This window comes from Mycobacterium sp. NGS33 (genome assembly GCF_059812885.1).
The window spans coordinates 1-51,197 of sequence record NZ_JCALDN010000028.1; the positions used below are offsets into that span (position 1 = coordinate 1).

At 68.9% G+C, this 51,197-nt stretch carries 49 protein-coding genes and 2 pseudogenes; 16 read left to right on the forward strand and 35 right to left on the reverse strand.

The genetic code is table 11. The annotated features are described in order from the left end of the window. Nucleotides 1–73: 73 nt before the first annotated feature. Nucleotides 74–496, reverse strand: a complete 423-nt coding sequence (locus tag AC5Y5B_RS24440; RefSeq protein WP_500007149.1) for a Rid family hydrolase — start codon at nt 494–496, stop codon at nt 74–76. Nucleotides 497–584: 88 nt separating this feature from the next. On the opposite strand from AC5Y5B_RS24440, the gene AC5Y5B_RS24445 reads away from it, so the two are divergent. Then, nucleotides 585–986: a styrene oxide isomerase gene (locus tag AC5Y5B_RS24445; RefSeq protein WP_112634819.1), complete on the forward strand. Its 402-nt coding sequence runs from the start codon at nt 585–587 to the stop codon at nt 984–986. A 4-nt stretch (nt 987–990) separates the two neighbouring features. Here AC5Y5B_RS24445 and AC5Y5B_RS24450 read toward each other — a convergent pair whose 3' ends face one another. The 15 genes from AC5Y5B_RS24450 to glmS form a co-directional block, all read right to left on the reverse strand. After that, nucleotides 991–2,199, reverse strand: coding sequence for an FAD-dependent oxidoreductase (locus AC5Y5B_RS24450; RefSeq protein WP_500007151.1), 1,209 nt, complete (start codon nt 2,197–2,199; stop codon nt 991–993). A gap of 103 nt (nt 2,200–2,302) precedes the next feature. Beyond that, nucleotides 2,303–3,826, reverse strand: a complete 1,524-nt coding sequence (locus tag AC5Y5B_RS24455; RefSeq protein WP_112634835.1) for an adenylate/guanylate cyclase domain-containing protein — start codon at nt 3,824–3,826, stop codon at nt 2,303–2,305. A gap of 97 nt (nt 3,827–3,923) precedes the next feature. Next, on the reverse strand, nt 3,924–5,543 hold the full coding sequence (gene groL, locus AC5Y5B_RS24460) for a chaperonin GroEL (protein WP_500007154.1): 1,620 nt from the start codon (nt 5,541–5,543) through the stop codon (nt 3,924–3,926). A 137-nt stretch (nt 5,544–5,680) separates the two neighbouring features. Beyond that, nucleotides 5,681–5,983, reverse strand: coding sequence for a co-chaperone GroES (gene groES / locus AC5Y5B_RS24465; RefSeq protein WP_007167930.1), 303 nt, complete (start codon nt 5,981–5,983; stop codon nt 5,681–5,683). A 249-nt stretch (nt 5,984–6,232) separates the two neighbouring features. Then, nucleotides 6,233–7,258: a tRNA (adenosine(37)-N6)-threonylcarbamoyltransferase complex transferase subunit TsaD gene (gene tsaD / locus AC5Y5B_RS24470; RefSeq protein WP_500007157.1), complete on the reverse strand. Its 1,026-nt coding sequence runs from the start codon at nt 7,256–7,258 to the stop codon at nt 6,233–6,235. Beyond that, nucleotides 7,255–7,722 carry a ribosomal protein S18-alanine N-acetyltransferase gene (gene rimI, locus AC5Y5B_RS24475; protein ID WP_500007160.1) on the reverse strand — a complete coding sequence of 156 codons (468 nt, stop codon included), beginning with the start codon at nt 7,720–7,722 and terminating at the stop codon, nt 7,255–7,257. The genes tsaD and rimI overlap by 4 nt, the downstream gene beginning before the upstream one ends. Continuing rightward, nucleotides 7,719–8,342 carry a tRNA (adenosine(37)-N6)-threonylcarbamoyltransferase complex dimerization subunit type 1 TsaB gene (gene tsaB / locus AC5Y5B_RS24480; protein ID WP_500007164.1) on the reverse strand — a complete coding sequence of 208 codons (624 nt, stop codon included), beginning with the start codon at nt 8,340–8,342 and terminating at the stop codon, nt 7,719–7,721. The genes rimI and tsaB overlap by 4 nt, the downstream gene beginning before the upstream one ends. Further along, entirely contained in the window at nt 8,339–8,845 is a 507-nt protein-coding gene (tsaE, locus tag AC5Y5B_RS24485) for a tRNA (adenosine(37)-N6)-threonylcarbamoyltransferase complex ATPase subunit type 1 TsaE (protein ID WP_112634825.1), read from the reverse strand. Before tsaE ends, tsaB begins: the two co-directional genes overlap by 4 nt. Next, entirely contained in the window at nt 8,838–9,887 is a 1,050-nt protein-coding gene (locus AC5Y5B_RS24490) for an alpha/beta fold hydrolase (RefSeq protein WP_205869203.1), read from the reverse strand. Before AC5Y5B_RS24490 ends, tsaE begins: the two co-directional genes overlap by 8 nt. A 52-nt stretch (nt 9,888–9,939) precedes the next feature. Beyond that, nucleotides 9,940–11,106 carry an alanine racemase gene (alr, locus tag AC5Y5B_RS24495; RefSeq protein WP_205869204.1) on the reverse strand — a complete coding sequence of 389 codons (1,167 nt, stop codon included), beginning with the start codon at nt 11,104–11,106 and terminating at the stop codon, nt 9,940–9,942. A 104-nt stretch (nt 11,107–11,210) separates the two neighbouring features. Continuing rightward, on the reverse strand, nt 11,211–12,575 hold the full coding sequence (gad, locus tag AC5Y5B_RS24500; RefSeq protein WP_500007226.1) for a glutamate decarboxylase: 1,365 nt from the start codon (nt 12,573–12,575) through the stop codon (nt 11,211–11,213). A gap of 30 nt (nt 12,576–12,605) precedes the next feature. Beyond that, nucleotides 12,606–14,027, reverse strand: coding sequence for an NAD(P)H-hydrate dehydratase (locus AC5Y5B_RS24505; protein WP_500007168.1), 1,422 nt, complete (start codon nt 14,025–14,027; stop codon nt 12,606–12,608). A 72-nt stretch (nt 14,028–14,099) separates the two neighbouring features. Next, nucleotides 14,100–14,816 carry a rhomboid-like protein gene (locus AC5Y5B_RS24510; protein ID WP_500007173.1) on the reverse strand — a complete coding sequence of 239 codons (717 nt, stop codon included), beginning with the start codon at nt 14,814–14,816 and terminating at the stop codon, nt 14,100–14,102. Nucleotides 14,817–14,884: 68 nt separating this feature from the next. Beyond that, the gene (locus AC5Y5B_RS24515) at nt 14,885–15,793 is read right to left on the reverse strand and encodes a DUF4436 domain-containing protein (protein ID WP_500007177.1); all 909 of its coding nucleotides are present in this window, start codon (nt 15,791–15,793) and stop codon (nt 14,885–14,887) included. Between the two features lie 118 nt (nt 15,794–15,911). Further along, nucleotides 15,912–17,786: a glutamine--fructose-6-phosphate transaminase (isomerizing) gene (glmS, locus tag AC5Y5B_RS24520; RefSeq protein WP_500007180.1), complete on the reverse strand. Its 1,875-nt coding sequence runs from the start codon at nt 17,784–17,786 to the stop codon at nt 15,912–15,914. A gap of 534 nt (nt 17,787–18,320) precedes the next feature. Between glmS and AC5Y5B_RS24525 the strand changes: the two genes are divergently transcribed. From AC5Y5B_RS24525 to AC5Y5B_RS24535, 3 genes are all read left to right on the forward strand, one after another. Next, nucleotides 18,321–18,518, forward strand: a complete 198-nt coding sequence (locus AC5Y5B_RS24525; protein WP_500007182.1) for an Rv1535 family protein — start codon at nt 18,321–18,323, stop codon at nt 18,516–18,518. A gap of 82 nt (nt 18,519–18,600) precedes the next feature. Next, nucleotides 18,601–19,440 (forward strand): dienelactone hydrolase family protein, encoded by an 840-nt coding sequence (locus AC5Y5B_RS24530; protein ID WP_500007185.1) that lies wholly within the window; start codon nt 18,601–18,603, stop codon nt 19,438–19,440. 58 nt (nt 19,441–19,498) lie between these two features. Next, on the forward strand, nt 19,499–20,539 hold the full coding sequence (locus AC5Y5B_RS24535; RefSeq protein WP_500007189.1) for an LLM class F420-dependent oxidoreductase: 1,041 nt from the start codon (nt 19,499–19,501) through the stop codon (nt 20,537–20,539). Between the two features lie 4 nt (nt 20,540–20,543). Here AC5Y5B_RS24535 and AC5Y5B_RS24540 read toward each other — a convergent pair whose 3' ends face one another. The 9 genes from AC5Y5B_RS24540 to eccCa all read right to left on the reverse strand — a co-directional run bounded on the left by AC5Y5B_RS24540 (nt 20,544) and on the right by eccCa (nt 30,619). After that, on the reverse strand, nt 20,544–21,956 hold the full coding sequence (locus AC5Y5B_RS24540; RefSeq protein ID WP_500007191.1) for a hypothetical protein: 1,413 nt from the start codon (nt 21,954–21,956) through the stop codon (nt 20,544–20,546). Nucleotides 21,957–21,959: 3 nt separating this feature from the next. Further along, nucleotides 21,960–22,289 (reverse strand): hypothetical protein, encoded by a 330-nt coding sequence (locus AC5Y5B_RS24545; protein ID WP_500007193.1) that lies wholly within the window; start codon nt 22,287–22,289, stop codon nt 21,960–21,962. A 50-nt stretch (nt 22,290–22,339) separates the two neighbouring features. Continuing rightward, nucleotides 22,340–23,677: a phosphoglucosamine mutase gene (glmM, locus tag AC5Y5B_RS24550; protein WP_112635738.1), complete on the reverse strand. Its 1,338-nt coding sequence runs from the start codon at nt 23,675–23,677 to the stop codon at nt 22,340–22,342. A 150-nt stretch (nt 23,678–23,827) separates the two neighbouring features. Beyond that, complete coding sequence (rpsI, locus tag AC5Y5B_RS24555; protein WP_165821907.1) at nt 23,828–24,274, reverse strand: 30S ribosomal protein S9; 447 nt, start codon at nt 24,272–24,274, stop codon at nt 23,828–23,830. A gap of 83 nt (nt 24,275–24,357) precedes the next feature. Then, nucleotides 24,358–24,801, reverse strand: coding sequence for a 50S ribosomal protein L13 (gene rplM, locus AC5Y5B_RS24560; protein WP_007773455.1), 444 nt, complete (start codon nt 24,799–24,801; stop codon nt 24,358–24,360). A gap of 249 nt (nt 24,802–25,050) precedes the next feature. Beyond that, on the reverse strand, nt 25,051–25,347 hold the full coding sequence (locus AC5Y5B_RS24565) for a WXG100 family type VII secretion target (RefSeq protein ID WP_430920244.1): 297 nt from the start codon (nt 25,345–25,347) through the stop codon (nt 25,051–25,053). A gap of 15 nt (nt 25,348–25,362) precedes the next feature. Further along, nucleotides 25,363–25,677, reverse strand: a complete 315-nt coding sequence (locus AC5Y5B_RS24570) for a WXG100 family type VII secretion target (RefSeq protein ID WP_112635744.1) — start codon at nt 25,675–25,677, stop codon at nt 25,363–25,365. A 44-nt stretch (nt 25,678–25,721) separates the two neighbouring features. Continuing rightward, nucleotides 25,722–26,951, reverse strand: a complete 1,230-nt coding sequence (locus AC5Y5B_RS24575) for a type VII secretion-associated protein (protein WP_289176457.1) — start codon at nt 26,949–26,951, stop codon at nt 25,722–25,724. Then, entirely contained in the window at nt 26,948–30,619 is a 3,672-nt protein-coding gene (gene eccCa, locus AC5Y5B_RS24580; protein WP_112632703.1) for a type VII secretion protein EccCa, read from the reverse strand. Before eccCa ends, AC5Y5B_RS24575 begins: the two co-directional genes overlap by 4 nt. A gap of 128 nt (nt 30,620–30,747) precedes the next feature. Between eccCa and eccD the strand changes: the two genes are divergently transcribed. Further along, complete coding sequence (gene eccD / locus AC5Y5B_RS24585) at nt 30,748–32,133, forward strand: type VII secretion integral membrane protein EccD (protein WP_500007201.1); 1,386 nt, start codon at nt 30,748–30,750, stop codon at nt 32,131–32,133. Continuing rightward, nucleotides 32,127–33,440 carry a type VII secretion-associated serine protease mycosin gene (gene mycP, locus AC5Y5B_RS24590; protein ID WP_500007203.1) on the forward strand — a complete coding sequence of 438 codons (1,314 nt, stop codon included), beginning with the start codon at nt 32,127–32,129 and terminating at the stop codon, nt 33,438–33,440. The genes eccD and mycP overlap by 7 nt, the downstream gene beginning before the upstream one ends. Here the strand turns inward: mycP and eccB are convergent. Continuing rightward, entirely contained in the window at nt 33,405–34,793 is a 1,389-nt protein-coding gene (gene eccB / locus AC5Y5B_RS24595; RefSeq protein ID WP_500007205.1) for a type VII secretion protein EccB, read from the reverse strand. The two genes, mycP and eccB, sit on opposite strands and share 36 nt — an antisense overlap. Nucleotides 34,794–34,974: 181 nt before the next feature. Between eccB and AC5Y5B_RS24600 the strand changes: the two genes are divergently transcribed. Together AC5Y5B_RS24600 and AC5Y5B_RS24605 are read left to right on the forward strand one after the other, a co-directional pair. Beyond that, a complete protein-coding gene (locus AC5Y5B_RS24600) occupies nt 34,975–35,814 on the forward strand; it encodes a cutinase family protein (protein ID WP_500007229.1) in 840 nt (279 codons plus the stop codon). Nucleotides 35,815–35,856: 42 nt separating this feature from the next. Next, entirely contained in the window at nt 35,857–36,492 is a 636-nt protein-coding gene (locus AC5Y5B_RS24605) for a cutinase family protein (RefSeq protein ID WP_500007207.1), read from the forward strand. Here the strand turns inward: AC5Y5B_RS24605 and truA are convergent. The 8 genes from truA to infA form a co-directional block, all read right to left on the reverse strand. After that, nucleotides 36,489–37,358: a tRNA pseudouridine(38-40) synthase TruA gene (truA, locus tag AC5Y5B_RS24610; protein ID WP_500007231.1), complete on the reverse strand. Its 870-nt coding sequence runs from the start codon at nt 37,356–37,358 to the stop codon at nt 36,489–36,491. The two genes, AC5Y5B_RS24605 and truA, sit on opposite strands and share 4 nt — an antisense overlap. Beyond that, a complete protein-coding gene (rplQ, locus tag AC5Y5B_RS24615) occupies nt 37,336–37,971 on the reverse strand; it encodes a 50S ribosomal protein L17 (RefSeq protein WP_500007209.1) in 636 nt (211 codons plus the stop codon). The genes truA and rplQ overlap by 23 nt, the downstream gene beginning before the upstream one ends. Nucleotides 37,972–38,090: 119 nt before the next feature. After that, on the reverse strand, nt 38,091–39,134 hold the full coding sequence (locus AC5Y5B_RS24620) for a DNA-directed RNA polymerase subunit alpha (RefSeq protein WP_112632633.1): 1,044 nt from the start codon (nt 39,132–39,134) through the stop codon (nt 38,091–38,093). Nucleotides 39,135–39,262: 128 nt separating this feature from the next. After that, nucleotides 39,263–39,868, reverse strand: coding sequence for a 30S ribosomal protein S4 (rpsD, locus tag AC5Y5B_RS24625; RefSeq protein ID WP_008260255.1), 606 nt, complete (start codon nt 39,866–39,868; stop codon nt 39,263–39,265). Nucleotides 39,869–39,883: 15 nt separating this feature from the next. Next, nucleotides 39,884–40,300 (reverse strand): 30S ribosomal protein S11, encoded by a 417-nt coding sequence (gene rpsK / locus AC5Y5B_RS24630; RefSeq protein WP_007773475.1) that lies wholly within the window; start codon nt 40,298–40,300, stop codon nt 39,884–39,886. Between the two features lie 6 nt (nt 40,301–40,306). After that, nucleotides 40,307–40,681, reverse strand: coding sequence for a 30S ribosomal protein S13 (gene rpsM / locus AC5Y5B_RS24635; RefSeq protein ID WP_066880444.1), 375 nt, complete (start codon nt 40,679–40,681; stop codon nt 40,307–40,309). Between the two features lie 194 nt (nt 40,682–40,875). Beyond that, on the reverse strand, nt 40,876–40,989 hold the full coding sequence (gene rpmJ / locus AC5Y5B_RS24640) for a 50S ribosomal protein L36 (RefSeq protein WP_003879483.1): 114 nt from the start codon (nt 40,987–40,989) through the stop codon (nt 40,876–40,878). 52 nt (nt 40,990–41,041) lie between these two features. Continuing rightward, nucleotides 41,042–41,263 (reverse strand): translation initiation factor IF-1, encoded by a 222-nt coding sequence (gene infA / locus AC5Y5B_RS24645; RefSeq protein ID WP_003418601.1) that lies wholly within the window; start codon nt 41,261–41,263, stop codon nt 41,042–41,044. 252 nt (nt 41,264–41,515) lie between these two features. Here infA and AC5Y5B_RS24650 point away from each other — a divergent pair. The 8 genes and pseudogenes from AC5Y5B_RS24650 (at nt 41,516) to AC5Y5B_RS24685 (ending at nt 50,768) form a co-directional block, all read left to right on the forward strand. Next, a pseudogene (locus tag AC5Y5B_RS24650) lies at nt 41,516–43,210 on the forward strand (NAD(P)/FAD-dependent oxidoreductase). Between the two features lie 7 nt (nt 43,211–43,217). Next, on the forward strand, nt 43,218–44,756 hold the full coding sequence (locus tag AC5Y5B_RS24655; RefSeq protein WP_500007214.1) for an ATP-binding protein: 1,539 nt from the start codon (nt 43,218–43,220) through the stop codon (nt 44,754–44,756). Nucleotides 44,757–44,785: 29 nt separating this feature from the next. After that, nucleotides 44,786–45,634: an LLM class F420-dependent oxidoreductase gene (locus AC5Y5B_RS24660; RefSeq protein ID WP_500007216.1), complete on the forward strand. Its 849-nt coding sequence runs from the start codon at nt 44,786–44,788 to the stop codon at nt 45,632–45,634. Between the two features lie 23 nt (nt 45,635–45,657). Continuing rightward, a complete protein-coding gene (locus AC5Y5B_RS24665) occupies nt 45,658–46,524 on the forward strand; it encodes an LLM class F420-dependent oxidoreductase (protein ID WP_500007218.1) in 867 nt (288 codons plus the stop codon). A gap of 26 nt (nt 46,525–46,550) precedes the next feature. Beyond that, nucleotides 46,551–47,546 carry a dTDP-glucose 4,6-dehydratase gene (gene rfbB / locus AC5Y5B_RS24670; RefSeq protein ID WP_500007220.1) on the forward strand — a complete coding sequence of 332 codons (996 nt, stop codon included), beginning with the start codon at nt 46,551–46,553 and terminating at the stop codon, nt 47,544–47,546. Between the two features lies 1 nt (nt 47,547). Then, a complete protein-coding gene (gene rfbC / locus AC5Y5B_RS24675) occupies nt 47,548–48,156 on the forward strand; it encodes a dTDP-4-dehydrorhamnose 3,5-epimerase (RefSeq protein ID WP_500007222.1) in 609 nt (202 codons plus the stop codon). Nucleotides 48,157–48,312: 156 nt separating this feature from the next. Beyond that, nucleotides 48,313–49,464, forward strand: a pseudogene (locus tag AC5Y5B_RS24680) (acyltransferase family protein); the annotation flags it as partial. A 176-nt stretch (nt 49,465–49,640) separates the two neighbouring features. Continuing rightward, nucleotides 49,641–50,768, forward strand: a complete 1,128-nt coding sequence (locus AC5Y5B_RS24685; protein ID WP_500007224.1) for an acyltransferase family protein — start codon at nt 49,641–49,643, stop codon at nt 50,766–50,768. A gap of 95 nt (nt 50,769–50,863) precedes the next feature. On the opposite strand, the gene AC5Y5B_RS24690 is transcribed toward AC5Y5B_RS24685, so the two are convergent. After that, a complete protein-coding gene (locus AC5Y5B_RS24690; RefSeq protein WP_500007233.1) occupies nt 50,864–51,172 on the reverse strand; it encodes a hypothetical protein in 309 nt (102 codons plus the stop codon). Nucleotides 51,173–51,197 lie beyond the last annotated feature (25 nt).

Here is a 51,197-nt window from a genome sequence, read left to right on the forward strand (position 1 = left end):
ACGCCCAAGCCACCACGAAAGGAACACCCCCGATCCGCAAGGGACCGGGGGTGTTTCGCACCCGCCACCGCGCTCAGTCGTGGTCCGCGAGGATGGCGGTGACTTGGATCTCGACGCGCATCTTCGGACTCGCCAGCGCGGCGACGCCGATGCATGTCCACAGGGGTGCGTGGTCGCCCATGCGGCGGCGGAACTGTTGGACCATGGTGTCCAGGTGCTCGGGCCCGATCCGGCCGTCCGCGTCGGGCAGGTGGTAGGAGTGCACGTGCACCACGTCCCGCCAGCCGGCCCCGGCCGCCGACAGGGTCCGTTCGACGTTGCCGAAGGCCGCGACGACCTCGTCGCGGACCGACTCGGGATAGCGCCAGTGCTCATCCCAGCCTCCCTGACCGGCGGTCTCCACCCGGTCGCCGTACCGAACGACCTGCGAATAGTGGTGCTCCCGCAGCTGATGGTCGCCATAGCCGGGAGTGACAGAGAATATCGGCCTACCCATGTGTGCCATCTTCGTCGCGTCGGCGCCGTGGGTACTCGCTTGAGGCGAATCCACCGCGGGCGCCGCCGTACGCCCCTACTGTGCTGACATGCAGACGCTGCTGTTCGCGCTCGGGCTGGTCCTGTTCCTGCTCGGGCTGCTCACCGGGCTGGCCGTGCCCGCACTGAAGAATCCGCGCATGGCGCTGTCGAGCCACCTCGAGGCGTTGCTCAACGGCATCTTCCTGGTGGTGCTCGGCCTGCTGTGGCCGCACCTTCACCTGTCCCCCGCGTGGGGGATCGCGGCGGTCGCACTGGTCGCCTACGCCGGCTACGCGAACTGGTTGGCGACGCTGCTCGCGGCGGCGTGGGGTGCCGGCCGCCGATTCGCGCCGATTGCGACCGGCGACCACGAGTCCTCGGTCGGCAAAGAGGGGTTCGTCAGCTTTTTGCTGATATCCCTGTCCCTGGCGATCTTGGCCGGCGTCGTGATCGTGATCGCCGGCCTCTGAGGGCCTACACCGCGTGGGCGTCGGGGGTGCGGACGTGCTCGGGACGGAAACCGCGCCCGACGAAGATCGGCGGAATCGCTTGCAGCGGACCCATTCCCACGATCTTGGGGACGCGGATCGGGGATAGGTCACCGCTCAGGTTGGGCGCGATCGCGTTGTCTTGCATCAGCACCTGGAACGCCTGGACGATCCGGGTTGGTAGCTCGCGGCGCCGCTGCACTTTCGCGAGGTCTTGGTCGGTCAGTCGTCCTTCGCGGAGCGGTGCGCACAGGGCGTTGGCGGCGGCGACCGCGTCGGCCACGGCGAGGTTGATGCCGACCCCGCCGGCCGGCGACATGGCGTGCGCCGCATCGCCGATGCACAGCAGGCCGGTGCGCCACCACGTCGCGAGGCGGTCCACCCGGACGTCGAGTTGGCTGGTGTCTTCCCACGAAGTCAGGTCGTTGACGTGTTCGCGCAGCCGCGGTTGCGCGGTCACGATCCGCTCCTTGAACTCCTCTAGGGATCCCTCCCGCGGGTTCGATCCCTTCGGCATCAGATAGGCGATCTGCCAGTAATCGCCGCGATAAATCATCGCCATCATCAGGCCCTTGCGCAGCACCGCGAATAGTTCCTCGGGGTCGCCCGGGCGCCATTTCAGGCGGAACCACAGCACGTCCATCGGGGAGTGCGCCGCGGCGGTCTGCTGCCCGGCCGCGGCGCGCACCGCGGACTTGCGTCCATCTGCGGCTATCACCAGCTGGGCGCGCACCTCCAGGTTCGGCGTGCGCACCCCGGCCACCCGGTCGCCCTCGACGATCACGTCGGTGACCTCGGCATTGCGAACCAACGTGAATTCGGGGTAGGCAGAAGCCTTTTCGGCGAGGAAGTCGAGAAAGTCCCACTGCGGCATCATGGCGATATAGGGCTGCCGGAACCCGAGCCGCTTGAGCACCTTGAAGTTGCCGAAGGTGCGAATCGAGCCGTCAGTGTCGAAGGCGACGCGGTCGATCTTGGTGTGCGGTAGCCGCAGGAACTCGTCGATGAACCCCAGCTCATCCATGATCCGCAGGGTGCTCGGATGCACGGTGTCGCCGCGGAAGTCGCGCAGGAAGTCGTTGTGCTTTTCCAACACGACAACCCGGATTCCGGCGCGGGCGAGCAGCAGGGCATGGACCATGCCGGCGGGACCGCCGCCGGCGACACACACCTGGGTCTGCATCACTTGCGTCATGGGCGGGACTCCTCGTGGAGTGGGCTACGGTTGCACCCTACGACATCGACACCGTCCGTGACGTCCGCGCCGACCCATTCGTGTGCGCCGTCGCGGCGGAGATTCAGGCGAAGCGATCCGCGGGCGTCGGCCCGATGCCAAACACCTGTACCTCGGCCGACTTTCCCTTCAGGGCGTGAAACCCCCTGTCCCTCAGCCCGATTGGTCGGGAACGCAGCGCGTTGACGGTCTGGTGGGTCAGCAGGATCGCGTCCCCGATGGTCTTGGTGAGCTGCTCGACGCGGGCCGCGACGTTCACCGCGTCGCCGATGAGCGTGAATTCGAGTTTGCCTCCACCACCGATGGTTCCGGCGATCACCTTGCCGGTGTTGATCCCGATGCCGATGCGAAGCTCACCGCCGAATCGCTCGGCCACGCGGCGGTGGATCAGCACGGCTGTGTTCACCGCGGCATCGGCATGATCGGCGAGCTCGTTGGGAGCACCGAACACGGCCAGCGCCCCGTCCCCCAGGAACTTGTTCACGTGTCCCCCGGCGTCGACCACGGCCGGCACCACGATGTGGAAAAGGGCGTTGAGTCGGGCGACCGTGTCCTCGGCGGAGTTCGCCTCGGCGAATGGGGTGAAATCGCGGATGTCGACGAACATCACCGACACCTCGCGACGCTCCCCGCTGAACACGTCGTCGCCCTGCTGCAGTAACCGCGCGGCCAGGATGGGGTCGACGTAGGTGCCGAACGCGCTCTGAAGTCGTTGCCGCTCGGCCAAACCCGCCTGCATTCGGTTGAACGACGCTGCCAGCGCGCCGAGGTCGTCGTCCTGGACCACGGGCAGACGCCGGCTGTAATCGCCCGCCGCAACGCGTTTCGTCCCCTCGGCCAGATCGCGAATCGGCCTCAAGGACGGCGCGAGTGCAGCACCAACGGTCATCGGCATCCCGAATGCGAGCACCAACGCGCACCCGATACCGGCAAAGAGCACCGGTTGCTCACGCGCCCAGCGGAATGCGGCCACCAACATGGTGCCGTCAACGGCGAACAGAAACGAACTCGCCAGCAGGGCCGCGCTCGACCAAAAGGCGAAAGTCGGCCGGGAGCGCGGCAGGTCGTCACCGACCGGCGTGCCACCGACGATCGCCATTCTGGCCGGCCGCGCCGCCGCTTCCGCCGTGCCGTGCACTCCACTCATCATCACGGCCGTCCCCATCAAGGTGCCCACGACGCCGTACTGGACGCGTTGCGACCACGTCGCCCCGGCAACAGCGGCAGCAACGATGGACCACAGCCCGGTCCACACAGCGTTGAAAGCCACCGCCCGAACGACCGTCCCGCGCGCCCAGGCGTAGGTGGCGTCCAGTGCGCTCACCCGGTCGACATCGTGACCGCCCGCCCACCGCTGCACCAGGCGCCCGAGACCCGCGCCGGGAAGCACTGTCACGTACCACGCCACGGGTGCGGCGATAAGGGCGAGGACAGCCGTCTCGACGTAGCGACCGGATCCCTGCACGGCGACGATCAAGTACAACCAGAACAGGTAGGTCCACAGCATCATGGGGAGTCCGACGGCGTAGACCGCCCACGAGTAGCGCGTCTTGTACCGATCCCACGCCCACTGCCAGATGCGGTCCATGCCGCGACCGTAGACGCTCAACCGCGGATCGCGGGCGGGGTCAGCAAACAAACAAGCGCCCCCGGCCATGCGGCCGGGGGCGCTTGTCGTCGCTCACTCAGTGATGGTGGTGATGACCGTGGCCGTGGTCGTCGGCCTCCTCGGCCGGCTTGTCAACCACCGCGGTCTCGGTGGTCAGCACCATCCGGGCCACCGAGGCCGCGTTGAGCACCGCCGAACGGGTGACCTTGACCGGGTCGATGACGCCGTCGGCGATCAGGTCGCCGTAGGTCAGCTTGTCCGCGTTGAGCCCGTGCCCGTTGGGCAGCTCGGTCACCTTGTGCACCGCGACCGCGCCGTCGAGCCCGGCGTTGGTGGCGATCCAATACAGTGGCGCCGCCAGCGCCTCGGAGAACACGTTGACGCCCAGCGCCTGGTCGCCGCTCAGCGAGCCGCGCAGCGTGTCCAGCGCCGCCCGGGTCTTCAGCAGCGCCGAGCCGCCGCCGGCGACGATGCCCTCCTCGACCGCGGCCTTGGCCGCCGCGACGGCATCCTCGACGCTCTCCTTGCGTTCCTTCAGCGCGGTCTCGGTCGCGGCTCCCACCTGGATCACGGCCACGCCGCCGGCCAACTTGGCCAGCCGTTCCTGCAGCTTCTCGCGGTCCCAGTCGGAGTCGCTCGCCTCGATCTCGGCGCGCAGCTGCTTGATGCGGTTGGCCACGGCGTCCTTGGTGCCGCCGCCGTCGACGATGACGGTGTCGTCCTTGCTGACCACCACGCGGCGAGCCGAGCCCAGCACGTCGGTGCCGACCTCGCGCAGCAACAGGCCCGCGTCGGGGTTGATCACCTGGCCGCCGGTCACTATCGCCAGATCCTCCAGGAACGCCTTGCGGCGGTCGCCGAAGAACGGCGCCTTGACCGCGACGGCCCGCAGCGTCTTGCGGATGGAGTTGACGACCAGGGTGGCCAGCGCCTCGCCCTCGATGTCCTCGGCGATGATCAGCAGCGGCTTGCCGGATTCGGCGACCTTCTCCAGCATCGGCAGCAGGTCGGGCAGCGAGCTGATCTTGTCCTGGTGCAACAGGATCACCGGGTCGTCCAGCACGGCCTGCTGGGCGTCGAAGTCGGTGACGAAATACGCCGACAGGAAGCCCTTGTCGAAACCGACGCCCTCGGTGAACTCGAGCTCGGTGCTCAGCGTCGAGGATTCTTCGACGCTGACGACGCCGTCGGTGCCGACCTTGGTCATCGCCTCGCCGACCAGCTCACCCAGCAGTTGGTCGCGCGAGGACACGGTCGCCACCTGCGCGATCGCGTCCTTGCCGGAGACCGGGGTGGCCGCGGCCAGCAGCGCCTCGGACACCGCGTCGGCGGCCTTGCTGATTCCCGCGCCCAATTCGATGGGGTTGGCGCCGGCCGCGACCAACCGCAGGCCGCCCTTGACCAGCGCCTGCGCCAGCACGGTCGCCGTCGTGGTGCCGTCGCCGGCGACGTCGTTGGTCTTGGTGGCCACCGACTTCACCAGCTGGGCGCCCAGGTTCTCGAACGGGTCTTCCAGGTCGATCTCACGCGCGACGGTCACGCCGTCGTTGGTGACCGCGGGGCCGCCGAATGCCTTGGCCAGCACCACATGCCGGCCGCGCGGCCCGAGCGTCACCCGTACCGCGTCGGCGAGCGTGTTCACGCCCGCCTCGATGGCGCGACGCGCGGTCTCGTCGTACTCAATGATCTTGCTCATCAGGCTCCTTGTTTGAATGGCGGCGACCCGCTTCGCCCGGCTTCGCCGCGCTTGTGATCGCCACTAGCCCCAAAACGCATGCCGCCCCGGAAATCACCCGCGCAGGAGGCGGGGATCGCCGGGGCGGAACACGGTTCTTACTTGGAGACGACAGCCAGCACGTCGCGTGCCGACAGGATCAGGTACTCCTCGCCGTTGTACTTGATCTCGGTGCCGCCGTACTTGCTGTAGATGACGGTGTCGCCTTCCGAGACGTCCAGCGGGATGCGCTTCTCCCCGTCTTCGTCCCACCGGCCGGGGCCGACTGCGACGACGGTGCCTTCCTGCGGCTTCTCCTTGGCGGTGTCGGGAATGACCAGACCGGACGCGGTCGTGGTCTCGGCCTCGTTGGCCTGCACGAGAATCTTGTCCTCGAGTGGCTTGATGTTCACCTTCGCCACGATTGGAGCCCTCCACTGTTTGGGTCGGGTCCGGGACGCGCCCGGACCGGAGTTGACGGCCGACACGGGTTGACCCCGCACCTTCCGAGTTATCAGGTGTTCGGCATTCGTCCGCGCCCGAGCGCCGTCGTCGCGGGTGCCGACACAGGGCTTGGCCGATTGCCACCTAGCACTCTATACATGCGAGTGCTAGCACTCAAGGGCCCCCCGCTGCTTCTCCGGTGTCGTCGTGTCCGCGCTCAGCGAACATCAGCTCACCTGCGCTTTTACCACCGGCAGTCCCGGGTCGCTGGGCGCCTCCAACGGCGAGGGCGCCGCACCCGCGGCCACCAGGTGCGCGGCGAACGAGGCGATCATCGCGCCGTTGTCGGTGCACAGCCGGGGCCTGGGGATGCGCAGCGTCAGGCCCGCCTCGGCGCAGCGCTGCTCCGCCAGCTCGCGCAGCCGGGAATTGGCGGCCACGCCGCCCGCGATCAGCAGGGTCTTCACGCCGAGCTCGGTGGCCGCGCGCACCGCCTTCTTGGTCAGCACGTCGGCGACGGCTTCCTGGAATCCGGCCGCGATATCGGCGTTCACCGCGTCCGGGCGGCTTTCCAGATAACGCGCGACGGCCGTCTTGAGGCCGGAGAAGCTGAACGCGTACGGGTCGTCGCGCGGCCCGGTCATGCCGCGCGGAAACGCGATGGCGTCGCGATCACCGCTGCGGGCCAGCTCGTCGAGCACCCGGCCGCCCGGATAGCCCAGCCCCAGCAGCCTGGCCACCTTGTCGTAGGCCTCGCCCGCGGCGTCGTCGACGGTGCTGCCCAGCTCGACGATCGGCTCGCCGAGCGAGCGCACGTGCAGCAGGTGGGTGTGGCCGCCGGAGACCAGCAGCGCCACGCACTCGGGCAACGGCCCGTGCTCGTAGACGTCGGCGGCCAGATGCCCACCCAGGTGGTTCACCGCGTAGAAGGGCACCCCCCAGGCGGCCGAATACGCTTTGGCCGCAGCGATTCCCACCAGCAGGGCGCCGGCCAGCCCGGGACCGATGGTGGCCGCGACGACGTCGGGCTTGTCCAGCCCGGCGGTCGACAGCGCGCGGCGCATAGCGGGGCCCAACGCCTCCAGATGTGCGCGCGAGGCGATCTCGGGGACCACGCCGCCGAATCGCACGTGTTCGTCGACGCTGGACGCCACCTCGTCGGCCAGCAGCGTCACGGTGCCGTCGGCGCCCAGTCGTGCGATGCCGACTCCCGTTTCGTCGCACGAGGTTTCGATCGCGAGGATGGTGCTCATGTGGGCTCCTTGCGCATCGTGTACGCGTCCGCGCCGCTCACCCGGTAATAGCGGCGGCGCAGGCCGATTCGCTCGAACCCAACGCTGGCATACAGCCCGATGGCGGCCTCGTTGTCGGTGCGGACTTCCAGGTACACCGCGCCGCCGTCGGCGAAGGTCAGCAGCTCGTCGAGCAGCCGGCGGCCGATGCCCCGACCCTGATACGCCGGATCCACGCCGATGGTGTGCACCTCGTATTCGTAGGGCGGGGTGCGGCCCAACCGGGAAATGCCGGCGTAGCCGACCAGCGTCTCGCCCACCCGCGCGCCCACGTAATGGTTGTGGGCACTGGCCAATTCGCGGTGGAACGCCGCCGCGGGCCAGGGGTCGTCGCCGTCGAACAGCTGCGCCTCCAGCTCCGCGCACCGCTGGGCGTCCGCCCGGGTCAGGCCGCCGACGGTCAAGGGCTCGCTGTGGGCCGTCATCGCCGCGCCGCCAACGGTGTGGCGTCCGGCCGACGCAGGTACAGGGCCACCAGCGGCTCGGGGTCGGCGGACCAATCAGTCACGGCGCCAACCAATCCGGTCGGCGTCGGGCAGCTCGGCTCGCAGACCGGCAGGCCGAACAGGCGGGCGTGGTCGGGTGAGCCGGCAACGACCGCCGCGGCGCCCGGATCGACGTCCGCCGGGGCGTTGACCGCCGGGCCGTGGGTGCGCACGCCGTCGCGGTAGCGGGCCCAATAGACCTCGCGCCGGCGGGCGTCGGTGACCACCAAGGTTTCCCCGATGGTGCGCACACCGATGGCGTCCAGGCTGCACACCCCGTACACCGGGATGCCCAGCGCATGCCCGTAGGCGGCGGCCGTGGCCATCCCGGCCCGCAGGCCGGTGAACGGCCCCGGGCCGCAGCCCACCACGACGGCATCCAGGTCGGCCATCGTCAGCTTCGAATCGGCCAGGGCGGCAATCACATTGGGGGTGAGGCGTTCGGCGTGGGCCCGGGCGTCGACCGTGACCCGCTCGGCGAGCACGCACAGGTCGTCACGCCGCACGATGCCGGCCGTCACCGCCGGGGTGGAGGTGTCGAGGGCGAGGACGATGGTCACGGATCGCCCCCATCGTCGGCGTTGCCAGCGTTGTCGGCCCACCGCCAGGTGGCGATTCGCACGTCGGATCCGGTGACGCGCTCGAGCCGGATGTCCAGATGCCGCTCGGCGAGCCGCTCGACCAGGCCCTCGCCCCATTCCACCACGACGACAGCGTCCTCGAGATCGCTGTCCAAGTCCAGTGAATCGAGTTCACCGAGCAGATCGGCGCCCTGGTTGCCGGTGTGGTCGAGCAGCCGGTACATGTCGACGTGAATCATGGTGGGGGCGCCCGGGCGCCGCGCCGGATGCACGCGCGCCAACACGTAGGACGGTGAGGTGACCGGTCCGTCGACATCCATGGCCGCGGCAATTCCCTTGGCCAGCACGGTCTTCCCCGCCCCGAGCGGGCCGGTGAGCACCACCACGTCACCCGCCCGCAGCTGTCTGCCCAGCCGCGACCCCAGCGCCATGGTGTCCTCGACCCGGTCGCAGGTCGCGGTGCCGCCGCCACCTTCAGCCACGGCGCCGCAACCTTTCTCGCATCCGCCGCATGCGCAGCGCGGCCTTGCTCGGGGTGGCCCGCCTGACCAGTCGGACCAGTCCCCCGTTGATGGCGTCGGGCTTGTCCAGCAGCGCCAGGTGGCTGGCGCCGACGACGATGACCAGCTCGGACTGCGGCAGGCTGGCGGCCATCCTCCGGGAATATTCGTCGGGGGTGAGCAGGTCGTGGTCACCGCACGCGATCAGCGTCGGGACCCGCAGCAGCGTCCACAGCCCGGCGGTTTCGTCATGCTTTTCCAGCGCGTCCAAAAAGCCGACCATGGTCGGGATCGGGGTGCTGTTCATCATCCGCTGCGAGAAGGCGTCCAGGCTCCGGCTGACCTGCAGGTCGCTGTAGGAGGCGGCCCGCAGCACCGGGCCTATCAACGACCGCGACACGTTGCGGCCCCGGTGCATCAGCTTGGGCGCGGACCGGGCGGCCACCCGAACCGCTTCCAGCGCGGGGTTTTTCAGGATCTCACCCAGCGGGGAGCGGGAAACACCTTCGGCCGCAGACGAAATCAGCGCCGCACCCACGATTCGGCGTCCGTACTGTTCGGGGAACTGACGGGCGTGGGACAACACCGTCATGCCGCCCATCGAGTGGCCCACCAGCACGATCATGCCGCGCGGCGCCACCACGTTCAGCACGGTCTGCAGGTCCCTGCCGAGTTGGGTCAGCGTGTAGGTCTCCGGATCGGCCTCGCCGGATCTGCCGTGGCCGCGCTGGTCATAGAAGACCATCCGCACGTCGGGGCCCAACTGATCGGGCAATCGGGTGCGCTGAAAATGGAAGGCTCCCATCTGCAGGCAGAAGCCGTGGACGAACACCAGGGTCAGCGGCGCATCGGCCGGACCGGTATCGCGCACGGCCAGCGGAACCCCGTCGGGTGTGGTCACCACCACGCCGGCATCGTCCTCGAGCCGGTTGAAATCCTCGTTCGCATAAGGGTCTTCGGCCGCGGCGCGCTGGGTCATCGACCGGCGGGCGGACGCGCCGATGATGGTGGCGACGGCCGTCACCCCCGCGCCTCCCGCGAGCCAGGCCCTGCCCCTGCGGCGCCTGCGGGATTCCTCAGGACTCAACGGTTCGCGCCTCGCGGTAGGTCCTGGTGATTCGCCCGCGGGGGCTGGTCACGACTTCGTAGTGGATGGTGCCGACCAGGTCGGCCCAGTCCTGCGCGGTGGGTTCACCGTTTGCGCCGGACCCGAACAGGATCGCCTCGTCCCCTTCGGCCACGTCAATGGGTCCCGGGCCGAGATCGACGACGAACTGGTCCATGCAGATGCGCCCGACGCCCGGCCGGCGGCTGCCGTTGATCAGCACCTCGAGCCGCCCGCCCAGCGACCGGAAGACGCCGTCGGCGTAGCCGACGGGCAGCAGCGCGAGGGTGGTGTCGCGCCGCGCGGTCCAGGTGTGGCCGTAGGACACGCTCTCCCCGGCGCGGATCGACTTCACCAGCGCCACAGCGCATTTCACCGTCATCGCCGGTATCAAACCCATGTCGCCGCGCTCGGGCACCGGGCTCAGCCCGTAGATCGCGATGCCGGGGCGCACCATGTCGAAGGCCAGGTCGGGACGGGACATGGTGGCCGACGAATTCGACAGGTGCGCCACGTCGAACCGCACGCCCTTCTCGCGCGCCTGCGCCAGCATGTCGCTGAAGCGTTGGGCCTGAAGGTTGTTCACGGGATTGGCGGGCTCATCGGCGTACACCATGTGCGACATCACGCCGCGCAGCACGATGGCCTCCTCGGCGACGGCCCGGCCCAGCGCGGTCAGCATCCCGGGGTATTGCCCGGGCGGCACCCCGTTGCGGTTCAGCCCGGTGTCCACCTTGACGGTGACGGTCGCGGTCCGTCCGGTGCGGCGCGCCGCGTCCACCACCTCGTCGAGCTGGCGCTGCGACGACACGGCGATCTGCACGTCGGCCAGCAGCGCGGGCCCGAAGTCGATGCCGGGCGGATGCAACCAGGCCAGCACCGGCGCGGTGATCCCGTCGGCGCGCAGCGCCAGGGCCTCGGCGGCGGTGGCGACGCCCAATTCGGTGGCCCCCGCGGCCAGCGCGGCGCGCGCCGACGGGGTAGCCCCGTGGCCGTAGCCGTCGGCCTTGACCACGGCCATCACCTGGGCGCCGCCGGCCTGTTCGCGCAGCAATCGCACGTTGTGCTCAATCGCGCCCAGGTCCACCAGGGCCTCGGCGAGGAGCCCCGGTGTCAGGGATATCGGCGTTGCGGACACGACCGCCATTCTCCCAGACCGTGCGAATGGGCCGTCGAACGTCGACCTGTCCTGCGGAATTCCGCCCTGGTTGGCCCAAGAAGTCGACGTTCGGCGGCAGGCTTTCAGTGCGCGAAGTGCTCGGCGCTGTAGTGCCCGGCCGGCTTGAGCTTGTCCAGCGACGCCAACGCGGTGCGGGCGTCGTCGTGCAGGGCCCGGGCCAGGTCGGCGGACAGGCCCTCGCGGACCACGATGCGCAGCACCGAGATGTCGGTGGCGTTGTCGGGCATCGTGTAGGCGGGCACCTGCCAGCCATATCCGCGCAGCTCGTGGGAGACGTCGAACTCGGTGTAGCCCAGACCGCGCTGCAGCCGGAAGCTGACCACCGGGATCGCCGAGCCGTCCGAGATCAGCTCGCAGTGGTCTCCAACCCGCAGCTGCTCACCGAGCCAGCGCGCGGTCGACGACAGCGTCTGCATCACCTGCGTGTAGCCCTCGCTCCCGAGCCGCAGGAAGTTGTAGTACTGCCCGACGACCTGGTTGCCGGGGCGGGAGAAGTTCAGCGTGAAGGTCGGCATGTCGCCGCCCAGGTAATTGACGTGGAACACCAGGTCTTCGGGCAGGTACTCCTTGCTGCGCCACACCACGAACCCGACGCCGGGGTAGGTCAGGCCGTACTTGTGACCGCTGACGTTGATCGACACCACCCGCGGCAGCCGGAAGTCCCACTTCAGCTCGGGGTGCAGGAACGGCACGACGAACCCGCCGCTGGCCGCGTCGACGTGCACCGGGACGTCCACCCCGCCGCCGGCGGCCAGCTTGTCAAGGGCCGCGCAGATCTCGGCGATGGGCTCCAGCTCGCCGGTGTAGGTGGTGCCCAAAATCGCCACCACGCCGATGGTGTCCTCGTCGACGGCGTCGACGACCTGCTCGGGCGTGATGACGTAGCGCCCCTCCTCCATCGGCAGGTAGCGCGGTTCGACGTCGAAGTAGCGGCAGAACTTCTCCCAGACCACCTGGACGTTGGAGCCCATCACCAGGTTCGGGGTGCGGCCCTTCCAGTCTTTGCCGACCTTCTCGCGCCAGCGCCACTTCATGGCCAGCCCGCCGAGCATGACGGCCTCGCTGGATCCGATGGTGGACACGCCACACGCGCTGGACGGGTCGTCGTCGCGCAGCCCGTCGGCGTGGAACAGGTCGGCCACCATGCACACGCAGCGCTGCTCGATCGCGGCGGTGGCCGGGTATTCGTCCTTGTCGATCATGTTCTTGTCGAACGTCTCGGCCATCAACCGCCCGGCCTGGGGATCCATCCACGTCGTGACGAAGGTGGCCAGGTTCAGCCGAGAGCTGCCGTCGAGCATCAGCTCGTCATGGATGAAGCGGTAGGCGGCGTCGGGATCCATCGACTCGTCGGGCATCCGCAGCGCCGGCACCGGCGCGGTGAACAGGCGACCGGTGTAGGCGGGCGCGATCGAGTGGGCGGGCATGGACGGGTGTTGGGGCACAACGAATCCTCTCTATAGGGCGGCCAGGGCGGCTCTGATGTGCGGCACCATCCGCGATGCCGAGGTGGGCGCGTCGCCGGGGCCCGGGTCGGCGGCCGACAGGGCCGCCGCGCGCGCGTGCACGAAGGCCGCGGCGGCGGCCGCCTCGACCGCCGGCAGCCCGGCGGCCAGCAGCGCGCCGATCATCCCGGACAACACGTCACCGGAGCCGGCGGTGGACGCCCAGGACTGCCCGGCCGGATTGAGATACACCGGGCCGCCCGGATCGGCGATGACGGTGACGTTGCCCTTGAGCAGCACGGTGGCGCCGAAAGCGTCGGCCAGCTTGCGGCACGCGCCCACCCGGTCATCACCGGGCGGGTTACCCGCCAGCCGCGCGAATTCACCCGCATGCGGCGTCAGCACCGTCGGCGCCGCGCGGTTGGCCACCAACTCGGGGTGCGCGGCCAGGATGGTCAGCCCGTCGGCGTCCACGATCACCGGCAGGTCGGTTTCCAGCGCGAACCACAGCGCCGCCGCCCCGACGTCGTCGGTGCCCAGTCCCGGGCCGACGACCCAGGACTGCACCCGCCCGGCCGAGGCGGGGGTGGGCGAGGCGATCACCTCCGGCCAGTGCGCGAGCACCTCGCGGTGCGCGCTGCCCGCGTAGCGGACCATGCCCGAGGTGGCGGCGACGGCGGCGCCGGTGCACAGCACGGCGGCGCCCGGATACGTCGACGAGCCGGCCATCACGCCGGTGACGCCCTGGGAGTACTTGTCGTCGTGGGGCCCGGGCACCGGCCAGCGGGCGGCCACGTCGGCGGCCTCGAACCCCACCAGGTCGGTGTCGGGCAGGTCGAGCCCGATGTCGATCAGCTTCACCCGACCGCAATCGCCCAGCGCGTGCACGGGTTTGAGGCCGCCGAAGGTGACGGTCAGCGCGGCGCGCACGGCGGGACCGGTGATCGCGCCGGTGGCCGCGTCGATGCCGCTGGGGATGTCGACGGCGATCACCGGGATCCCGGCATCGTCGACGGCCGCGAACACCGCGGCGGCGGCGGGCCGCAGCGCGCCCGAGCCGGAGATGCCCACCACCCCGTCGATGACGAGATCGGTTGTCGGTGAGACGGTTTCGACGACGCGACCGCCGGCCTGTCGGAACGCCGCCAGGCCCTTGCGGTGGGTGCGCTCCGGGTTGAGCAGGATAGCGTCGGCGGCCGCGCCGCGCCGGCGCAGGAAGGTGGCCGCCCACAACGCGTCTCCGCCGTTGTCTCCGGAGCCGACGACCGCGCACACACGCCGCCCGGTTACCCCGCCGGTGCGCGCCGCTAACTCACCGATGATCTCGGTCGCCAGCCCATAGGCCGCGCGCCGCATCAAGGCGCCGTCGGGCAGGCTGGCCAGCAGTGGCGCTTCGGCCTGGCGGATCGCGTCTACCGAGTAGTAATGCCGCATCAGAGCCAGATTACGTGGCAGCGTCGCGGGCGCTTGGCGCGCACGGTTTTTCGTTCCTGGCCGGTGCCGACATCAGCTCGGGGTGGCCGGCGGCACGCGGCGGCGCACGATGGCCCGCAGGCGCGCCGGACTCAACTGCCGGCTGCCCTTGGAGCGCGTGCGCGTCATCGGGTAGAAGCACAGGCCGATGAGGATCGAGGTGAAGTGCCCGATCGCGGTGAAGTTCAGCTCGTTGCCCATGGTGATCAGCGGGAAACCGAAGATGACGAACAGCACCCCGAGATAGCCCCAGCGCCACGGCCGGGCGATGTGATAGGTCAGCACGGCCATCACGCCCACCAGGAAATAGCTCACCCCGATGTCGCGGGCGTGCACCAGCCGTTGCGACACGTCGTGTTCCTCGATCGCGAAGTACAGGATGCCTTCGCTGATGTAGGTGGCCAGGATGTGCGAACTCAATCCCACAGTGAGCCAGCGCAGCTGGCCCAGCCAGTGTTCGGCCGGCGCGAGGAACAGGGTGAACAGCAGCAGGTAGGGCTCGAAGTTCTTGCCGTCGATCCACAGCAGGCTGGAGAACAGGACGTCGAGCGGATCCCTGCCCAATTCGTGAATGTTGGTGGAGCGGTGCAGGAGTACCGAATGCAGTTCCCGGCCGGTGAGATGGGTCTGGATGATCGTCGTGATCATCAGCACCAGCAGCCAGCCATAGGTCAGCGGCGCGCTCGTGACGTAATGCCACACCGCCAGCGTCATGCTGCGCACGCGGGAGCGAACCGATGGATGCGCCACCCCTCAACCTTCGCACGCGCGGCGCGGCGCCGGAGGGCTTCGGCGGCAAACACGCCGCCGGCGTCCGGCTACTTCGCGGGCGCGGGGGCCGGTTCCGCCGGTGCGGGCGCCGGTTGCGCCGGCTCGGGCGCGGGCGGCGGTTTCAAATGCCGCCACCAGCAGCCGATGTAGAGAATCATCGAGACCGCCAGCGCCACCAGCACCCAGATGACGACGGTGATGTCGACCCAGCTGCCGAACGGTGGCGAGCCGGGTAGCGCGTTGCGCAACGGCACCACCGCGAACAGCATTGCCGCGTACCAGGTTGTCATCGGCGGCTGAAACGGCCGCCGGTCACGCGCGGTCTGGATCGCGACGACGAGGGCCAGGCTGGCGATCGTGATGAGCACGCCGAGGATGACGATGGCGAACGCCGCAGTGCTGAGCGAGCGCCGCACGTTCAGGCGGTACGGACCGTCGGCCTGGGCCCTGGTGGCCGAGAGCCGCCACCCCGACAGGTGGTCGACGAAGGTGACCGGCACGTGGTCGGGCGCCCGGTCGGTGTCGGGGCCGTAGAAGATCTCGACTTCGATCGGCCCCGAGCGGTATTCGTCGAACGGCCACCGCTCGATCTGGCCGGCGATGGTCAGCGGGACCGCCATCAGCCCGGGCAGCATGCCCTTGGTCCAGGTGTGCCGGGACGGCATGGCCGACGAACGCACCCGCAGGCTCAGATCGTCCTTGAGGTGGTGGGTTTTCGGGTCCAACAACGCCGATCCGGGATTGAACGCCAGGTTGACGGCGAGCACGCTGTTGTTGGACTGGATGTCTTCCACGTTGATGGTCGCCGACGGCCTGTCGCCATCGACCGACGGAGCCGTGACGTCCAGATGCCGTCCGCTGCCGCTTTGCGCGTACATCGCGACCGCCACCACGTATGCCGCGAGGATGAGGACGACAAGACCCACGACGCCGTACTTCGTGCCGGCCGATCGCATACTGCCTCCCGTGGGGACGTAGCCCAACCCACCTGCCGCAAATGCCGCCCCAGGGCAATGTAATGGATCGGCCGCGTGTGCGCCGGTGATACGGCGAAGCGGCGCGAGCTACGCTCGCCTACTCGACGGTGACGGACTTCGCCAGGTTTCGCGGCTTGTCGACGTCGTAGCCGCGGGCCTGCGCCACCGACGCGGCGAACACCTGCAGCGGGATCGTGGACAGCAGCGGCTGCAAAAGCGTTGATACCGCAGGGATTTCGATCAGGTGATCGGCGTAGGGGCGCACGGTGTCGTCGCCTTCCTCGGCGATCACGATGGTGATCGCGCCGCGCGCCTGGATCTCGCGGATGTTGGAGAGCAGCTTGGCGTGCAGGGTCGCGGAGTTCTTGGGGGACGGCATGATGACGATCACCGGCAGGTCGTCTTCGATCAGCGCGATCGGGCCGTGCTTGAGCTCGCCGGCGGCAAATCCCTCGGCGTGCATGTAGGCCAATTCCTTGAGTTTGAGCGCACCTTCGAGGGCCACCGGGTACCCGACGTGGCGGCCCAGGAACAGTACCGTCGGCGACGAGGCGAATTGGTAGGCCAGGGCGGCCACCGGCTTGATCGTCGCGATCACCCGGGCGACGAGGTCCGGCATCGCTTCCAGCTCGTGGTATTCGCGCTGCACCTCGTCGGGGTACTTGGTGCCCCGGGCCTGCGCCAGCGCCAGCCCCACCAGATAGTTGGCGGTGATCTGCGCCAGGAACGTCTTGGTGGAGGCCACCCCGATCTCCGGTCCGGCGCGGGTGTAGAGCACGGCGTCGCACTCGCGCGGGATCTGCGAGCCGTTGGTGTTGCAGATCGCCAGCACCTTGGCCTTCTGCTCCTTGGCGTGGCGGACCGCTTCGAGCGTGTCCGCGGTCTCGCCGGACTGCGAGATGGCGACCACCAGGGTGCTGCGGTCCAAAACCGGGTCGCGATACCGGAATTCGCTGGCCAGCTCGACCTCGACCGGCAGCCGCGTCCAGTGCTCGATCGCGTACTTGGCCAGCAGCCCGGAGTGATACGCGGTGCCGCAGGCGACCACGAACACCTTGTCGATCTCGCGCAGTTCCTGGTCGGACAGGCGCTGTTCGTCCAGGACGATCCGGCCGTCGACGAAGTGCCCCAGCAGGGTGTCGGCGACCGCGGCGGGCTGCTCGGCGATCTCCTTGAGCATGAAGTACTCGTAGCCGCCCTTCTCGGCGGCGGCCAGGTCCCAATCGATGTGGAACTCCCGGTAGGCGCCGGGCCCCAAGTCCTCGTTGCCGTCGAAGTCGGTGATCCGGTAACCGTCGGCGGTGATCACCACGGCCTGGTCCTGGCCGAGTTCGATGGCGTTGCGGGTGTGCGGGATGAACGCCGCGACGTCGGAGCCGACGAACATCTCGCCGTCGCCGATGCCGATCACCAGCGGGGTGGAGCGGCGCGCGGCGACGATGGTGCCGGGGTCGTCGGCGTTGGCGAACACCAACGTGAAGTGGCCGTCCAGCCGGCGCAGCACCGCGAGCACCGAGGCGGCGAAATCGCCCGCGGTGTCGCCGTGCCGATATGCCTGCGCCACCAGATGCACCGCGACCTCGGTGTCGGTGTCGCTGGCGAACTCCACGCCCTGGGCCTCCAGCTCGTGGCGCAGGTTGGCGTAGTTCTCGATGATGCCGTTGTGGACCACGGCGATCTTGCCGGCGGCGTCGCGGTGCGGGTGGGCGTTGCGGTCGGTGGGCCGCCCGTGGGTGGCCCACCGGGTGTGGCCCAGGCCGGTGGTCCCGGTCAAAGACGACGGCGGCATCTGGGCGACCGCCTCTTCCAGGTTGGCCAGCCGGCCGGCGCGGCGGCTGACCGTCAGCGTGCCGTCACCGTTGGCCAGGGCGACGCCCGACGAGTCGTAGCCGCGGTACTCCATCCGGCGCAGCGCGGCCATGACGACCTCGCAGGCGGGCTGCTGCCCGACGTAGCCGACGATTCCGCACATTCTGAACAGGGTAGTGCAGGTGCCGCACCGACCCCGCACTCCGCGGCCGGGATCAGGCCGCCCACCTGCGCAAAAGGCCCGCTGTGACCTTCCTCCATCGCCGCTTCTGGGTTCGCCGCCCCTGGGCGGTGGCCCCGCCCGGTCCATCATTCACTCAATCGCCATAAACGACGGAAATGTTTTTCACCTCATGTATTTGCGACGTTTTCGTGTCGCGGCAACCCCTACGGGACATGCCGCCTTACATTCGAAATGTCAGCAAAGACTGGAGAGGACCGGATCCAGCGAAAGGACGAGCTACTTGAAGCCCGCCCGATCACGATCACACAGCGTATCGACTACAACCCCGTGGTCAACGATGCGCGGTCCGCTTTTTATTGTGCGCAGGCCAAATATTCTGGCTACCTGGGACCACGCTTTTAGCCGAGTCGCGAATTCTGCTCGTCAGTGGTTGTTAACCGGGAATTGTGCAACGGGTCGTATTGAGATGCGTAACTTTCTCCGACCGCCCGCCGGGCGCCATGGGAGGCCATCATGACCGCAGTTCGGTACGACGATGTGGTGCCCGCCCCGGTGGCGCCGGCGCCCAGGCAACCAGCCAAGCCGCGCCGGCAGCCGTCGGCGGGTTCCCCGGACCCCCTGATGGACATGACCACCCGGTTGCTGTCCATCCCGCTGCGCCAGCTCTACGCCGCACTGTGGCGGGTGGGTCTCATCGAGGTCAGGGGCTAGAAAGCGCCCGGTGGGGCCCCGCGCGGCCGGGCCGGCGTTGCTTGTCCCCCGGCGCCCGATTCCGATGCGCTAACGTCGACGCGTGGCCCGCATCCGCAAGCTCGTCGCAGCTCTCAGCCGCCGTGGTCCGCATCGAGTCTTGCGCGGTGACCTGGCCTTTGCCGGCCTGCCCGGGGTGGTGTACACCCCGGAGGAGGGACTGAATCTGCCCGGCGTGGCGTTCGGCCATGACTGGCTCGCCGGTGCGGCCCGGTACGCGAACCTGCTCGAGCACCTGGCGTCGTGGGGCATCGTGGCCGGCGCACCCGACACCCAGCGCGGCGTGGCTCCTTCGGTGCTCAACTTCGCCTTCGATCTGGGCACCGCCCTGGACATCGTGTCGGGCGTGCGCCTGGGCCCGGGCAAGATCAGCGTGCACCCGGCCAAGCTGGGTGTGGCCGGTCACGGCTTCGGCGGCTCGGCGGCGGTGTTCGCCGCGGCCGGGATGCCGGCCAAGCCGGCCGCGGTGGCCGCGATCTTCCCGAGCGTCACCAGCCCGCCGGCCCAGCAGCCGGCCGCGACGCTGAAGGTTCCCGGGGTGATCTTCGCCGCGCCGGGCGATGCGAAAACGCTGAACTCGCACGCGTTGCCGCTGGCCGACGCGTGGGACGCGGCGACGCTGCGCATCGTCAGCAAGGCCGAACCCGGCGGCCTGGTCGAGGGGCGGCGGCTGACCAAGGTGGTGGGCCTGCCGGGCGCGCACCGGCGCACCCAGCGCTCGGTCCGGGCGCTGCTGACCGGCTACCTGCTCTACACCCTGGGCGGCGACAAGACGTACCGCGACTTCGCCGATCCCGACGTGCATCTGCCGGGCACGGACGCCATCGACCCCGAGGCCGGACCGATTCCCCTGGAAGACAAGATCGTCGCCCTGCTGAAGTGAGCATCCCTCGCCTGGGCTGAGCGTCCCGGCCGGCGCGGCAGCGTGGTAAGTGTCATTGATGAGAATCGGGATCGCTCTGAACTATTCGGGCGGCTTTCACGAGGCCGTGGACCGCGTGGTCGAACTCGAGAAGTCCGGCATCGAGGTCGCGGTGGTGGCCGAGGCGTATGCCTTCGACGCCATCAGCCAGCTCGGTTATCTGGCCGCTAAGACCGACACCGTCGAGTTGGCGTCGGGGGTGCTGCCCATCTACATCCGCACGCCGTCGCTGTTGGCGATGACCGCCGCGGGGCTGGATTACGTGTCCGACGGGCGATTTCGCCTCGGCATCGGCACCTCCGGGCCGCAGGTGATCGAGGGCTTTCACGGCGTCCCGTTCGACGCCCCGATCGGGCGTACCCGCGAGATCGTGGAGATCTGTCGCAAGGTGTGGCGCCGCGAACGCGTGCGGTACGACGGCAAGCACTATCAGTTGCCGTTGCCCGCCGACCGCGGAACCGGGCTGGGCAAAGCGCTGCAGCTCATCAATCACCCTGTGCGCGAACGCATTCCGGTCAGTATTGCCGCGCTGGGTCCCAAGAACGTGGAACTCACCGCCGAGATCGCCGAGGGCTGGCAGCCCGTCTTCTACCTGCCGGACAAGGCCGACTCAATCTGGGGCGAGGCGCTGGCGGCCGGCGCCGCCAAGCGGGATCCCGCGCTGGGGCCGCTCGATGTGATGGTGCACGCGTCGCTGGCCATCGGGGAGAACCTCGACGAGCGCCTCGCGTGGGTCAAGCCGCAACTGGGGCTCTACATCGGCGGGATGGGCGCCAAAGGCCGCAATTTCTACCACAATCTGGCGACGCGCTACGGGTTCGGCGAGGTCGCCGACCGCATTCAGGAGCTGTACCTGTCGGGCCGCAAGCGGGAGGCCATCGACGCGGTCCCCGACGAGCTGGTGCGCGGCATGTCGCTGATCGGCCCGCCCGGATACGTCGCCGAGCGTATGGCCGCCTTCGCCGAGTCCGGCGTGACCACGCTGCTGGTGAACCCGCTGTCCACCGACCGCGCCGAATCCATGCGTTTCGTCGAGGAGGCCCTCAAGCTGCGGCCCTGAGCGGTCACTGCCCCGCCTGCGGAAGCTGGTCGGCGGCGATCTCGCACGGTGTTTTTGCCTGGTCGGTCGCGGGCGCCGGCTGCGCGGCGGGCGCGGCCGGAGGCGCGGGGGGCTCGCCCGGCGCCGGGTCGGTCGGGGCCGGGTCGGTCGGGGCTGGGTCGGCCGGGGTCGCGCCAGCCGGGGCTGGGGCCTCGACCGGAGGGATCGACCCGTCGGGTTGCGACTCGGGTGCGTCGACGGGCTGGGCCTGCTCGGCCTCCTCCGTGTCGTCGGCGGGCGCGTCGTCGGCGGCGGTCTTGGCGTCGGTGTCCTCCAGATCTTCAGGGTGGAACGGGTTTTCGTCCACGCCGCCCTCGTCGGGGTCGGTGAAGGGGTCCGCGCCATCCAGCCCGTCGCCCGCCGATCCGATCAGCCCGCCCACCGCATCGACGAGCCGGCCGGCCAGCCCGAGCAGACCTCCGCCGCCGCCGACGCCGCCACCTCCGAGACCACCGCCCAGATCGCCGCCGCCGAGTCCGCCCAGGGCTCCGGTCGGCAGGCCCAGGCCATCGCCGAGTCCGGCGCCCCAGTCGGCGGGAGGCGGCGTTGCGGCGGCGATGGGCGGCGGCGCCGGAGTCACCGAATCCGGTGCGGCGGTGACCGGTACGGGCGCGGCGGTCACCGGGGCGGCGGCCGTCAACGTCGGTGCGGGTTGCGCCGGCGGGGCGAGTGGCGCCGGCGCAGCACCGATCCCGAGATCGCCGGGAAATTCGAACCGCGCCGTCGGGACGGCGGCCATCTTGTCGACAACCATCGCGTAGGACGTGTCGACACCGTCCGAGGCGGCGCGCACCGCGGTCAACCAATCACCGCGAATGTCGTTGTCCACGTAGGGCATTACCTGCTGGCGGACCACGTCGGCCGCGCCGTCCCGGTCCCCGGCCGTGACGGCGGCAGCCGCGGCCAGCCACGCCGGCCGGTGGACGCGCACGCGGTCGTCGACGGCGGTGACGGTCGCCACCTCCGAATCGACCAGGTACCACAGGTTGTCGCGCAGCGACTCGTACCGTTGGGCGGCCGCGCGCAGTTCGGTCGCGACCGCATCCGCGGCGTCGCAGTGCCGCTGCAACAGCTGCACCGCGGCGTCCCCGCCCGGACCCGTCCACGCCGCGGCCAGCTCGGCGACCTGGGCGCGCTGCATCCGCAGCGCTTCGACCGCCACCACGCCCGCCGCCCGCAGCTCCGCGCAGTCGCGGTCCAGCGCGCGCAGGTCCAGGCCATCGGCGCCCGCATACCACTCGCGGACCCGGGCGGGATGCGTTGTCAGATCGGCGTTTTCGTAGCCCAGCGCGTGACACGCCTGCACGTAGGCCTGGGTGTGCTCGACGAAATCACGGCCCTCGGCAAGCCGGGCGGCCACATCCAACCGGTCAGCCATCAGCTAGGCGATCCGCGCCGCGGCATACAGTTCGGCGTCGGCGTAGCGCTCGGCGCTGGACCGCAGCGCGACGGCGATCTCCGCCGACGCGCGCCCCCACTGCGACACCTGCGCCACCAGCCGCGCCACCTCGACGCGCAGGGCGTCGCCGCGGGCGGTGTGCGCGCGCCCCGCCGCGGGCCCGCCGAACGCCAGCCTGGCCAGGTGATCGCTCACAGCGCGGTCGATGAAGTCGGCCGCCATGGCGAATTGATTGGCGACCCGCTGTGTGGCCGGCGCGTCGATCTGGGTGCGGTCGACGGCCACGGATCGTGTTCCCCCAACGGATTTCATGCCTTATCCGACGCCCGCCGGCGCGGTGGGGTTCCGCGGGGTTAGGGGATCTACAGCGCGTCGCTGACCGCTTCGGCGACCCGGGTGGCGATCCGCGCGGCGATGTCCTTTTCCGGCGCTTCCACCATGACCCGGATCATCGGTTCGGTTCCCGAGGGGCGCAACAGGATTCGCCCGGTGTCGCCGAGTTCGGCCTCGGCCTGCCCGACGGCGCTGCGCACCGCGGGCGCGCTGGCGGCGGTGTCCTTGTCGGTGACGGTGACGTTGATCAGCACCTGCGGCAGCGTCTGCATCGCCGAGGCCAGCTCGGCCAGCGACGAGCCGGTCTGCACCATGCGGTTCATCAGCCGCAGGCCGGTGACGATGCCGTCGCCGGTCGAGCCCAGCGCGGGCATCACGATGTGCCCGGACTGCTCGCCGCCCAGGCTGTAGTCGCCGGCCCGCAACTCCTCCACGACGTAGCGGTCGCCAACGCCGGTGGTGCGCACCGCGATTCCGGCCGAGCGCATGGCAAGGTGCAGGCCCAGGTTGCTCATCACGGTGGTGACCAGCGTCTTGGACGCCAGCTCGCCGGCCTCGTGCATCGCCAGCGCGAGCACCACCATGATGTGGTCGCCGTCGACCAGGTTGCCTCCCGCGTCGATGGCCAGGCAGCGGTCGGCGTCGCCGTCGTGCGCCAGGCCGAGGTCGGCGCGGTGCGCGACGACGGCCGCGCGCAACGCATCCAGATGCGTCGACCCGCAGTTGTCGTTGATGTTGAGGCCGTTGGGGTCGGCGTTGATCGCGATCACCCGCGCTCCGGCCGCGCGGTAGGCGCGCGGGGCCACCGCGGACGCGGCGCCGTGGGCGCAGTCGACCACCACGGTCAGCCCGTCGAGGCGCAGGGTGCTGGCTTTGCTCAGGTGACGCAGGTAGCGGTCGTCCGCGTCCTCGGCGTCGATGACGCGTCCGATCCCGGCGCCGACCGGACGCGGTCCGGGATCGAGGTCGAGCAACCCCTCGATCTGGTCCTCGGTGGCGTCGTCGAGCTTGTGACCGCCGGGGCCGAAGATCTTGATGCCGTTGTCGGGCATCGGGTTGTGCGAGGCGGAGATCATCACGCCGAAGTCGGCGTCGTAGGCGCCGGTCAGGTAGGCGACCGCGGGGGTGGGCAGCACCCCGACCCGCAGGGCGTCGACGCCCTGACTGGTCAGCCCGGCGATCACGGCGGCCTCCAGCATCTCGCCGCTGGCCCGCGGATCGCGGCCGATCACCGCGACGCGGCGGCCCGGTGCCGGGGCGCTCGCGAGGTGGCGCGCCGCCGCGGAACCCAGCGCCAGCGCCAGTTCGGCGGTCAACTCGCGATTGGCGACCCCACGGACACCGTCGGTGCCGAATAGTCGACCCATGCGAACAAACCTCTCACAGTTGTCGGGCTTGCACCTAACGTGCCCGTTCCTTTGTGAATGAAAACGGGCACGTCGGGGCGCAGACACGCCGCGACCGGCCACAACTTGTGCACCGCGATGCCAAGTTGTGGCCGGATAGCGATCGCTCGATCAGCGCTTGCTGTACTGAGGCGCCTTGCGGGCCTTCTTCAGGCCGTACTTCTTGCGCTCGGTGGCACGCGGGTCACGCGTGAGGAAGCCCGCCTTCTTCAGCGGGGGCCGGTCCTCGGGCTGGGCCAGGATCAGGGCCCGCGCGATGCCCAGGCGCAGCGCGCCGGCCTGGCCGGACGGGCCGCCGCCGTGCAGCAGCGCGTAGATGTCGAAGCTGTCCACCCGGTCGACGGTGACCAGCGGGGCCTTGATGAGCTGCTGGTGCACCTTGTTGGGGAAGTAGGCCTCGAGGGTCCGGCCGTTCAGGTTGAACTTGCCGGTGCCGGGCACCAGGCGCACCCGCACCACGGCCTCCTTGCGGCGGCCGACGGTCTGGATGGGCCGGTCGAAGACGAAGGACTCGGCCGGCGCGGCGCTCTCAGCGGCCTCGACGGGGGCTTCGGTCACCTCGGCGGCGGTTTCCTCGACGGTCTCTGCGACTTCTGGGGTGTCCGGGGTTTCCGGGTTTTCCAGGGCCTCGGTCGTTTCGGTCACTGGGCCACCTGCTTGATCTCGTACGGAACGGGCTGTTGTGCGGCGTGGGGGTGCGTCGGGCCGGCGTAGACGTGCAGCTTGCGCGCGATCTGGCGGGCCAGCTTGTTCTTGGGCAGCATGCCGACGATCGCGTCCTCCACGACACGGTCGGGGTGCTTGTCCATCAGCTCGCGGATGGTTCGGCTGCTCAGACCGCCGGGATACCCCGAGTGGCGGTAAGCCAGCTTCTTGTCCAGCTTCTGGCCGCTGAAGGCGACCTTGTCGGCGTTGATGACGATGACGAAGTCACCGCCGTCGACATTGGGGGTGAACGTCGGCTTGTGCTTGCCGCGCAGCAGGGTGGCTGCCGCGACGGCAAGGCGGCCAAGCACCACGTCCGTGGCGTCGATGACGTGCCACGACCTCGTGGTGTCACCCGCCTTTGGCGTGTACGTAGGCACAGCGCTTACCTTCTCTTCTTCTCGAGGTGGATCCCGGTATGACCCGGGGGCCGGTCAGGCGTTCGCGGTAAGGGCTTGGTCTCGGCGACCGACATTGACCCGAGGCCCCGGCGTACCGCACGCCAACGGAGCAGCTTACCGACCGCCATCCCCGCAGGTCAAAATGACTGTGTGGTCCCGACGGCTCTCCCCCGCCAGGACCACACAGTCTCACGGCGCGGCGAGGACCGCGCAGTGTCCCTTCGGCCGCTACCGCGCCCAGACGCCGGCGGCCCGGCGGTCGGCGTTGGCCACCTCTTCGGCACCGTCGCGCACCGCATTTCCCAGCTCGGCCAGTATCTCGTTGAGCGCGGTCGCCGACTGATGCCATGTCAGCTGTTCGGCCTGGTAGGCGGCGGCCGCTTCACTGGTCCAGAGCTGCCGCAGCGGTGCGATCTGCGAGCTCAGCTCGTCGAGCGCGGCGTTGAAGCGGGCCGAGGTGGCATGGATCTCCTGCCGCACGGAGTGCTCGATTTCGCCGAAGTTATAGGAAAGCACCGGTTCCACGGGGATCCTCTCTCGTCACAGGTCTGCGCCGGCGGCGGCGATGTGGTGTGCGTGGTTTTGGCCGGCCTCCTGCAGGGTGGCGGCGTTGTGCCGGATGGTGTCCGCGATCGCGCTCAGCGCGTGATAGAGCCTCAGCGACTCGGCGTTCCAGCGCTCCATCACGTCCTTGAAGCGCGCGGCCGCGAGCCCGCCCCAGGCCGATGGCGGCACGCCGTTCATGCGGCCGACGAATGCCTGCAGCATCGCCCTGATTTCCTCGTTGCGGGCGTCGGTGGTACCCGCCACCGACCGCATCAGGTCGAAGTCGGTGCTCAGTGCGTTAGCAGACATACCAATTTCGACCCGCGCGGCGGTCCTTCGGTTCCCTCGAGTTTTCAACCGATCGCGTGAGCCGATCGCACCGCCCGTTCGCAGGCATCGCGGACCGGGCCTTCGTCGCCGGCGCGGCTCTGGCAACCGATGCTGATCCGGACCGGGCCGTCCAGCAGCACGGTCCATCGCACGTGATGGCCGGCGCGCACCTCGCGGTACGTCACGGCCGGTCGGCCGGCGCTGGTCGTGGACGGATTGAAGTCGACGAAGACGCCGGGGGGCTCGGTGTCGATCGCGCGCTTCAACCGCTCGGCGGTGCCGCTTAGTGTGTCGCCCGCAACCGGGGACTGGGTGATGTGCAAGGCGACTTCGGGATCCGTCGGGGACGTGACCTGTACGCGTGCCGAGCCCGGTCCGCTGATCACCCGTTGCGTCGACCAGGTCGCCGGGACCGACACCGCGACCCGGCCTTCCACCAGAAAGGCCGTGGGCGCGGTCTCCACCGGTGTGGGGGCCACCACGCCGGGCCGGCCCATGGTCGCCGCCATCGGCGCCGCCGCGGCGACCACCACCACGGCCGCCCCGAGCGCGCTCAGCGCCCGACCGCGCCATCGGGCGGCGCCGGCGGGTGTGGCGCCCGCAGGCGCGGGACGGGCGGGCCGCGCGAGTTGAGCCAGCCGGATGTCGTTGAGCTCGAGCGTATTTGGGCTGCTCTGTCCGCAGCCGCGCACCGCGGCGGCGATCAGCGTCGCCAGCGCCGACGCGCCGGGGACGGTGCTCGGCGTGTCGATCAGCACCGAGGCGGGAGACATCCCGGCGACGATGCCCGCGACGTCGCGGGCCACGGATCGCGGTTCGGCGTTACGCGGCACGGCGGTGACCTCGCCCGTGGTGATCGCCACCAGTCGCTCGGCGATTTCAATCACCGCGGTCGCGTCCCGTGCGGCACTGGACGCCCGCATCAGCAGCGCCGTTCGCGTCCGCGTCCGCACCTCGCCCGCGACGGCGGCACCGGCCGCGCGCAGCACAGCCACGCGCGCGGCCGACCACCACGACGGATGAACGACGACCAACGCCCCGCAGTGCCCGCGGATTGCCGATCGCAGCGCCGTTTCCCACAGCGCCTCGACGGCTACCGGGCGCTCCCCCACCAGCGCCACCTGGTCGTCTATCGCATCCAGCGCGGCCTGGACGGTGTCGGCCAGCTCAGTGTCGGCGACCGTGTTTGTGGCGCAACACAATCGGCGGATCACTCCGGGGCCGGCTTCGACGATTGCTGCGTGCCCGCTCACGGTGGGGTCCAGGCAACCTGGATGAGCTCTTCGTCACCGGCCCGCGTGGTCAGCACGCCGCGGCCCGGCGGCAATCGCAGCGGCTGGGTGGAACCGAACGATCCACCGTCCGCCGGGCATCCGCTCATCATCAGCGACATGCAGCCGAGGTCGCGTAGGGTCGCCAGTAGCGGCTCGAACATCGCGCGCTCGACGCCACCGCTGCGGCGGGCAATGACCAGATGCAATCCCAGATCTGCTGCGTAGGGCAAGAATTCGACGATCGGCCCGAGGAGATTGCCCGCCGGCGTGGCGACCAGGTCGTAGTCGTCGACGACGACGTAGAGGTCCGGTCCCGACCACCAGGCGCCACTGCGCAATTGGGCCTGGCTGGCGCCGGGCGGCGGCATCCGCGCCTGCAGCGACTCGAGCAACTCGGGCAGCACCACGGCCAGGGCGGCGGGCGACATGGCATAGCCGCTGAGATGCTCCGACTCGACGACACCAAGCAGGGTACGGCGAAAGTCGACGACCAATAGCCGGGCTTGCGTGGGCGTCGTCGTTCGCACGATTTCTCGGCACAACGTCCGAAGCGTCGCGGTCTTGCCGCACTCGTTGTCGCCGAGCACGAGCAGATGCAGTCGCTGCGCGAAATCCATTGGCACTGGGTCCAATCCCCGCTCCCGCAGGCCGAGCAGCATGGGCATCCCCGACTCGGGATTCGATCCGCGCACCATATCCTCGTAATTCACGCCCTGGGGCAGCAGCGGAATGGACGGGGCGGCCGATTCACCGGCGGGAACCTCGGCAACAGGCGTGGCTATCACCATGTGCAGGCCCTCCGGGGAAAGGCCACGACCGGGCCTGTCGCGCGGCACATGCTGCGCGGCCTTGCGATCGATTTCGGAGTCCGCCGGGTCGCCCAGCCGTAGCTCGATGCGAGTGCCGATCTGGTCCCGCAACGAAGGCCGCAGTTCCGCCCACCGCGTCGCCGACAACACCAGGTGCACCCCGAACGACAGCCCTTGAGCCGCAATCGCGGTGATCGACTCCTCGAGCGCGTCGAATTCTTGGCGCGCGCTCCCCCAGCCGTCGATGACGAGGAACACGTCACCGAACCGATCTTCGTTCATTCGCCCCTGGCGGTATTGGGCGATCGAGGCGATGCCATCCTCCCGGAACACCGCTTCCCGGTGACGAATGACCGCCTCGCATTCGGCGACGATCCGGCCGGCCAGACGGGGTTCCGCGCGTCCGGCGACCGCGCCCACATGCGCCAGGGTATGCACCGTCGACAGCGCCCCCCCACCGAAATCCAGGCAGTAGAACTGCACCTGGCCGGGGTCGTGCGTGGCCGCGAGGGCCGTGATGAGGGTGCGCAGCGCCGTCGACTTTCCGGCCTGGGGCGCGCCGACGACCGCCACATGGCCTGCGGCCCCGGACAAGTCGACCATCAGCGGTGTCCGGCATTGATCGAAGGGACGGTCGACGGTGCCGATGGGCACCGTCAGGCCTGCAGGGAGGCACTCGGCGTCGGCCAGCACGGTCTGCAGCGCCGGTGCCGGTCCCAGCGGGGGCAGCCAAACCCGGTGGGCGAGCGGACCGCGGCCGGACAGCCGGTCCAGGACGGCGTGCGAGACGCTCCGCTCGGGCCTCCCGGGTGTCTCGACGTTCCGGCTGACGGCACCGGTGACCCTGGTGCTGAACACGCGCACCGTGCCGGCCGCGGCGGGAATGCGGGATGGCCTGTGCGCGGGCAGCGGCGCCGAAACCGAGGCGGCCTGGAAGCGAACCGGTTCGCCGCCGCCTGCCCGTAAAAAGCCGCCGCCGGGGTCGCTCGGCAACCGGTATGCGTCGAGATTGCCCAGCAGGGTTTGGGATTCGGCGGCCGACAGCGTCTTGAGGCAGAGTCGATACGAGAGGTGGGCGTCCAGTCCGCGTAGCCGGCCCTCATCGAGGCGCTGGCTGGCCAGCAGCAGGTGTATGCCCAGCGACCGGCCGACACGGCCGATCGCGACGAACGTGTCGGCGAAATCGGGTTGTTGGCTGAGCAATTCGGAGAACTCGTCGACGATGATGAACAGTGCGGGCAGCGGGGTCAACGCCGCGCCGGCCGCCCGCGCGCGTTCGTATGTCGTGACGCTGTCGCAGCCCGCGGCGCGCAGCGATTGCTGACGACGGTTCATCTCACCGGCCAGGGCGTCGCGCATCCGGGCCACCAGCGGCGCGTCGTCGGCCAGGTTGGTGATCACCGCCGACACGTGGGGGGCGTTCGCATAGTCGAGAAAGGTTGCGCCGCCCTTGAAGTCGACGAGCAGTAGGTTGAGCGCCTCCGGCGAATTGTGGGCCATCATGCCCAGCGCGATGGTGCGCAACAGCTCCGACTTGCCCGACCCGGTGGCGCCGATGCACAGCCCGTGTGGGCCCATCCCACCTTCGGCCGGTTCCTTGATGTCCAGCTCGATGGCGGCGCCCTGCACAGTGGTTCCGATCGGTACGCGAAGGCGGTCGCGGTGTCGCTGGCGGCGCCACAGCGCGGCCGGGTCGAAACGGTCAAGGTCCGAAAGCCCCGCCAGCTCCGCCCATGTGGGGTGCGAACCCCTCGTCCCGGCCGTGCTCGGGTGGTATCCGGCCAGCCGGCGGGCGCAAACCAGCGCCTCGATGGGCGACATTTGGTCGGGGCACAGTCCCGGAGGGGCTGGCGTCGAGATGACTAGCGGTGCGCCCTCGCAGGTGTTGCCCACGCCGAGGGTGGTCGCGCCGCTGATCGGGTCGATGGCGTCGGCCAGATCGGTGACCACCACCACGTTGGGGCCCTGCACCGCGGCCAGCGCGCGCCGCGCCGATGCCGGGTCGGGATAGACCATCCGCACCGGACCCAGCGCATCGGCATCAACCGGATGCCGGTTGTGCGGCAGCCATTTCAACCACTCCCACTGATCGCGGTTCTGCTCGTCGACGGCGGCGGCGATCAGCACTTGATCGGGTGCATGCAGCACCGCGAGCTGGCAGACCATGGCTCGCAGGAGCCCGCGTACTTCGCCCTGGTCGCCGTCGATCCGCAGGGGTGACCCGCCCAGCAGGTCGATCGTGGCAGGCGCCCGGATGGTCGCGTGCGCATCCAGGAAGCGCCGAAGTGCGACGGCGGTGACCGGATCGCGGCGATCCTGCGGGGGCAGGGGCGGGGCGACCAATCGGCGAGCGAGTGGCTGAGGGCCGACGCCCACCCGCACGAGGCCGAAGCCGGCGCCGGCCGGGCGGCGTTCCCACATGCGCGGACCGCCGATCAAGGTCCACAGCGTGTCGGGGTCCGGATGGTCCCGAATGGCCGAATTGTGCTGCGCCAGGGCGACTTCGAACAGGTCCTGACTCAGACCGCTCAGGTAGTCGAGGTAGTGGTCGCGGTCGGCGTCGATCCCACCGCCGCGCCGGCGGGCGCCACCGGTCAGCCCGGTCACCACGGTCGAAACCAGCATCATCGCGGGAAATGCCAGAAACATGGGGTTGCGCGCCAGCCCATTCCCGGCGCCGGACACCGCGGCCATGAGACCGATGCACACCAGCGAGAGCACCACCGGAATCAGCCGCAGCGCCAGGCCCGACGATGGCGGGGACGGCAGGTCCGGCGGCGCGTCGACAACGATCTGCGCACCGGGCGGCTGTGGCACCGCCGCCAAACTCTGGGCCATCTCGTCCCCTTCCGGTGCGACGACGGTAGGTAGCACGGACATCGACGACAAGTCACCTGTGGACAGCCGCACACCGGTCCCTTCGAATCTGGTTATGTTCTCCGTCAATCCGACCGAAGGGTCCGCTGTTGCCTGCAATCGATACCGGGCTGCGGCGCGTCCGCGTGCACTGGGACACCACCGCCGTCGACGTCGCCCTGCCCGCCGGAATCCCTGTCGCCGTGTTGCTTCCGTCGGTCGTCGACATCCTCGGTGTCGGCTGCCCCGACGGTGACGGCGCGCGCTACCGGCTGTCGGCGCCCGGCGCGTCCGCGTTGGATCCGTCGATGACGCTGGCCCAGCATGGCATCGGTGACGGCGCGATCCTGGTGCTGACCCGCAGCGCCTCGCCGTTGCCCGGCCCCCGTTACGTCGACGTCGCGGACGCGGTCGCGGCCACACTCGACGCGGCCACCGAGCCGCGCGGGGGGACTTCGCGCCGGCGCGCGGTCCGGTCGATCGGCGCGGCGGGGGCAATGCTCTCAACGGGAGTCGGAGCGTTGACAATCCTGCGTAATGCGTTCGGCACGAACGTGCCCCGGGATTCGGCCACCACCGTCGCGTTGCTGTCGTCGGGCGCGCTCGCCCTGGGACTGGCGGCCCTCGCGCACCGCGGCTATGGAGACCGGACCGCCGGACTGGTGCTGAGCGCGATCGCGACCGCGTTCGCCGGGATCGCCGGCTTTGTGGCGGTGCCGGGCGCACCCGGCATTCCCAATGTCTTGCTGGCCGCAGCGGCGGCCGGGGTCGTCTCTGTTGTGGCGATGCGTGTATCGGGTTGCGGTGCGGTCACTTTGACGTCGGTCTCGTGCTGCGCCGTAATGATCGCGGTGGCGGCATTGGCGGGTGTGATCAGCGGGGTGCCATTGGGCGCCGTCGCTTCGGCGGCGGGGCTGGTGTCCCTCGGCCTGCTTCCGGTGGCGCCGCGCGCAGCGATCGCAGTGGCGGGGTTATCGCCGCGGCTGGGGACATCGGAGGAGACACAGGCCGATCCGAGCCGAGCCGCGGTCCATCGCCAAGCGGTTCGCGCCGATACCTGGCTGACGGGCCTGCTGGCCGGATTGTCGGTATCGGCCGCCGCCGCCGCGGTCGTCACCGTGCTTGCCGGGCCGCCGCGCCCATCGTGCACCGCGTTCGGCGCGCTCACCGCCGCGCTGTTGCTGTCCCGCTCGCGGTCCACCGACATCGGAAGGATGCTCGTCTTTGCGATCAGCGGACTAGTCGTTGCCGCAACGACCTTCGGTATGGCCGCCGCGCGTGCAGCGGTGCACGGCCCCTGGCTCACGACCGCAACGACGGCCTCCGTCGTCGCGGCGATGTATGTCGGTTTCGTCGGGCCCACGCGGCCCGCCTCGCCCATCCTGCGCCGGAGTGCCGCCCTAGCGGAATGGCTGGGAATGGCCGCGATGGTTCCGTTGACCTGTTGGATATGTGGAATCTACGGCGCGGCCCGCGGTGTGAGCCTGCCATGGTGAGCCGCCGGACCGGCCGCCTGGTTGCGGTGTCAGCCCTGACGCTGGCGATCGCGTGCGGAACCCCGACGGCGCAAGCCGTTTCGCCCCCCGACGTCGACGACAGGTGGTTGCCCAAGCCGGCACGCCCGGCGTCTCCGTGGCCGACCACGCAACGCGAGGTTTGCGCCACGATGACCACCGACTCGGGACCGGCCCGCGACCGGCCATCCAATCTTGGCGACCTGTCGGCGGTGTGGCAGCTCAGCCGCGGCGCCGGACAGCGGATCGCGGTCATCGACACCGGGATCTCGCGACATCGGCGGCTGCCGGATGTGGTCCCCGGCGGTGATTACGTGTCCACCGGCGACGGCACCCAGGATTGCGACGCGCACGGCACACTGGTGGCCGGAATCATCGCGGCCACACCCGATTCCAAGTCCGACAGATTCAGCGGGGTGGCGCCCGAGGCCACATTGATCAGCATTCGGCAGTCCAGTGCGAAATTCGCCCCGACCGGTGACCGGTCCCGAATCGGGATGGGTGACGTCGACACCATGGCGAAGGCCGTCCGGACGGCCGCCGACCTGGGCGCCTCGGTGATCAACATCTCGTCCGTCGCATGCACACCGGCGGCGTCGGCGCCCGACGACCGCGCGCTGGGTGCCGCACTGGCGTACGCCGTCGACGTCAAGAATGCCATCGTCGTCGCCGCGGCGGGCAACACCGGTGGCGCCGGACAGTGCCCACCCCAACGTGGCGACGCCACCTGGCAGACGCTCACGGTCACCGTCAGCCCCGCCTGGTACGACGACTACGTGCTGACCGTCGGGTCGGTGAATGCCGACGGAACCGCCTCGCCGTTCACCCTTGCCGGTCCCTGGGTCGATGTCGCCGCGCCGGGCGAGGCGGTGGCGTCACTCGCGCCGGAGCCGGTGTCCGGCACCAGCTATGCCGCGCCGGTGGTCAGTGGGGTGGCCGCGCTGATCCGCGCCCGCTTTCCGGCGCTGACCGCGCGCCAGGTGATGCAGCGCATCAAGACGACGGCGCGCCATCCGGCCGCCGGGTGGGATCCTCTCGTCGGTAACGGCACCGTTGACCCGCTCGCCGCGGTCACCGTCGGCACCGCTGCTCCCGCCGACGGTCCCCACCCATCCGCGGCGCCCGTGCCGATCACCGCGCGCCCGCCGCTCCCGCCGCGCGATTCCCGCGCCCGGGACACGGCGCTGCGTGGCGCCGCGATCTGCCTGGGCGCGCTGGCGGTCGCGGTGGCCGCCGGGGCCGCCAGGACTCGCCTACGGCGAGCCCGTGACCGCGTCCCGGGCGATTGATGCGCTCTGTCGGCTCAGCTCCGGACCGGCCGGCAACAGCGTGAGCAGCGGCCACGGCGCCGGGGACGCGTCCGTGAGACCGAGGTCGCGGGCGGCGTCGTCGTCGTGAACGGCGAACCGGACTCCGGTGTCGCTGATCAGGTAGCGGGTGCCGGCGTTGCCGCCCGCCCGCACGTAGGCGCTTCGGCCGGCCGGAACGTACGCGGCGTCCAGCGCGGGGCCGTTGCCGTCGGCCTGCGCCAAGGCCACCGGTGCCCGGCCGGTCGGGACCGGTAGCCGGCTTTCGGCCAGGAACATGACGTCGGCTTGGCCGGTCTTCGCCTCCTCCCAGCCGGCGCACAGCGTGCCGGCGGGTGCTGCGAGCGAGGGCGCCCGGTCGGGAAAGAGGGCAACCGGGAGCTCGGCGGCGACGGGAGCGGCCCGGATCGCGTCGGGGGCGACCGAGACGGCGTTGGTCGTTCCCTGTGGGTTGCCGAAGCGCAGCAGGTCGGCGGCGACCTGGCCGATGCGTTGCACCCCGGTGGCCAGCACCGCGTAGTACTCGTCGCCGTCGGCGCGTGTGATGCGAAGCACACTGCCGACGGGAAATCCGGGCATTCCGGGCGTCGCGGCGCCACCGCCGCGGATTCGCGGAAGCGTGATCGGGGGCGCTTCGGGCACGGCGTTCAGCAACGCTTGCGAGACGATCACCGGCGCCCGCCGCTCGAGGCGCAGCGCGCGCAAAACAGCAGCGTCGTCGAGGTCCACCAACGCGCGGTGGCCGTGGTAGAGCAAGTAGGCCGGCGAATCCGCAGCGGCAGCCACCAGGAGGGCATCTCCGCCGGGCACCCGATGCACCGGCGGCGCCTGGGAGCGCAGCGTGATGACGACGGTCGTGGCGGTGCTAGCGCCGGTGCTAGCGCAGATCAACCAATCCGTATCGTCCGGGGACAGCGGCCTGCCGAGAAATTGCGGCGCGCCCGGAATGCCCAGCAGCGGACCGCGTTTGGTGGCGCTCAGGTCGGATTCGGTAACCGGCCGGGGGTCGGCGGCCGTCGCCGCGATGAGCCGGGCCGAGGCCAGGTTGAGCACCGGATGCCAGACGTCGCCCACACGGACAAACAGCGCCCCGGATTCTCGGCTCACCACGATCTGCTCGCGGTCGAGCGCTATGTGTGGTCGCAGGACGGCCAACAGCGCGCAGCCGGCCACGGCGACGGCGGTCACCACGCAACCGGACAGCAGCGAGGCCCGGTGCGCGCGAGAGCCGGACCCGGCCGCCGCAATGTCCTCGCCCACCAACGCGCTTTCGATGCGACGCAGCAAATACCGGTAAGCGCTGACGTGTAGCCACGTGGCGGGCGGACGCGGCACGAGTTCTCCTCATCCTATGAATCCGTCGACGCCCACGCTAAGCCGCCGTTTCCCGCCGTCAGCGCGGTTATCCACAGGTCGCCGGGGTTTCGACGCACCAGAAATTGGGTAAAATCGCCCGGTGAAAACTCGCCGCACACGTACCCCTCGGGCGGGCACCGCGCGGTCAGCGGGCCGGTTGATCGGCCTGGGCGCGTCCGCCCTGGTTATCGCCGCTGGCCTGCTCGCAAACCCCGCCGTGGCACCCAAAGCCTCCGCCTTCGACTGCCCTGACGTCGAAGTCATCTTCGCCCGGGGCACCAACGAACCCACCGGCCTGGGCCGGGTCGGCGACGCCCTGGTGGACTCGCTGCGCCAGCAGACGGGCTTGAACATCCTGCCCTACGGGGTGAACTACGCCGCCAGCAAGCTGCAGCTGCACGGCGGCGACGGCGCCAACGACACCATCGACCGCGTCAAGAAGAGCGTGGAAACCTGCCCGAACACCAAGATCGTGCTGGGCGGCTACTCCCAAGGCGCGTCGGTGATGGACATCGTGGCCGGCGTCCCGATCGGCGGCATCAGCTGGGGCAACACCCTGCCCGTGCAATACGCCAACAACGTCGCCGCCGTCGTGACCTTCGGTGACGTGGCCGACCGCGCCGGAGGGTCGCTGCCCACCAAGAGCGCGCTGCTGGGCTCCAAGGCCGCCGACTACTGCAACCCCAACGACCCGATCTGTCACGCGGGCGAGGGCAACGAATGGAGCGGGCACACCGAGGGCTACGTCCCCGTCTACACCACGCAGGCGGCGTCGTTCGTCGCGCAGAAGCTGGCGGCCGCCGGCCTCGGACAGCAGTCGCCCGCCTTCGGTCCGCCGCTGGGCCCCGGCTACGGCCCGCAGCAGCCGGGCTACGGCCAGCAGTCGCCGGTTAACGGGCAGACCCCCGGTTCGGGCCCGTCGATTCACGACGGCGGTCCGGGGCCCGCAACCGGTCCGGTCGTCCCGACCACGACCGCACCGCAAGCACCTCTCGTCTAAATCGTTACCGTCGGGTTATCAACGCCCCCTTAACATCGCTGTGTGAGGCTTATCCCGTTAGGGCTGGGCATCGGAATTGGCGCGACGGGCGCGTTATTGATTGCCCCCCAATTGATTCCGCATGCGTCGGCGTCATGCCCCGGCGTTGAAGTGGTGTTCGCCCGCGGCACCGATGAACCGCCCGGTGTGGGCAAGGTAGGCGGTGCGTTCGTCAGCTCGTTGCGCGAGCAGACTCGCAAAAGCGTTGGTGCATATGGGGTGAACTACCCGGCAAGCAAGGACTTTCTGGCCGCCGCCAACGGCGCCAATGACGCCAGCACCCACATCCAGCAGATGGCCGCCAACTGTCCCGGCACCAAACTGGTGCTGGGCGGGTACTCGCAGGGCGCCGCCGTCGTCGACATCGTCACGGCGGCACCGGTGTCCGGCCTCGGCTACCGCCAGCCGCTGCCGCCCGCGGCCGCCGATCACGTCGCCGCGGTCGCCCTGTTCGGCAATCCGTCCGGCCGGGCGGGCCAACTGATGAGCGCCCTGTCCCCCAACTTCGAGGGCAAGACCATCGACCTGTGCAACCCCGGCGACCCGATCTGCTCGTCGGGCCTGCAGTGGAGCTCGCACCTGAGCTACGTGCCCAGATTGACCAACAAGGCGGCGACTTTCGTGGCGGCCCGGGTCTAGCGCGAACGAATGTCGCGGGTGATCAGATTGCGCGCCGCCAGCTGGTCATCCGGCGGGTAGTCGACGGCGACCAGCGACAACCCGTGCGCGGGCGCGGCGGCGAAGTCGCTGGATCGCTCTGTCGCGCTCAGCAATTCGCGGCAATACGAAACGGGCCGGCGGTGCTCGCCGACGGCCAGCAACGCACCGACCAGCGAGCGCACCATCGACCAGCAGAACGCGTCGGCGCTGACCTGCGCGGTGATCAGGTCGCCGTCGCGGGTCCACTCCAGGCGCTGCAGTTCGCGAATGGTGGTGGCGTTCTCGCGATGACGGCAGAACGCGGCAAAGTCGTGTAGCCCCAGCAGGTCTCGTGACGCGGTCGCCATCGCCTCGACGTCCAGCGGACGCGGCCAGGCGGTGACGTAGCGGGCCTGCAGCGGCTGCACGCCCCAGGGCGCCGTCGAGAGCCGGTACACGTAGTGCCGGCGCAGCGCCGAGAACCGGGCGTCGAAACCCGCCGGGGCGCGGGTGATGTCGACGACGCGGACGTCGGTCGGCAGGAACCGGCCCAGCCGGCGCAGCAGCGGCAAAAACTCGGGCTCACCGATCTGCGGTGCGCGCGGGTAGGCGTTGGGCAGCGCGGCCAGCGGCACGTCGACGTGGGCCACCTGCCCGGTGGCATGCACGCCGGCGTCGGTGCGTCCCGCCGCGCGCAGGCGCACCGGCGTGCGAAACACCGTCGTCAGCGCCTCGTCGAGGATCCCAGCCACGGTCCGCTGGCCGGCCTGAGTGGCCCAGCCCGCGAAACCTGTTCCGTCGTAGGCGATATCGAGCCGCAGACGGACCTGAGAGTCCGGGTCGCTAACTCTCGTCAGCCTCGTCAGCCTCTTCGGCCTTCTCGGCCTCGGCCCGCGCCTCGATGGCCTCGTCGTGCTTTTCCTCGGCGGCGGCCTCGGCCTCCGTGGCCTCCGAAACCTCGGGTGTCTCCGTGGCCTCGGTCTCGGTCGCCTCCTCGGCCGTCGGGCCGACGGCTTCCTCGGGTTCGACGGCCGCCTGAGGCGCCGCCGCCGCGGCGACCGGGGCGTCGGACTTCTTGGAAGCCTTCACCCGACGGGCCCGGTCGGCCTCGGAGGTGACGGTCTTCTCCCGCACCAGCTCGATCACGGCCATGGGCGCGTTGTCGCCCTTGCGCGGCTCGACCTTGATGATGCGGGTGTAGCCGCCGTTGCGGTCGGCGTAGAACGGGCCGATCTCCGCGAACAGGGCGTGCACCACGTCCTTGTCGCGGATCTTCTTCATCACCTCACGACGGTTGTGCAGCGCACCCTTTTTCGCGTGCGTGATCAGCTTCTCCGCGTAGGGCCGCAGCGCCCGCGCCTTGGGCTCGGTCGTCTTGATCCGGCCGTGCTCGAACAGGGAGGTGGCCAGGTTGGCGAGAAGCGCCTTCTGGTGCGAAGACGACCCGCCGAGGCGAGGTCCCTTGGTGGGCTTGGGCATTGCGACTATCTCCTCATCGGGGGCCGGCCCCCGTATCAGGTAGGGCCGGGACGGACTTTCGTCGGTTGTGTCCGGTTCCTCAGCGGCCGCTGCACGGCCGCATTGTCACCGGACGGCTCTTAGAGCTGTTCGGTTTCGGCGTAGTCCTGGTCGTCGTAGGACGCCTCGGACGACCAGGTGCCGGTGGCGACGTCGTAACCCGCGACCTGCGAGGGGTCGAAGCTCGGCGGGCTGTCCTTGAGCGACAGGCCCAGCTGGTGCAGCTTGACCTTCACCTCGTCGATGGACTTCTGCCCGAAGTTACGGATGTCGAGCAGGTCGGACTCGGTGCGGCTGACCAGCTCGCCGACGGTGTGCACACCCTCGCGCTTGAGGCAGTTGTAGGACCGCACGGTCAGGTCCAGGTCGTCGATCGGCAGGGCGAACGACGCGATGTGGTCGGCCTCGGCCGGCGACGGCCCGATCTCGATGCCCTCGGCTTCGACGTTGAGTTCGCGTGCCAGACCGAACAATTCGACCAGGGTCTTACCCGCCGACGCCAGCGCGTCGCGGGGGTTGATCGAGCTCTTGGTCTCGACGTCCAGGATCAGCTTGTCGAAGTCGGTGCGCTGCTCGACACGGGTGGCGTCCACCTTGTAGGTGACCTTGAGCACCGGCGAGTAGATGGAATCGACTGGGATACGGCCGATTTCGGCACCCGAGGCGCGGTTCTGCACGGCCGGCACGTAGCCACGGCCGCGCTCGACGACCAGCTCGACCTCGAGCTTGCCCTTGTCGTTCAGCGTCGCGATGTGCAGGTCGGGGTTGTGCACGGTGACACCGGCGGGCGGCACGATGTCTCCCGCGGTGACCTCACCCGGGCCCTGCTTGCGCAGGTACATGGTGACCGGCTCGTCCTCCTCGGACGACACCACCAGGCCCTTGAGGTTCAAGATGATCGCGGTGACGTCTTCCTTGACGCCCGGCACGGTGGTGAACTCGTGCAGCACGCCGTCGATGCGGATGCTGGTGACGGCCGCACCCGGAATCGAGGACAGCAGCGTCCGGCGCAACGAATTGCCCAGGGTGTAACCGAATCCCGGCTCCAGCGGTTCGATGACGAACTGGGAGCGGCTGTCGGTGAGGACTTCCTCCGACAAGGTGGGTCGCTGAGAGATCAGCATGGTGTTTCTTCTTCTCCTTCTCGGCACCCGCTATTTGATGCCGCTGTGTTGTCCGCTCCGACCCGCTGCACCCGGCTTCGCCGCGCTTGCGATCGTCGCAGACCTGAACCAGGTTGGCCCAGGGGTCTTTACTTCGAGTAGAACTCGACGATGAGCTGCTCGGTGAGCGGCACGTCGATCTGCGCCCGCTCGGGCAGCTGGTGGACGAGGATGCGCTGACGCTCCCCCACCACCTGCAGCCAGCTCGGGATCGGGCGGTCGCCCGCGGTCTCCCGCGCGATCTGGAACGGCACGGTGTTCAGCGAGCCGTCCCGCACGTCGATGATGTCGTACTGCGACACCCGGTAGCTGGGGACGTTGACGTGCACGCCGTTGACGCTGAAGTGTCCGTGGCTGACCAGCTGACGCGCCATCCGGCGGGTGCGGGCCAGGCCGGCGCGGTACACGACGTTGTCCAGCCGGCTTTCCAGGATGCGCAGCAGCTCTTCACCCGTCTTGCCGGGCTGGCGCACGGCCTCTTCGTAGTAGCGACGGAACTGCTTTTCCATCACGCCGTAGGTGAAGCGGGCCTTCTGCTTCTCCTGCAGCTGCAGCAGGTATTCGCTTTCCTTGATCCGCGCGCGGCCGTGCTGGCCGGGCGGGTAGGGGCGCTTCTCGAACGCCTGGTCGCCGCCGACGAGGTCGGTGCGCAGCCGGCGTGATTTGCGGGTGACGGGTCCGGTGTAACGAGCCATTGGGTTCTTTTCCTCCTAGACCCTGCGTCGCTTCGGGGGGCGAACGCCGTTGTGCGGCTGGGGGGTGACGTCGGAGATCGCACCGACCTCCAGACCGGCGGCCTGCAGCGACCGGATCGCCGTCTCCCGGCCCGAGCCCGGGCCCTTCACGAACACGTCGACCTTCTTCACGCCGTGTTCCTGCGCCTTGCGGGCCGCGTTCTCGGCGGCCAACTGCGCGGCGAACGGCGTCGACTTGCGCGAGCCCTTGAACCCGACGTGACCCGACGACGCCCAGGCGATGACGTTGCCCTGCGGGTCGGTGATGGTCACGATCGTGTTGTTGAACGTGCTCTTGATGTGGGCGGCACCGTGCGGGACGTTCTTCTTTTCCCGGCGACGGGTCTTCTGCCCCTTCTTGGGGGCAGCGGCTGCCTTCTTGGCTGGTGGCATGGGGGGTTACCTGGCCTTCTTCTTGCCGGCGATGGTGCGCTTGGGGCCCTTGCGGGTGCGCGCGTTGGTCTTCGTCCGCTGGCCGCGCACCGGCAGGCCGCGGCGGTGCCGCAGGCCCTGGTAGCAGCCGATCTCGATCTTGCGACGGATGTCGGCCTGAACCTCGCGGCGCAGGTCACCCTCCACCTTGAGGTTGGCTTCGATGTAGTCGCGTAGGTGGGTCAGCTGGTCATCGGTCAGGTCCCGGGTGCGCAGGTTCCGGTCGATGCCGGTGGCTTCCAGGATCTCGTTCGACCGGGTGCGGCCGACGCCGAAGATGTAGGTCAGGGCGATCTCCATCCGCTTGTCGCGCGGAAGGTCGACGCCTACTAGTCGAGCCATAGGTGGCGTTTCCTCTTTTTTCTAGGCGGAGGTCTGATCCCAGCCCGTTCCCGATCCCACGTGGGTGTTATCGGGGCCCGGCCTCCGACCGGGCGTGGATGAGCGACGCTGATTCGTCTTTTTTGGCGCTTGACGCGCCAGGCAGCTCAGTGGTGCTGGGAGGTCTGCATTCAGTTGTGTTGGTGCCGGGGCGATCAGCCCTGGCGCTGCTTGTGGCGCGGATCGGAGCAGATCACCATGACCCGCCCATGCCGACGGATCACCCTGCACTTGTCACAGATTGGCTTGACGCTCGGGTTCACCTTCACGGCTGTTCGATCCTGTTCTGTCTGTTCGTAGGTTGTTGGAGCTCAGGCGCTGCTACTTGTACCGGTACACGATGCGGCCACGGGACAGGTCGTAGGGAGACAACTCCACCACCACCCGGTCCTCCGGCAGGATGCGGATGTAGTGCTGCCGCATCTTGCCGCTGATGTGGGCAAGCACCTTGTGGCCGTTCTCCAGCTCAATGCGGAACATCGCATTGGGCAGCGGCTCGACCACCCGACCTTCCACCTCGATGGCGCCGTCCTTCTTGGCCATAACTAGTTAAGAATCCTCGTCGTATAGTTTCGTTCTCGTCTGCGCCTAGTCGACGCGACAGTGCACCGACTTGGAACGTGAGCCGGTGACAGGAAATTCCTAGGGACTTGGCACACAAAAAGTCGGCGCGGATGCCGCACCGTTGTTCCACGATACCTGGTTGTTCCGCTGCACCAAAATCGCTGTCGGCGGAACGCGGCCGGCCTCCCTCGACCTCCCGCACGGCCGCTGACGAGCGCATACTTAACGCCGATGACTAATCCCTCGGCCCCCTCCGGCCCGCCCGAGGCCGCAGCGCACCAGCGCAAGCCCGTCATGCTGACCGTCGACGACGATCCCTCGGTGTCTCGCGCCGTCGCCCGCGACCTGCGTCGCCACTACGGCGAGGACCACCGGATCGTGCGCGCGGAATCCGGACCCGACGCGCTGGGCACGCTCAAGGAGCTCAAGCTGCGCGGCGAGACCGTCGCGCTGCTCATCGCCGACTACCGGATGCCGCAGATGAGCGGCATCGAATTCCTCGAGCAGGCGATGGACTTGTATCCCGCGGCGCGCCGGGTGCTGCTGACCGCCTACGCCGACACCCACGCCGCCATCGACGCGATCAACGTCGTCGACCTGGACCACTACCTGCTCAAGCCGTGGGATCCCCCGGAGGAGAAGTTCTACCCCGTCATCGACGGGCTGCTGGACGCCTGGCGGGCCGCACCCGAGCACCCCATCCCGCACACCAAAGTGATCGGTCACCGCTGGTCGGCGCGGTCATGGCAAGTCCGCGACTTCTTGGCCCGCAACGGCCTCTACTACACCTGGTTCATGGCCGACGAGCCCGCCGGCGAGCGGCTGCTCACCGCGGCCGGCGAGGACGGCCTGCGGCTGCCGGTGGTCATCACCCAGCGCGGCGACACCCTGGTCGAGCCCACCGATGCGCAGCTGGCCGAGACCCTGGGCCTGACCACCACGCCGTCGCAGGAGTTCTACGACCTGATCGTGGTCGGCGGTGGGCCCGCGGGCCTGGCCGCGGCCGTGTACGGCGCCTCCGAGGGGCTACGCACCGTGCTCATCGAGCACACCGCCACCGGCGGGCAGGCCGGGCAGAGCTCGCGCATCGAGAACTACCTGGGCTTCCCGGACGGGGTGTCCGGCGGCCAGTTGGCCGACCGGGCGCGGCGGCAGGCGGAGAAGTTCGGCGCCGAACTGATCACCGCCCGCAAGGCGATCGCCCTCGAGGTGAACGGGTCCAAGCGCACCGTCCGGTTCGCCGACGGCGGCTCGGTCGACGCGCACGCGGTCATCCTCGCCACCGGCGTCGCCTATCGCCAACTGCAGGCCGAGGGCTGCACCGAGCTCACCGGTTGCGGCATCTACTACGGCGCGGCCATCTCCGTGGCCTCGGAATGCGAGGGCGAAGAGGTCTACGTGATCGGCGGGGCCAACTCGGCCGGGCAGGCGGCCATGTACCTGTCGCGGACGGCCAAGACGGTCAACATCGTGGTGCGCGCCCCGTCGCTGGAGGCCTCGATGTCCTACTACCTCATCTAGCAGATCGAAGCGAACCCCAAGATCAACGTGCTGACCTGCACCGAGGTTCAGCGCGCCACCGGCGACGGCCACCTGGAGCAGCTGAGGCTGGTCAACAACCGCACCGGCCAGGTCGAGGACGTCACCTGCGGCCGGATGTTCATCTTCATCGGCGCCGCCCCGCGTACCGACTGGCTCGACGGGGTGCTGGCCCGCGACGACCACGGCTTCATCCTGACCGGGCCGGACCTGCGCAACGTGTGCGGCTGGACGCTGGAACGCCCGCCGCATCACCTGGAAACCAGCGTGCCCGGGGTGTTCGCCACCGGCGACGTCCGCTCGACCTCCGCCAAGCGGGTCGCGGCCGCCGTCGGCGAAGGGTCGATGGCCGTCATGCTGGTCCACCGCTACCTGGCCGAGAACTAGGAGAAGCATGACCGGCCCCGAATCGGCGAAGGTGCCCTGCCAACCCGACGAGCTGCGCAGCCTGTTCCTGTTCGAGGCGCTGACCGACGACCAGCTCGCGATGCTGTGCGCCAACGGGCACATCCAGCAGTACGAACCGGGTCCCATCTGTGTCGAGGGCGAGCCGGCGACCTGCTTCTACGTCCTGCTCGACGGGGAGCTGACCATGACCAAGCTCTCCGGCGGCCAGGACATCGAGACCAACCGCACCTCGCAGCGCGGCGTGTACTGCGGGGCCTGGCGGGCGTTCACCGGCGGCAAGCAGAAGAGCTACGACGCCTCGGTGCACGTGACCAAGCCGTCGCGCTTCTTCGTGATGGACGCGCCGGTGTTCGCCCAGTTCATGAAGGACCAGTTCCCGATGGCGGTGCATCTGCTCGACGGCATCGCTGTCGGCACCGACCGGACCCGCCGGATCATCGACAACCGGGAGAAGCTGCTGGCGCTGGGCCGGTTGTCGGCCGGGCTGACCCACCAGCTGAACAACCCCGCGGCGGCGATCTCGCGGTCCGCGGCGGATCTGCGCGAACGGGTGGCCAACATGCGCCACAAGTTGGCGATGCTGGCCGACGGGACCATCACCCCGGAGGCGCTCAGCGCCCTGGTGCGGCTGCAGGAGAGGGTGGCCGAGCAGGTCGCCAAGTCGGCCTCACAGCATTTGACCGCGCTCGAAACCTCCGACCGCGAGGACGCCGTCGGCGACTGGCTGGAAGAGCACGGCATCGACGGCGGGTGGGACATCGCGCCGACGTTCGTCGAGGGCGGGGTCGACACCGATTGGCTGGAGCGGATCTCCGCGGTCACCGAGGAGCTCGCGTCGACATCGCTGGAGCAGGCGATCCGATGGATCAACTACACCATCGAGAGCGAGCTGCTGATGAATCAGATCCTGGAAGCCAGCAAACGGATTTCGGCGCTGGTCGCCGACGCCAAGCAGTATTCGCAGATGGATCGGGCCCCGTTCCAGGTGACCAACGTGCACGATCTGCTGCGCAGCACGCTGGTGATGTTCGCCGACCGGCTGACCAAGGACGCGACCAAGGGCGCCGGGGGCGACCGCGTCGTCACCGTGGTCAAGGACTTCGACCAAAACCTTCCCGAAATCCCTTGCTACCCAGGTGATCTCAATCAGGTGTGGACCAACATCATCGACAACGCGCTCGCCGCGATGCGCGACACCGGGGGCACCCTGACCATCCGCACCTGCGCCGACGGCGACAACCTGGCCCGCATCGAAATCTGCGACACCGGACCGGGCATACCCGAGGACGTGCGCGAGCACATCTTCGAGCCGTTCTTCACCACCAAACCCTTCGGCGAGGGCACCGGGCTGGGCCTGGACCTGGCGTTCAACATCGTCGTGAAGAAGCATCGCGGCGACCTGCGGGTGGAGTCGGTGCCCGGCGACACCCGGTTCATCGTGCTGCTCCCGCTCACGGCGCCCGCCGCCGACGTCGCGGCCACCGATCTCGAAGACGTCGACGAGGATCTGGCCGTTTCGGAATAGCTTTCGCGGGGCGCAGGTTGGGAACAACCATGACCGATGCAGCGAGCAAGCCCGACCTCGGCCGGTTCGGATCGTTCGGACGCGGCGTCACCCCCGAACAAGCCAAAGACATCGAGGCGCTGGGCTACGGCGCCGTCTGGGTCGGCGGTTCACCGCCCGCCGAGCTGTCCTGGGTCGAACCCCTCCTGGAAGCGACCACGACGTTGCAGGTGGGCACCGGCATCGTCAACATCTGGACAGCGGCCGCCAAGCCGGTGGCCGAATCGTTCCACCGCATCGACAAGGCCTACCCCGGCCGCTTCCTGTTGGGCATCGGCGTCGGGCATCCCGAGGCGCACACCGAGTACCGCAAGCCCTACGACGCGCTGAGCGACTACCTCCAGCAGCTCGACGACTACGGCGTGCCCGCCCACCGGCGGGTGGTGGCGGCGCTGGGCCCGCGCGTCCTCAAGCTGTCCGCGGAGCGCTCGGCCGGAGCGCACCCGTACCTGACCACCCCCGAACACACCGCGCGGGCGCGGGAGATCATCGGGCCGTCGGCGTTCCTGGCGCCGGAGCACAAGGCGATCCTGACCACCGACGCCGAGAAGGCCCGGGCGGTCGGCCGCAAGGCGCTCGACGTCTATTTCAACCTCGCCAACTACCGAAACAACTGGAAGCGGCTGGGTTTCAGCGAGGACGAGGTCACCCGTCCCGGCAGCGACCGCCTGGTGGACGCGGTGGTGGCGTACGGCACGGTGGACCAGATCGCCGCGCGGCTCAAAGAACACCTCGACGCCGGCGCCGATCACGTCCCCGTGCAGGTCCTGACGAAGGATGAAAACCTGGTCTCGGCGCTGGCCGAACTGGCGGGGCCACTGGGGTTGAAGCAGTCCTGACCGATCACCGAGGGGGAAGCCGGATGACCGAAGGAGTTTCACTCAAGCCCGAGCTCGGCCGGTTCGGCGTGTGGCTGCCCACCCGCTCCATCTCCCCCGAATTGGCCGCGGGCATCGAATCGCTGGGATACGGCGCGGCCTGGATCGGTGGCTCACCGGACGCCGAGCTGTCCTGGGCCGAGCCGGCCCTGGCGCGCACGACGTCGCTGCAGCTGGCCACCGGGATCGTCAACATCTGGTCGGCGCCCGCCGGGGCCGTCGCGCAGTCCTTCCGGCGGATCGAAACCGCCCACCCCGGAAGGTTTTTGCTGGGCATCGGGGTGGGCCACCCCGAGCACACCGCGCAATACGTGAAACCGTACGACGCCCTGGCCTCCTACCTCGACGAACTCGATGCCGCCCCGGTGCCGACCAGCCGGCGGGTGCTCGCCGCGCTGGGCCCGCGAGTGCTGCGGCTCGCGGCGCAGCGCAGCGCCGGCGCGCACCCCTATCTGACGACGCCGGAACACACGGCCAAGGCGCGCGATTTGCTCGGCGGGGCAGTGTATTTGGCGCCCGAACACAAGGTGGTGCTCACCACCGACGCGGAGCGGGCGCGGGCGATCGGCCGCCAGACGGTCGAGTTCTACCTGGGCCTGAGCAACTACGTGAACAACTGGCTGCGGCTGGGGTTCACCGAGGCCGACGTGCGCAAGCCCGGCAGCGACAGGCTGATCGACGCGGTGGTCGCCTACGGGACACCGCAGGACATCGCGGCGCGGCTGGGTGAGCACCTCGAGGCCGGGGCCGACCACGTGGCGATCCAGGTGCTCGGCGCCCACGCCGAGGAAACGCTGCTACCTGCGCTAAGCGAATTGGCCGGAGCTCTGGGGCTAACTCGCGCAAACTGACCGATCGGCTCGGTTAGGGTTTGGGCATGCGGTTACTGGTCACCGGCGGCGCGGGATTCATCGGCGCCAACTTCGTGCACAGCACGGTCCGCGAACACCCCGAGGATTCCGTCACGGTGCTCGACGCCCTGACCTATGCGGGTCGGCGCGAGTCACTGGCCGACGTCGAGGACTCCATCGAGCTGGTGGTCGGCGACATCACCGACGCCGAGCTGGTGTCGCGGTTGGTCGCCGAATCCGACGCGGTCGTGCACTTCGCCGCGGAAAGCCACGTCGACAACGCGCTGGAGGGCCCCGAGCCGTTCCTGCACACCAACGTCGTCGGCACCTTCACCATCCTCGAGGCCGTGCGGCGTTACGGCGTGCGGCTGCACCACATCTCGACCGACGAGGTCTACGGAGACCTGGAGCTCGACGACCCCCAGCGGTTCACCGAGGCGACCCCCTACAACCCGTCCAGCCCGTATTCGGCGACCAAAGCGGCCGCGGACATGCTGGTGCGGGCGTGGGTGCGCTCCTATGGCGTGCGCGCGACGATCTCGAACTGCTCCAACAATTACGGGCCGTATCAGCACGTCGAGAAGTTCATCCCGCGCCAGATCACCAACGTGCTCACCGGCCGGCGGCCCAAGCTGTACGGCGCCGGCGCCAACGTCCGCGACTGGATCCACGTCGACGACCACAACAGCGCGGTGCGGCGCATCCTGGACTCCGGCGAGATCGGGCGCACCTACCTGATCAGTTCCGAAGGCGAGCGTGACAACCTGACCGTGCTGCGCACGCTGCTGCAGATGATGGGCCGCGAGCCCGACGACTTCGACCATGTCACCGACCGCGCCGGCCACGATCTGCGTTACGCCATCGACCCGTCCACCCTGTACGACGAATTATGTTGGGCGCCAAAGCATACCGACTTCGAGGAGGGTCTGCGTGCCACCATTGACTGGTATCGCGCGAACGAATCGTGGTGGCGCCCGTTGAAAGACGCCTCGGAAGCCCGCTACGAAGAGCGTGGGCAGTAGCGTGCAGGTTCGCGAACTGAAGATCCCCGGCGCCTGGGAGATCACCCCGACGGTGCATGGCGATTCGCGCGGGCATTTCTTCGAATGGCTCACCGACAAGGGCTTCAGCGGCTTCGCCGGTCACCGCCTCGACGTCCGGCAGGCGAACTGCTCGGTGTCCTCGGCGGGCGTCTTGCGCGGATTGCACTACGCCCAGGTGCCGCCGAGCCAGGCCAAGTACGTGACCTGCGTTCGCGGTTCGGTGTTCGACGTGGTCGTCGACATCCGGGAGGGCTCGCCGACCTTCGGGCAGTGGGACTCCGTGCTGCTCGACGACACCGATCACCGGACGATCTACATTTCCGAAGGCCTCGGCCACGGCTTCCTGGCGCTGCAAGACAATTCGACGGTGATGTATTTGTGCTCGGCGGAATACAACCCGCAGCGCGAACACACCATTTGCGCGACGGATCCGGCGCTGGCCATCGACTGGCCGCTGGTGGATGGCGCGCCGCCCAATCTGTCCGACCGCGACGCCGCCGCGCCCAGCTTCGACGAGGCGCGCGCCTCCGGCCTGCTGCCCACCTGGGAAGAGACGAAGGCGTTTGTTGAACATATGTACAGCAAATAGCTGCGCTTGCATATCTGCCTATGCCCCATGTCCTACGCGGTCGACCCGGGGCATGAAGACGGGACAGATCGATTCTGAAAACGCGAATTCCCTAAATCCGCCGAGAGGGGTTATACGATGGCGCCTGGGGGCGGGTCGCGGAGGAACGGGGATCGCATGAGTTTGGGGCGCGCATTCGATCCGCGGTGTAACGCACTGAACGCGTGGCGCCTGCTCCTGGCAGCGGAAGTGATTTTCATTCACTCCTGGGGGGTCACAGGGCGCACCCTCTCGCTCAAGCCCGTTTATCAACTTCTTCTTTGTGTGGGCGTAGACGGGTTCTTCGCGATCTCGGGATTTCTCATCACTGCAAGTTGGCTCAGCAATCCTCGGGTTCGCGATTATTTTACGGCGCGAGCGTTGCGGATCCTGCCTGGTTTCTATGTCTGCGTAATCGTTACCGCGTTTGTCTTCGCCCCGATCGGGGTGGCGATGCAAGGCGGCTCGGCCGTCAAGCTTCTTGCGTCCGGTGCGCCGTTGGAGTTTCTGTTGGAAAACAGCGCGGTGGCGCTGGTGAAGTTCGATGTCGGCGGGACACCGCAGGGGGTTCCAGTTACGGGGAACTGGAACGGGTCGTTGTGGTCCCTCATCTGGGAAGTGATGTGCTACGTCATCGTTGCCGGCATCGGCGTGGCCGGACTAGCTAGCCGCCGTTGGGTTTCACCGGCGATATTGGTGCTGGCGCTGATCGGGGCGTCGTTATTGCCTCCGCTTACCTCTCCTGAGGAATTGACTCACCAGCACGGCAACGCGCCGCTAGTCCCACTCATGTTTTTGGCCTGCCGGACCGCCATCATGTTTGCGTCAGGCGCGCTCCTCTACCAGTGGCGAGACAAGATCCCCGCTCGATGGTCTCTCGTAGCGGTGAGCCTGGTCATCGTTGCAGCGGCTAGCCTGCTGCCCGACTACCGTATGGTGGCTGCCATTCCGCTGGCTTACGCCATCATTGTGTCCGGCGTCCTGATCCACAACAAACACTTGAGATTACGCACGGATCTCTCTTATGGCGTCTACATTTACGCTTTCCCGATTCAGCAGCTGCTCGTCATCGGAGGACTCATGTGGCTAAATCCATTCGCGTTCTTCGGCGTTGCCACGATAGCGACCCTGCCGCTGGCCGCCGCGAGCTGGTTTCTGGTCGAAAACCCTGCGCGGTCTCTCAAACATCGCCTGATGCGGAAGCGATCTCTGCCCGATCTCGCCGAAGGCGGCAACCACGATGTCACTGGGGTAGACGTCGTTGCGGACCGGCCGAACCCGGTAACCCCGACTAGCGCCCATTCGTCTGCGCAACAGTTTGAAACGACCAATGCTCACGGTGCAGTCGCACCGATAAACCGACGCGCTGAACCACAGTCAGGAGGACCGGAAAGCCAGCCACTCCTCGACGGGCTGGCGCTGCGATGGCCTCGGGAGCGCGCGCGGGGAACCACGAGCGGAGCCGGATGACGATTGGGCAGGTCTTCGATCCGCGAAACAATGCGTTAAACGCGATACGGCTCGCCCTGGCGGCCGAAGTAATGCTGTTTCACAGCTGGCCAATCACGGGCAGGGTACCGCCCACAGCGATTCTCCAGGTTTTCTTCTCGGTCGGCGTTGACGGTTTCTTCGCAATCTCAGGGTTTCTTATCACTGCGAGTTGGCTCAACGACCCTCGAGTCCGCGACTACCTCGTCGCTCGGGCCCTTCGCATCCTTCCTGCGTTTTATGTCTGTTTGGTCGTCACCGCGTTTGCGTTCGCCCCGCTCAGTGTGGCGATTCAGGGCGGTTCGGCCGCGAAGCTGCTGCAGTCAAGCGCCCCTTTCGAATACGTATTGAAGAACAGCGCGGTGGCGTATCTTCGCACCAACGTCGGCGGCACGCCCCTCGGCGTGCCATGGGCGGGACGTTGGAACGGTTCCCTTTGGTCCCTCGTGTGGGAGCTGATGTGCTACTTGGCCGTCGCCGTTATCGGTGTGGCTGGACTCGCTAATCGGAGATGGGTTTCTCCTGCGATCTTGGCGCTGGCAACGCTTGGGGCAATGGTGTTGCCGCCTCTGACACTGACGGAAGCATGGACGGTGCCGCAGCTCGCTGTGCGCTCCGCAATCATGTTTTCGGCAGGAGCGCTTCTTTATCAGTGGCGAGACAAGATTCCTGCTCGGTGGTCGCTTGTAGCGGCAAGCGTGGTTATCATCTTGGCGTCCAGCCAGCTGCCGGATTATCGGGTAGTCGCTGCCCTTCCTCTGGCGTATGCCGTCGTCGCTTCAGGTGTCCTCGTTCATGACAAGCGCCTTGGACTACGAACGGATCTGTCCTACGGCGTTTACATCTACGCGTACCCCACTCAGCAGATGCTGGCAGTATGTGGCTTGACCTGGCTAAATCCTGCTTTCTTCTTTGCTCTGTCCGCGTTAGTGACCTTGCCGTTAGCCGCGCTGAGTTGGTTCTTAGTAGAGAAGCCTGCGAGGGCCCTGAAATTTCGTCTCAAGCGCAAATGGTCAAGCTTGGACCTGGCCGAAGTCTCTAACCCTGACGTCAGTCCGGTTGACCCCGTCAATCCTCCGGCGCCAAACACTCCTCATCCCACCTAGAACTCGGCCGCGATGGCGCAAAGACGCCCTTGCGCATCAGTGCGGTTGCATAAACGACGGCCTACAGCGAACTAAATGCGTGGCGGAGTGACCGCTTAATCGGATAGAGGGGCATCACGCCTAACCACTAGAACGCCAAACCCCCACAGCACCAGCGTGATCGCCTCGGCCGTGACGCTGACGGCCGCGTAGGGCGCTGGGTCCCAGCCGCGTTCGGAGAAGCCGGACAGGCCGACGGTGCGCGACAATACGAACGCGACCAGCGAGCCGGCCGCCAGCGCGGCGCCCGCCCAGCGCAGCCAGGCGGGCCCGCCGACCAGGATCAGCAGCGCGAGCGCGAACGAAACGCTGGCCTGGGCCATGAACGCCGCGCCGATCGTCGGAATGTGTTGGTAGCCATGGATATAGTGAGGGGGACCCGTTTGGGTC

What these genes read in the sequence shown, in the direction of transcription:
- AC5Y5B_RS24620 (WP_112632633.1), bottom strand. Translation starts at nt 39,134, where the DNA reads ATGCTGATCTCTCAGCGACCCACCTTGTCGGAGGAAGTCCTCACCGAC.
- AC5Y5B_RS24455 (WP_112634835.1), bottom strand. Translation starts at nt 3,826, where the DNA reads ATGGACCGCATCTGGCAGTGGGCGTGGGATCGGTACAAGACGCGCTAC.
- AC5Y5B_RS24515 (WP_500007177.1), bottom strand. Translation starts at nt 15,793, where the DNA reads ATGCGATCGGCCGGCACGAAGTACGGCGTCGTGGGTCTTGTCGTCCTC.
- rpsD (WP_008260255.1), bottom strand. Translation starts at nt 39,868, where the DNA reads ATGGCTCGTTACACCGGACCCGTCACCCGCAAATCACGCCGGCTGCGC.
- rpsM (WP_066880444.1), bottom strand. Translation starts at nt 40,681, where the DNA reads ATGGCTCGACTAGTAGGCGTCGACCTTCCGCGCGACAAGCGGATGGAG.
- mycP (WP_500007203.1), top strand. Translation starts at nt 32,127, where the DNA reads ATGGTGAGCCGCCGGACCGGCCGCCTGGTTGCGGTGTCAGCCCTGACG.
- AC5Y5B_RS24505 (WP_500007168.1), bottom strand. Translation starts at nt 14,027, where the DNA reads ATGCGGCATTACTACTCGGTAGACGCGATCCGCCAGGCCGAAGCGCCA.
- AC5Y5B_RS24440 (WP_500007149.1), bottom strand. Translation starts at nt 496, where the DNA reads ATGGGTAGGCCGATATTCTCTGTCACTCCCGGCTATGGCGACCATCAG.
- infA (WP_003418601.1), bottom strand. Translation starts at nt 41,263, where the DNA reads ATGGCCAAGAAGGACGGCGCCATCGAGGTGGAAGGTCGGGTGGTCGAG.
- groL (WP_500007154.1), bottom strand. Translation starts at nt 5,543, where the DNA reads ATGAGCAAGATCATTGAGTACGACGAGACCGCGCGTCGCGCCATCGAG.
- glmS (WP_500007180.1), bottom strand. Translation starts at nt 17,786, where the DNA reads ATGTGCGGAATCGTCGGCTACGTCGGGCAGCAGCCCGCCTGCGAGGTC.
- AC5Y5B_RS24570 (WP_112635744.1), bottom strand. Translation starts at nt 25,677, where the DNA reads ATGTCTGCTAACGCACTGAGCACCGACTTCGACCTGATGCGGTCGGTG.
- AC5Y5B_RS24525 (WP_500007182.1), top strand. Translation starts at nt 18,321, where the DNA reads ATGACCGCAGTTCGGTACGACGATGTGGTGCCCGCCCCGGTGGCGCCG.
- rplQ (WP_500007209.1), bottom strand. Translation starts at nt 37,971, where the DNA reads ATGCCCAAGCCCACCAAGGGACCTCGCCTCGGCGGGTCGTCTTCGCAC.
- AC5Y5B_RS24535 (WP_500007189.1), top strand. Translation starts at nt 19,499, where the DNA reads ATGAGAATCGGGATCGCTCTGAACTATTCGGGCGGCTTTCACGAGGCC.
- AC5Y5B_RS24685 (WP_500007224.1), top strand. Translation starts at nt 49,641, where the DNA reads ATGACGATTGGGCAGGTCTTCGATCCGCGAAACAATGCGTTAAACGCG.
- AC5Y5B_RS24655 (WP_500007214.1), top strand. Translation starts at nt 43,218, where the DNA reads ATGACCGGCCCCGAATCGGCGAAGGTGCCCTGCCAACCCGACGAGCTG.
- glmM (WP_112635738.1), bottom strand. Translation starts at nt 23,677, where the DNA reads ATGGGTCGACTATTCGGCACCGACGGTGTCCGTGGGGTCGCCAATCGC.
- AC5Y5B_RS24450 (WP_500007151.1), bottom strand. Translation starts at nt 2,199, where the DNA reads ATGACGCAAGTGATGCAGACCCAGGTGTGTGTCGCCGGCGGCGGTCCC.
- eccCa (WP_112632703.1), bottom strand. Translation starts at nt 30,619, where the DNA reads ATGGCCCAGAGTTTGGCGGCGGTGCCACAGCCGCCCGGTGCGCAGATC.
- rimI (WP_500007160.1), bottom strand. Translation starts at nt 7,722, where the DNA reads ATGACGGCCCACAGCGAGCCCTTGACCGTCGGCGGCCTGACCCGGGCG.
- AC5Y5B_RS24445 (WP_112634819.1), top strand. Translation starts at nt 585, where the DNA reads ATGCAGACGCTGCTGTTCGCGCTCGGGCTGGTCCTGTTCCTGCTCGGG.
- AC5Y5B_RS24540 (WP_500007191.1), bottom strand. Translation starts at nt 21,956, where the DNA reads ATGGCTGACCGGTTGGATGTGGCCGCCCGGCTTGCCGAGGGCCGTGAT.
- AC5Y5B_RS24660 (WP_500007216.1), top strand. Translation starts at nt 44,786, where the DNA reads ATGACCGATGCAGCGAGCAAGCCCGACCTCGGCCGGTTCGGATCGTTC.
- gad (WP_500007226.1), bottom strand. Translation starts at nt 12,575, where the DNA reads ATGCCCGCCCACTCGATCGCGCCCGCCTACACCGGTCGCCTGTTCACC.
- AC5Y5B_RS24545 (WP_500007193.1), bottom strand. Translation starts at nt 22,289, where the DNA reads ATGAAATCCGTTGGGGGAACACGATCCGTGGCCGTCGACCGCACCCAG.
- rpsK (WP_007773475.1), bottom strand. Translation starts at nt 40,300, where the DNA reads ATGCCACCAGCCAAGAAGGCAGCCGCTGCCCCCAAGAAGGGGCAGAAG.
- tsaD (WP_500007157.1), bottom strand. Translation starts at nt 7,258, where the DNA reads ATGAGCACCATCCTCGCGATCGAAACCTCGTGCGACGAAACGGGAGTC.
- rfbB (WP_500007220.1), top strand. Translation starts at nt 46,551, where the DNA reads ATGCGGTTACTGGTCACCGGCGGCGCGGGATTCATCGGCGCCAACTTC.
- AC5Y5B_RS24665 (WP_500007218.1), top strand. Translation starts at nt 45,658, where the DNA reads ATGACCGAAGGAGTTTCACTCAAGCCCGAGCTCGGCCGGTTCGGCGTG.